This window comes from Hydrogenophaga sp. 2FB (assembly GCF_005503365.1).
In the GTDB taxonomy this organism is placed as follows: domain Bacteria; phylum Pseudomonadota; class Gammaproteobacteria; order Burkholderiales; family Burkholderiaceae_C; genus Hydrogenophaga.
The window spans coordinates 1-56043 of record NZ_SCML01000010.1 but is presented as its reverse complement, the minus strand read 5'-3'; the positions used below and the strand labels follow the sequence as shown (position 1 = coordinate 56043).

55 protein-coding genes and 1 pseudogene (1 of these 56 only partly in view) are annotated in these 56043 nt (G+C 61.1%); 27 read left to right on the top strand and 29 right to left on the bottom strand.

Features of this window, described 5'->3' with window-relative positions; genetic code table 11:
- Positions 1–1380 carry the 5' portion of a lytic transglycosylase domain-containing protein gene (locus FFS09_RS08230; RefSeq protein WP_137918438.1) on the bottom strand. The gene continues 612 nt to the left of window position 1, outside the view, so 1380 of the gene's 1992 nt are visible here — the first part of the coding sequence; it begins with the start codon at positions 1378–1380; the stop codon falls past the left edge of the window.
- A gap of 135 nt (positions 1381–1515) precedes the next feature.
- On the opposite strand from FFS09_RS08230, the gene FFS09_RS08225 reads away from it, so the two are divergent.
- Positions 1516–2094 (top strand): 5-formyltetrahydrofolate cyclo-ligase, encoded by a 579-nt coding sequence (locus FFS09_RS08225; RefSeq protein ID WP_137918437.1) that lies wholly within the window; start codon positions 1516–1518, stop codon positions 2092–2094.
- Positions 2095–2100: 6 nt separating this feature from the next.
- Here FFS09_RS08225 and FFS09_RS08220 read toward each other — a convergent pair whose 3' ends face one another.
- Both FFS09_RS08220 and FFS09_RS08215 read right to left on the bottom strand, forming a co-directional pair.
- Positions 2101–3018, bottom strand: coding sequence for a DMT family transporter (locus tag FFS09_RS08220; protein WP_252374285.1), 918 nt, complete (start codon positions 3016–3018; stop codon positions 2101–2103).
- A 3-nt stretch (positions 3019–3021) separates the two neighbouring features.
- Entirely contained in the window at positions 3022–4047 is a 1026-nt protein-coding gene (locus FFS09_RS08215; protein ID WP_137918385.1) for a LysR substrate-binding domain-containing protein, read from the bottom strand.
- A gap of 127 nt (positions 4048–4174) precedes the next feature.
- Between FFS09_RS08215 and FFS09_RS08210 the strand changes: the two genes are divergently transcribed.
- Positions 4175–4681, top strand: coding sequence for a DUF2917 domain-containing protein (locus FFS09_RS08210; RefSeq protein ID WP_171019922.1), 507 nt, complete (start codon positions 4175–4177; stop codon positions 4679–4681).
- 15 nt (positions 4682–4696) lie between these two features.
- Here the strand turns inward: FFS09_RS08210 and FFS09_RS08205 are convergent, their stop codons facing one another.
- Positions 4697–5056 (bottom strand): TfoX/Sxy family protein, encoded by a 360-nt coding sequence (locus tag FFS09_RS08205; protein WP_137918383.1) that lies wholly within the window; start codon positions 5054–5056, stop codon positions 4697–4699.
- A gap of 30 nt (positions 5057–5086) precedes the next feature.
- Between FFS09_RS08205 and FFS09_RS08200 the strand changes: the two genes are divergently transcribed.
- The 5 genes from FFS09_RS08200 (at position 5087) to FFS09_RS08180 (ending at position 11533) form a co-directional block, all read left to right on the top strand.
- The gene (locus tag FFS09_RS08200; RefSeq protein WP_137918382.1) at positions 5087–5692 is read left to right on the top strand and encodes a TetR/AcrR family transcriptional regulator; all 606 of its coding nucleotides are present in this window, start codon (positions 5087–5089) and stop codon (positions 5690–5692) included.
- Positions 5693–5758: 66 nt separating this feature from the next.
- Positions 5759–6739, top strand: a complete 981-nt coding sequence (locus tag FFS09_RS08195) for an MBL fold metallo-hydrolase (protein WP_137918381.1) — start codon at positions 5759–5761, stop codon at positions 6737–6739.
- A 75-nt stretch (positions 6740–6814) separates the two neighbouring features.
- Entirely contained in the window at positions 6815–8107 is a 1293-nt protein-coding gene (locus FFS09_RS08190; protein WP_137918380.1) for an anion transporter, read from the top strand.
- Between the two features lie 21 nt (positions 8108–8128).
- Entirely contained in the window at positions 8129–9046 is a 918-nt protein-coding gene (gene lhpI / locus FFS09_RS08185) for a bifunctional Delta(1)-pyrroline-2-carboxylate/Delta(1)-piperideine-2-carboxylate reductase (protein WP_137918379.1), read from the top strand.
- 81 nt (positions 9047–9127) lie between these two features.
- Positions 9128–11533: a hybrid sensor histidine kinase/response regulator gene (locus tag FFS09_RS08180; protein ID WP_137918378.1), complete on the top strand. Its 2406-nt coding sequence runs from the start codon at positions 9128–9130 to the stop codon at positions 11531–11533.
- A gap of 10 nt (positions 11534–11543) precedes the next feature.
- Here FFS09_RS08180 and FFS09_RS08175 read toward each other — a convergent pair whose 3' ends face one another.
- Positions 11544–12467: a DUF6279 family lipoprotein gene (locus FFS09_RS08175; protein WP_137918377.1), complete on the bottom strand. Its 924-nt coding sequence runs from the start codon at positions 12465–12467 to the stop codon at positions 11544–11546.
- Here FFS09_RS08175 and glmU point away from each other — a divergent pair.
- Positions 12466–13887, top strand: coding sequence for a bifunctional UDP-N-acetylglucosamine diphosphorylase/glucosamine-1-phosphate N-acetyltransferase GlmU (glmU, locus tag FFS09_RS08170; RefSeq protein ID WP_137918376.1), 1422 nt, complete (start codon positions 12466–12468; stop codon positions 13885–13887). The two genes, FFS09_RS08175 and glmU, sit on opposite strands and share 2 nt — an antisense overlap.
- A 32-nt stretch (positions 13888–13919) precedes the next feature.
- Here glmU and FFS09_RS08165 read toward each other — a convergent pair whose 3' ends face one another.
- Together FFS09_RS08165 and FFS09_RS08160 are read right to left on the bottom strand one after the other, a co-directional pair.
- Positions 13920–14660: a DUF2726 domain-containing protein gene (locus FFS09_RS08165; protein ID WP_212745073.1), complete on the bottom strand. Its 741-nt coding sequence runs from the start codon at positions 14658–14660 to the stop codon at positions 13920–13922.
- A gap of 197 nt (positions 14661–14857) precedes the next feature.
- Entirely contained in the window at positions 14858–15355 is a 498-nt protein-coding gene (locus tag FFS09_RS08160; protein ID WP_137918374.1) for an Lrp/AsnC family transcriptional regulator, read from the bottom strand.
- A 134-nt stretch (positions 15356–15489) separates the two neighbouring features.
- On the opposite strand from FFS09_RS08160, the gene glmS reads away from it, so the two are divergent.
- Positions 15490–17346 (top strand): glutamine--fructose-6-phosphate transaminase (isomerizing), encoded by a 1857-nt coding sequence (glmS, locus tag FFS09_RS08155; protein ID WP_137918373.1) that lies wholly within the window; start codon positions 15490–15492, stop codon positions 17344–17346.
- A 215-nt stretch (positions 17347–17561) separates the two neighbouring features.
- Here the strand turns inward: glmS and FFS09_RS08150 are convergent, their stop codons facing one another.
- From FFS09_RS08150 to FFS09_RS30560, 5 genes are read right to left on the bottom strand one after another with little or no spacing between them, the layout of a single operon-like run.
- Entirely contained in the window at positions 17562–19004 is a 1443-nt protein-coding gene (locus tag FFS09_RS08150; RefSeq protein ID WP_137918372.1) for an SMODS domain-containing nucleotidyltransferase, read from the bottom strand.
- Positions 19005–19018: 14 nt separating this feature from the next.
- A complete protein-coding gene (locus tag FFS09_RS08145) occupies positions 19019–19927 on the bottom strand; it encodes an S-4TM family putative pore-forming effector (protein WP_137918371.1) in 909 nt (302 codons plus the stop codon).
- Positions 19928–19984: 57 nt separating this feature from the next.
- Positions 19985–20392, bottom strand: a complete 408-nt coding sequence (locus FFS09_RS08140; protein WP_252374284.1) for a type II CBASS E2 protein — start codon at positions 20390–20392, stop codon at positions 19985–19987.
- A gap of 47 nt (positions 20393–20439) precedes the next feature.
- Positions 20440–21699: a nucleotidyltransferase domain-containing protein gene (locus FFS09_RS08135; RefSeq protein ID WP_137918369.1), complete on the bottom strand. Its 1260-nt coding sequence runs from the start codon at positions 21697–21699 to the stop codon at positions 20440–20442.
- A gap of 57 nt (positions 21700–21756) precedes the next feature.
- Positions 21757–21921, bottom strand: a complete 165-nt coding sequence (locus FFS09_RS30560) for a hypothetical protein (protein WP_171019920.1) — start codon at positions 21919–21921, stop codon at positions 21757–21759.
- A gap of 176 nt (positions 21922–22097) precedes the next feature.
- Here FFS09_RS30560 and FFS09_RS08130 point away from each other — a divergent pair, with 176 nt between their 5' ends.
- The 6 genes from FFS09_RS08130 to FFS09_RS08100 all read left to right on the top strand — a co-directional run bounded on the left by FFS09_RS08130 (position 22098) and on the right by FFS09_RS08100 (position 28270).
- Positions 22098–22424 (top strand): helix-turn-helix domain-containing protein, encoded by a 327-nt coding sequence (locus tag FFS09_RS08130; RefSeq protein ID WP_137918368.1) that lies wholly within the window; start codon positions 22098–22100, stop codon positions 22422–22424.
- Positions 22421–23287, top strand: a complete 867-nt coding sequence (locus tag FFS09_RS08125) for an ImmA/IrrE family metallo-endopeptidase (RefSeq protein ID WP_252374283.1) — start codon at positions 22421–22423, stop codon at positions 23285–23287. The genes FFS09_RS08130 and FFS09_RS08125 overlap by 4 nt, the downstream gene beginning before the upstream one ends.
- A gap of 154 nt (positions 23288–23441) precedes the next feature.
- On the top strand, positions 23442–24425 hold the full coding sequence (locus tag FFS09_RS08120) for a hypothetical protein (RefSeq protein ID WP_137918367.1): 984 nt from the start codon (positions 23442–23444) through the stop codon (positions 24423–24425).
- A 48-nt stretch (positions 24426–24473) separates the two neighbouring features.
- On the top strand, positions 24474–25091 hold the full coding sequence (locus FFS09_RS08115) for a DarT ssDNA thymidine ADP-ribosyltransferase family protein (protein WP_137918366.1): 618 nt from the start codon (positions 24474–24476) through the stop codon (positions 25089–25091).
- Positions 25091–26470 (top strand): DarT1-associated NADAR antitoxin family protein, encoded by a 1380-nt coding sequence (locus tag FFS09_RS30870; protein WP_212745072.1) that lies wholly within the window; start codon positions 25091–25093, stop codon positions 26468–26470. The genes FFS09_RS08115 and FFS09_RS30870 overlap by 1 nt, the downstream gene beginning before the upstream one ends.
- Before the next feature lie 108 nt (positions 26471–26578).
- Complete coding sequence (locus FFS09_RS08100) at positions 26579–28270, top strand: hypothetical protein (protein WP_137918365.1); 1692 nt, start codon at positions 26579–26581, stop codon at positions 28268–28270.
- 518 nt (positions 28271–28788) lie between these two features.
- Here the strand turns inward: FFS09_RS08100 and FFS09_RS31525 are convergent.
- From FFS09_RS31525 to FFS09_RS08075, 5 genes are all read right to left on the bottom strand, one after another.
- On the bottom strand, positions 28789–30411 hold the full coding sequence (locus tag FFS09_RS31525) for a TnsD family Tn7-like transposition protein (protein WP_137918364.1): 1623 nt from the start codon (positions 30409–30411) through the stop codon (positions 28789–28791).
- On the bottom strand, positions 30395–31843 hold the full coding sequence (locus FFS09_RS08090; RefSeq protein ID WP_137918363.1) for a hypothetical protein: 1449 nt from the start codon (positions 31841–31843) through the stop codon (positions 30395–30397). The genes FFS09_RS31525 and FFS09_RS08090 overlap by 17 nt, the downstream gene beginning before the upstream one ends.
- On the bottom strand, positions 31840–33975 hold the full coding sequence (locus FFS09_RS08085; protein ID WP_137918362.1) for a TnsB C-terminal domain-containing protein: 2136 nt from the start codon (positions 33973–33975) through the stop codon (positions 31840–31842). The genes FFS09_RS08090 and FFS09_RS08085 overlap by 4 nt, the downstream gene beginning before the upstream one ends.
- A 10-nt stretch (positions 33976–33985) precedes the next feature.
- Positions 33986–34972 carry a PDDEXK family nuclease gene (locus tag FFS09_RS08080; protein ID WP_137918361.1) on the bottom strand — a complete coding sequence of 329 codons (987 nt, stop codon included), beginning with the start codon at positions 34970–34972 and terminating at the stop codon, positions 33986–33988.
- Between the two features lie 192 nt (positions 34973–35164).
- Complete coding sequence (locus tag FFS09_RS08075) at positions 35165–35440, bottom strand: hypothetical protein (RefSeq protein ID WP_212745071.1); 276 nt, start codon at positions 35438–35440, stop codon at positions 35165–35167.
- 571 nt (positions 35441–36011) lie between these two features.
- On the opposite strand from FFS09_RS08075, the gene FFS09_RS08070 reads away from it, so the two are divergent.
- Complete coding sequence (locus tag FFS09_RS08070) at positions 36012–36383, top strand: hypothetical protein (RefSeq protein WP_137918360.1); 372 nt, start codon at positions 36012–36014, stop codon at positions 36381–36383.
- Between the two features lie 9 nt (positions 36384–36392).
- On the opposite strand, the gene FFS09_RS31050 is transcribed toward FFS09_RS08070, so the two are convergent.
- The 9 genes and pseudogenes from FFS09_RS31050 to FFS09_RS08030 all read right to left on the bottom strand — a co-directional run bounded on the left by FFS09_RS31050 (position 36393) and on the right by FFS09_RS08030 (position 43425).
- On the bottom strand, positions 36393–36770 hold the full coding sequence (locus FFS09_RS31050; RefSeq protein ID WP_252374282.1) for a hypothetical protein: 378 nt from the start codon (positions 36768–36770) through the stop codon (positions 36393–36395).
- 309 nt (positions 36771–37079) lie between these two features.
- A pseudogene (locus FFS09_RS31520) lies at positions 37080–37505 on the bottom strand (TniQ family protein); the annotation flags it as partial.
- A complete protein-coding gene (locus FFS09_RS08060) occupies positions 37502–37852 on the bottom strand; it encodes a helix-turn-helix domain-containing protein (protein ID WP_171019919.1) in 351 nt (116 codons plus the stop codon). The gene FFS09_RS08060 and the pseudogene FFS09_RS31520, both read right to left, overlap by 4 nt.
- Positions 37853–38054: 202 nt before the next feature.
- Positions 38055–38942, bottom strand: a complete 888-nt coding sequence (locus FFS09_RS08055; protein WP_171019918.1) for an AAA family ATPase — start codon at positions 38940–38942, stop codon at positions 38055–38057.
- Positions 38943–39015: 73 nt separating this feature from the next.
- Entirely contained in the window at positions 39016–40455 is a 1440-nt protein-coding gene (locus tag FFS09_RS08050; protein WP_137918356.1) for a T6SS phospholipase effector Tle1-like catalytic domain-containing protein, read from the bottom strand.
- Between the two features lie 23 nt (positions 40456–40478).
- Entirely contained in the window at positions 40479–40889 is a 411-nt protein-coding gene (locus tag FFS09_RS08045; RefSeq protein ID WP_137918355.1) for a hypothetical protein, read from the bottom strand.
- The gene (locus FFS09_RS08040) at positions 40886–41872 is read right to left on the bottom strand and encodes a zinc dependent phospholipase C family protein (protein ID WP_137918354.1); all 987 of its coding nucleotides are present in this window, start codon (positions 41870–41872) and stop codon (positions 40886–40888) included. The genes FFS09_RS08045 and FFS09_RS08040 overlap by 4 nt, the downstream gene beginning before the upstream one ends.
- Entirely contained in the window at positions 41857–42351 is a 495-nt protein-coding gene (locus FFS09_RS08035; protein ID WP_137918353.1) for a PIN domain-containing protein, read from the bottom strand. The genes FFS09_RS08040 and FFS09_RS08035 overlap by 16 nt, the downstream gene beginning before the upstream one ends.
- 6 nt (positions 42352–42357) lie before the next feature.
- Positions 42358–43425, bottom strand: a complete 1068-nt coding sequence (locus FFS09_RS08030) for an ImmA/IrrE family metallo-endopeptidase (RefSeq protein ID WP_137918352.1) — start codon at positions 43423–43425, stop codon at positions 42358–42360.
- Between FFS09_RS08030 and FFS09_RS31515 the strand changes: the two genes are divergently transcribed.
- The 7 genes from FFS09_RS31515 to FFS09_RS07995 all read left to right on the top strand — a co-directional run bounded on the left by FFS09_RS31515 (position 43345) and on the right by FFS09_RS07995 (position 47569).
- Positions 43345–43749, top strand: a complete 405-nt coding sequence (locus tag FFS09_RS31515; RefSeq protein WP_354595872.1) for a DUF2188 domain-containing protein — start codon at positions 43345–43347, stop codon at positions 43747–43749. The genes FFS09_RS08030 and FFS09_RS31515 overlap by 81 nt on opposite strands.
- Complete coding sequence (locus FFS09_RS08020) at positions 43746–43967, top strand: hypothetical protein (RefSeq protein WP_137918350.1); 222 nt, start codon at positions 43746–43748, stop codon at positions 43965–43967. Before FFS09_RS31515 ends, FFS09_RS08020 begins: the two co-directional genes overlap by 4 nt.
- 18 nt (positions 43968–43985) lie before the next feature.
- Entirely contained in the window at positions 43986–44267 is a 282-nt protein-coding gene (locus FFS09_RS08015; RefSeq protein WP_137918349.1) for a hypothetical protein, read from the top strand.
- Between the two features lie 27 nt (positions 44268–44294).
- Complete coding sequence (locus tag FFS09_RS31510) at positions 44295–44657, top strand: metal-dependent hydrolase (RefSeq protein ID WP_137918348.1); 363 nt, start codon at positions 44295–44297, stop codon at positions 44655–44657.
- 451 nt (positions 44658–45108) lie between these two features.
- Positions 45109–45297: a hypothetical protein gene (locus tag FFS09_RS30865; RefSeq protein WP_212745070.1), complete on the top strand. Its 189-nt coding sequence runs from the start codon at positions 45109–45111 to the stop codon at positions 45295–45297.
- A gap of 282 nt (positions 45298–45579) precedes the next feature.
- Positions 45580–46674 (top strand): helix-turn-helix domain-containing protein, encoded by a 1095-nt coding sequence (locus tag FFS09_RS08000; RefSeq protein WP_137918346.1) that lies wholly within the window; start codon positions 45580–45582, stop codon positions 46672–46674.
- Entirely contained in the window at positions 46667–47569 is a 903-nt protein-coding gene (locus tag FFS09_RS07995; RefSeq protein ID WP_137918345.1) for a hypothetical protein, read from the top strand. The genes FFS09_RS08000 and FFS09_RS07995 overlap by 8 nt, the downstream gene beginning before the upstream one ends.
- 33 nt (positions 47570–47602) lie before the next feature.
- Here the strand turns inward: FFS09_RS07995 and FFS09_RS07990 are convergent, their stop codons facing one another.
- A complete protein-coding gene (locus tag FFS09_RS07990) occupies positions 47603–48478 on the bottom strand; it encodes a diacylglycerol kinase catalytic domain-containing protein (protein ID WP_252374281.1) in 876 nt (291 codons plus the stop codon).
- A gap of 65 nt (positions 48479–48543) precedes the next feature.
- Complete coding sequence (locus FFS09_RS07985; protein ID WP_137918343.1) at positions 48544–49593, bottom strand: SPFH domain-containing protein; 1050 nt, start codon at positions 49591–49593, stop codon at positions 48544–48546.
- Positions 49594–49669: 76 nt separating this feature from the next.
- Between FFS09_RS07985 and FFS09_RS07980 the strand changes: the two genes are divergently transcribed.
- From FFS09_RS07980 to pncB, 3 genes are read left to right on the top strand one after another with little or no spacing between them, the layout of a single operon-like run.
- Positions 49670–50422: an NUDIX hydrolase gene (locus FFS09_RS07980; RefSeq protein ID WP_137918342.1), complete on the top strand. Its 753-nt coding sequence runs from the start codon at positions 49670–49672 to the stop codon at positions 50420–50422.
- A 1-nt stretch (position 50423) separates the two neighbouring features.
- Positions 50424–51239, top strand: a complete 816-nt coding sequence (locus FFS09_RS07975; RefSeq protein WP_171019917.1) for a cysteine hydrolase family protein — start codon at positions 50424–50426, stop codon at positions 51237–51239.
- A gap of 26 nt (positions 51240–51265) precedes the next feature.
- Complete coding sequence (gene pncB / locus FFS09_RS07970; protein ID WP_252374280.1) at positions 51266–52498, top strand: nicotinate phosphoribosyltransferase; 1233 nt, start codon at positions 51266–51268, stop codon at positions 52496–52498.
- A 136-nt stretch (positions 52499–52634) separates the two neighbouring features.
- On the opposite strand, the gene FFS09_RS07965 is transcribed toward pncB, so the two are convergent.
- Positions 52635–53504: a DUF4365 domain-containing protein gene (locus FFS09_RS07965; RefSeq protein ID WP_137918340.1), complete on the bottom strand. Its 870-nt coding sequence runs from the start codon at positions 53502–53504 to the stop codon at positions 52635–52637.
- Positions 53505–53724: 220 nt separating this feature from the next.
- Between FFS09_RS07965 and FFS09_RS07960 the strand changes: the two genes are divergently transcribed.
- Positions 53725–54867: a hypothetical protein gene (locus FFS09_RS07960; protein ID WP_137918339.1), complete on the top strand. Its 1143-nt coding sequence runs from the start codon at positions 53725–53727 to the stop codon at positions 54865–54867.
- Positions 54868–56043: the final 1176 nt, after the last annotated feature.

Sequence of the window (56043 nt, the reverse complement as noted above, 5' to 3'; positions counted from 1 at the left end):
CTGGCAGGCGAGGTCGGCGGCGGCGAGCAGCTCGCGTTCGCCCATGCCGCCGGGCACATGCAGGCCGACGGTGTAGTTCCATTCGCGCACGCCTTCGCTGCGCAGGCCCAGGCGGATGGCGGCCAGCGCGCGGACCAGGCCGGGGTTGGCGCGCGCAGCGGCGGTTTCTTCCGCGGTGAGTGGTGCGGGCGCGGGCGGCGCCTCGATGCGCCGGCCGAGTTCTTCCAGCGCGAGCTGTTCATAGAAATCGCGGCTGGAGGCGATCGACTCGAACAGGGTGCGGGCTTCGGCGGTGGCGGCCGTGAGGTCGGGCAGCTTGAGCGCTTGCACCGCGCGCGCTTTCCAGTACACCCAGGTGGGTTCGCGCTGCTGGGTCTCGCTCATGGCGGCCACGGCGTCGCGCACGCTGCCCCAGGCGCCCGCGCGCATGGCGGCGCGCGCCTTCCACGCCAGGTGGTCGTCGTCCATGTAGCGGTCTTCGCCTTTGGCGAAGTAGCTCAGCGCCTCGGGCTGGAGTTTTTGTGCCGAGCGTTTGCCGATCACGCCCCAGGCCCAGCTGCGCTCTTCCTGCGTGAGCTGTGCTTTCCAGCGCGTGCGCTCCATTTCGAGCGCGGCCGCGGCCGGGTCGTTGGAGGCCGTGCGGATGATGGCCAGTGTCACCAGCTCCTTGGTGCGGGTGCGAATGGCGGTGATGCGTTCGTCCAGGTAGCGCGCGGGATCGCTGGCGATGCCGTCCACTTGCGGCGCGAGTTCCGGGTCGATCATGGCCAGGGCCTGCGCGGCCACGCGCGGGCGGTTGACGTCCATGGCCTGGCGCGCGCGCTGCCACACCACCTGGGACTTGAGGTGCCGGCCGTCAAGCAGCATCTTCGCGGCGCTGGCGCAGGCGTCGTCGGCATCGCGTTGCGCGAGCCAGTTGGCCTGCACCTGTGGCGCGGCCACGTCGCCGGCCATGCGCCCCGCGGCCACCTCGCGCATCAGCGCATAACAACGCACCTGGCGGTCGTCGTTCATGCGGAACTGCGGCAGTTCGGTCTCGAAGTTCTGCCAGTCGCGCGCTTTGCCCAGCAAGAGCAGCCAGTCGTTGCGCAGACGGTCTTCCCAGTAGGTCCCGGGCATGCGGGCGAGGGCCGCGCGAATCTCGGTGGGGCTGGCCGTCTCGAGCCGGGCCTTGGCTTCCCAGTACACCGCCAAGGGCTCCAGCACATGGCCGCGCGTGCGGGGCAACAGGGTGCTCAGTTGCGTGGTGTTGTTGCGCCGGAACGCGTCGCGCATCTCGAGCAGTGTGCTGTCATTGGCCGTGCTCTGTGCCAACAGCGAACCGGGCAACACCAGCACCGCCATAATGAGTCGCGCGCCCAGCGTGCGCATGCGCTGCATGGGTTGATCGATGCGCTGCGCGCGCCCCAGTTGTGTACCTACCATTTTCATGTGCCGATTATGGACAACAAAGACCGTTTGAGTTCCCCGAAATCCGGCCGTCACGCCGATGGCGAATTGACCAAGGCGCTCAAGATGGAGTGGCGCAAGGCGCTGATCGAAAAGCGCCAGGGGCTGGCCGATCGGGCCTGGCGCAACGACTTGCTGCAACGCGTGATGCGGGTGTGGCTGATCCATCGGCCCGACACGGTGGTCGGCGCGTATTGGCCCATCAAGGGCGAGTTCGATCCCTTGCCTGCGCTGTTCCGCTGGCAGGAAGCCGGGCTCGAGGAGGATGCCCAGGAGCAGCGGCTGCACCGCCGCATCGGGCTGCCGGTGGTGAACAAGGTCGACAAGACCCTGACGTTCTACACTTGGTACCCGGGCTGTCCGATGGAGGAGGATGCCTACAGCATTCCCAAACCCAAGGACACCGAGATCATCGAACCCACGCTGATCTTCGTGCCGTGCGTGGGTTACGGCCCGGGTGGTTTTCGCCTGGGCTACGGCGGCGGTTTTTACGACCGCACGCTGGCCAGCCTGAAACCGAAGCCCTTCACCGTGGGGCTGGGCTACGACTTCGGCTACCTGCCCGATATGACGCCCGAACCGCACGACGTGCCGCTGGACGCGATCTTGAGCGACACCGGCGTGATGTGGCCCGTGGCGGGCTGAGTCTTCTCAGGGATGTTCCCCGCTGGCGTGGGTCTCGGTGATCCGTTTTTCCCTGCGCACCAGGTAGAGCCCGCTGCCGATGATGATGACCGCGCCCAACCAAGTGGCCGGGCCGGGTAGCGTGTGCCAGATCAGCCAGTCCAGGCCCAGGCCCCAGGCCAGCGCGCTGTACTCGAAGGGCGCCACGGCGGAGGCCTGGCCATGGCGGAAGGCTTCGGTGATGGTGAGCTGGCCACAGAAGCCGGTGACGGCCAGCGCCAGCAACAGCGGCGCGTCGCCGGGCTGAATCGCCACCCATTGCGGCCAGGCCAGCAGGCCCGCGCCGATGGCCATGAACAGCATCAAGGACAACACCAGGCTTTCGCTGCTGTCGGTGCGGCTGGCCAGCCGCCCGGTGATCGCCGTGATCGCATAGCCCAGTGCCGCGCCCAACGTGGCCAGGCCACCCACGGTGGCGAAGCCGGCCTGCAAGTCGCTGCCGCTCGGGCGCAGGGCGATCAGCACGCCGACGAAGCCCAGGGCAATGGCCCACCAGTGGGTGGCCGGCACACGCTCCTTGAGCACCGGCACCGACAGCGCGGTGATCAGCAGCGGTGCAATGAAGAACAGCGTGTAGGCGGACGACAGCGGCAGCTCGCGCACGCCCATCGTGAACAGCGCGATCATGCCGATGCCCAGGAAACCGCGCAGCACATGCAGTGGCCAGCGGATCTTCGTCACCGTGCGCCATTTGCGGCGCCAGGTGATGTAGACCATGACCAGGGGCAGCGCGGTCATGCCGCGCAAGGCCGCGATCTGCAGTGCCGGGTAGCGCGCCGACAGGGCCTTGAGCACCGCGTCCATGAGGGCGAAGAAGCCCACGGCCATGAGCATGAAGACGATGCTGCGCAGGTTGCCGGAGGCGAGAGAACGGAACAGGCGCATCGGTCAGTCCATGTCGTCCACGGTGTCGGGGTCGGGCACTTCGCCGATCGCTTCGCGCGTGGCCGCGGCCTGCTCCAGCAACCAGTCGCAGAAGGCTTTCACTTCGGGGCGCTGCACACTGCGCGGCGCGACCAGCAGCCAGTACACCAGCGGTGAATCCAGCCGCGCGTGGGGCAGGGGCTCCACGAGCGCGCCGCTGGCCAGGCTCTCGGCCACCAGTGGCAGGCGCGCCAGGGCCACGCCCTGGCCGGTGAGGGCGGCTTGCACGATCTGGTTGGCGTAGTTGAAGTACATCCAGCGCTGCGGCGAAAGCTTGGCCTGCACGCTGCGCGCGCGCTTGCCCGTCGGCGCGGCCGCGGGTGCGCCGAAGGTGTCGAGCCAGCGCTGCCAGGTCAACCACTCCAGGTGGCGCGTGCGGTGCGCATCACCGGCCTCGATCAGCGCGCAATGCGAGAGGTCTTCGACACTGCGGATCGGATGGGCCTTGAGCAGCCAGGGGCTGGCCACCGGCGTGAGCTGTTCGCCAAACAAGCGGTGCGCGCTGGCGGGCATGCCCTGCGGCACGGCGTAGCGCAGCGCGAGGTCCACATCGGACGTGGCGAGGTCGACCGCGTTGTCGGTCGCGTCGATGCGGATGTCGATGTCCGGGTGGTCGCGCTGAAAGGCTTCGAGCCGGGGGATCAGCCACATCGATGCGAACGACGCCCAGGTGGTGATGGCCACGCTCTTGCGGCCCGCGCTCTGGCGAATCTGCCGCACCGCCGCATCCACGCGCTCCAGCGCCATGCTCGCCGCGCGCAGCAATTGCGAGCCCGCGCTGGTGAGCTCGACCGCGCGCGTGTGGCGCAGGAAAAGGGCCGTGCCCACTTCGTCTTCCAGCGCCTGGATCTGGCGGCTCACCGCGCTTTGGGTGAGCGAGAGTTCTTCCGCGGCGGCGCGGAAGTTGAGGTGCCGCGCCACGGCCTCGAAGGCGCGCAGGTGCCCGGCGGCGATGGGGCGGGTGCGGGGGTGGCTGCTGGTGAGCTGCATGGGGGATCCTGGCATTGATGCGGGAATCGAATCAATAGCTTACTGCGCTTTCATTGGACTTGAGAGGCGTGTGGCCCGAACATTCATTCCCAGGATGAGCCATCGTCCCCTCTCCAAGGAGCCTCTCATGACCACCCGTTCTACCGCCACCGCCGTTCTCTCCTCCGACCGCCTTGCCGTTGCTGCCGCGCAGCGCGGCTGGCGTCTGGATGCGCGCCGGGCGATGACCCTGCGCCCCCACGTGTCCAGCCGCCTGCAGATCACGCAGGGCCGAGCGTGGGTCACGCTGGGTCTGCCGCACGAGGGTGCGGGGAACGAGTCGGGCGACCACATGCTGGCGGCCGGCGAAAGCCTGGTCGTGCCCGCGGGCGTGCGTCTCGTCATGGAGCCCTGGCAGCCCGCGAGCGACGGCCCGGTGCGCTTCGACTGGTCCGCCGAATCTTCGGCCCACGGCGTGGAGCAGCCCGACCGCTTCGGTCGCGAAGTGGCGGCGCCATCGCGCGAACTCGCGGTGGCCTTGGGCCAGGCGGGTGGGGCCTTCGTGCGCCTGGTGCGCGGCGTGTTCGGCTACAGCGAATACCTGTTGGCCGGGCGCGGCCGGGAACTCGCGCCGTCGGACTGCCACCGGCGCTGAAGGGGCTGGCGGGCGTCAACCTGCCTTGGGTTTGCGTTTGGGTTTGCGCGCCGCGACCGCGGCCTCCAGCGCCAGGCGCGCCCAAGGCAGCATGAGCGCCGGTGACTCCAGCGCCTCGTCCGGAGGTGTGTGGTAGTTCAGCTTTCCGGACTTGCCCTTGAACTCGTACACAAAGGGCCGACCGCCCGCGGCCAGCCATTGCGGCTCGGTCTCGGCGTTGGTCTTGAGGAACAGCGTGTCCCACGCGATGATCGCGATGTTCATGCCATCGGTGGAGATGCCCCAGCCACCGAACATGCGCTTGGGCACGCAGGGCCCCACGCCAGAGAGCAGCTCGCAGGCGTGGAGGGCAAAAGGGTCGATGGGCTTGGCCATGGTGCGATGGTAGTCCGGCAGAATGCGCCGATGGCCCGTCCCAAATCCGTTTTTCACGATCTCAAGCGCGACGAAATCCTTAACGTGGCGGCGCAATGCTTCGCCGCGCAGAGCTTTCCCGCCGCGAGCATGAACGACATCGCCAGCGCCTGTGGCGCCAGCAAGGCGCGGCTGTACCACTACTACGAGAGCAAGGAAGCGATTCTGTTTGACCTGCTCGACCGCTACACCCAGCGCCTGCTGGCGCTCATCGGCGAAGCCGAAGCGCGCGCCCAGCGCAAGAACCTGAATGAGCGCGATGCGTTGAACGAGCTGGTGCGCGCGTTCCTGAGCGAGTACGAAACCTCGGCCACGCGCCATGTGGCGCTGGTGTCGGACACCAAGTTTCTCGGCGAGGTGCAGCGCACGCTCATCGTCAACCGCCAGCGCGACGTGGTGGCCGCGTTCACCCGTTTCATGAAGCGTGCCTACCCCGAACGCGTGACGGCGGCCAACCAGACCGCCTTGACCATGATGCTGTTCGGCATGATCAACTGGACCTTCACCTGGCTGCGCCCAGGCGGCGCGATGAGCTACAGCGCCTTCGCCGACGAGGTGGTGAACATGCTGGAACGTGGCTTGTCGGGCGGGGCATAGTGGTTTACTTATGCGTAATTGATTTCGTTTAGGTAAAATTCCGGCTTCCCCACACGGAGACCTCCCATGAGCAAAGCCTTTGCCTCCCAGGCCGACCTGGACGACAAGAAAACCACCTTCGAACAGCTCAGCCCGCACTGCTGGGCCTACACCGCCGAAGGCGACCCGAACTCGGGCGTGATCATTGGCGACAAGTTCATCATGGTGAGCGACGCCACCGCCACGCCCGCCATGGCGCGCGATCTCATCCAGCAGATCCGCACCGTCTCCGACAAGCCCATCAAATACGTGCTGCTGACCCACTACCACGCGGTGCGCGTGCTGGGCGCCAGCGCCTACGTGGCCGAAGGCGCGACCGAAGTCATCGCCAGCCGGGGCACTTACGAACTCATCGTCGAACGGGGTGCGCAGGACATGCAAAGCGAGATGGAGCGCTTCCCGCGCCTGTTCCGTGGCGCCGACAGCGTGCCCGGCCTGACCTGGCCCACGCTGGTGATCGGCGATGGCAAGCCCGGTCGCCAAGGGTCGCTCACGGTCGACCTGGGTGGCGTGAAGGTCGAGATCTGGCACCCGGGCCAGGGCCACACACGTGGCGACACCATTGCCTGGGTCGAAGAAGAAAAGGTGCTGTTCAGCGGCGACCTCGTGGAGTACGAAGCCGGCGTGTACACCGGCGACGCGCAACTGGAAGAGTGGCCCGCCACGCTCGAGGCGCTGCGCGCCTTGAAGGCCGAGGCCATCGTGCCCGGCCGTGGCGAAGCGATGAAGGGGCGCGCCGATGTGGACAAGGCGCTGGACTACACCCAGCGCTGGGTGACCACGCTGTTCCAGGCCGGCAAGGAAGCCGCCGCCGCCGGCATGGACCTCAAGACCGCCATGGCCCACACCCGCAAGAGCATGGACCCGGTGTTCGGCCACGTGTTCATCTACGAACACTGCCTGCCGTTCGATGTGAGCCGCGCCTACGACGAAGCCAAGGGCATCAAGAACCCGCGCATCTGGACCGCCGAGCGGGACCAGGAGATGTGGGCGGCCTTGCAGAGCTGAGCGTCGCACGGCACCCACGGACCAGCCGCCTTCGGGCGGCTTTTTTTTCACGCCCGCGCTACGATCGCGCGCAACATGTCCACCGCCACCTTGCACCACACCGCCACCGACTGGGGCATCGTCGCGGTCTTCGCGATCGTCTACCTCGGCATGTTTCTCGGCGGGTTGCCGCGCCTGAAGCTGGACCGTTCGGGCGTGGCCTTGCTCGGCGCGATTGCCGTCATCGGCCTGAGCAGGCTACCGGTGGAAGATGCGGCGCGCTCGGTCGACCTGCCCACCATCGTGCTGCTGTTTGCCTTCATGGTGGTTTCCGCGCAGATGCGGCTCGGTGGCTTCTATGGCGCGGTGACGCGCCGCGTGGGCGCCATGCCGCTGTCGCGCAACAGTTTGCTGGCCGCGCTGATCGTGGTCGCGGGTGCGCTCTCGGCCGTGTTCTCCAACGACATCGTCTGTCTGGCCATGACGCCGGTGGTGGCGCGGCTGTGCCTGCAGCGCGGCATCAACCCCGTGCCGTTTCTCATCGGCCTGGCTTGCGCGGCCAACATCGGCTCGGCCGCCACGCTGATTGGCAACCCGCAGAACATGCTGATCGGCTCGGTGCTGCAGTTGCCCTTTGGGGGTTATGTGCGGCAGGCGTTGCCGCCGGTGGTGATCGGTCTGGTGGTGTTGTGGTTGTGGCTGGCATTTGGGCCAGGGGCGAAGGCGGGTGCGGGGAGCCCTCAATCCAGTTCTCTCCCGCGAGCAGGAGAGGATGCCATGCAGGGAGAGATCGCCGCGGAAGATCCGCCGTTCGATGGGTGGCAAACCACCAAGGGCCTGGTGGTGGCCGGGGCGTTGTTGCTGATCTTCCTCTTCACCGACTGGCCGCGCGACGTGGCGGCGCTGGTGGGCGCGGGCCTGTTGCTGTTGAGCCGGCGCCTGCATTCCTCGCACGTGCTGGGCCTGGTCGACTGGCCGCTGTTGTTGCTCTTCATGGGGCTGTTCGTGGTGAACCACGCGTTCGAAACCACGGGCCTCGCCGCGCAGGCCGTGGCCTGGCTCGGCACCCAGGGTGTGCACCTGGCCGACCCCGGGCCGCTGCTGGTCGCGGGTGCGGTGCTCTCCAACCTGGTGTCCAACGTGCCCGCCGTGATGCTGCTGTTGCCACACCTGGGCGGCAGTGGCGAACAAGCCGGTGCGATGCTCGCGCTGGTGACCACGTTTGCCGGCAACCTGTTGCTGGTGGGTTCGATCGCCAACCTGATCGTGGCCGACCTCGCGCGCCAGCAGGGCATCGCCATCGACTGGAAGCGCCACGCGGTGACCGGCATTCCGGTGACACTGCTGTCACTGGCCGTGGTGTGGGCGTGGATGCGCTTCTTCACATGACCGGACCCTCGCACCACCGCCATGCCGAACCTGCCCGCCCTTCGCCATTTCGACGCAGCGCAGACCGCCGCGCTGCTCGGCTTCCCCGCCCTGGTCGACGCCATCGCGGACGCGGCGCTCGCGCACGAGGACGGTCGCATCCATTGCCCCGACCGCCAGGTGCTGCCCCTGGGCGACGGGGGGGTGCTGCTGAGCATGCCCGCCACCGCAGAAGACATCGGCATTCACAAGCTTGTGACCGTGCTGCCCGGCAATGCCGCGCAGGGCCTGCCCACCATCCACGGCGTGGTCACGGTCTGCGACGCCGCCACCGGCCAGCCGCTGTGCCTGCTCGACGGCCCGGTGGTCACGGGCCGGCGCACCGCGGCCGTGAGCCTGCTCGCGATCCAGCGCCTGCTGCCGCAGCCGCCCACCGACGTGTTGCTGATCGGCACCGGCACGCAGGCGGTGTTCCATGTCGCTGCCTTGCACGCGCTGTACCCGGCGTGCCGCATGTGGGTGCAGGGGCGCGATCCGTCGCGGGTACAGCGCTTCTGTGCCGCGCAGGCTGAGGTGCACGCACACATCCAGCCCTGTGCGCGACCCGAAGACGCCCAGGCCTGCCAGGTGGTGATCACACTGACCACCGCGGTCGCGCCCGTGTTCGACGATGTGCCGCGCCAAGGGCGCCTGGTGATTGGCGTGGGCGCGTTCAAACCCGAGATGGCCGAGATCGGGGCGCGCACGCTCGCGGGCAGCGCGATCGTGGCCGACGATGTCAATGGCGCGCGACACGAGGCCGGTGACCTCATCCGCGCGGGTGTGGACTGGCGCCGCGCGGTCTCGCTGGGCCACGTGCTGCGCCACGCGCCGGACCTCGCGCAACCCCAGGTGTTCAAGAGCGTGGGCAGCGCGGCATGGGATCTGGCTGCCGCGCGCGTGGCGGTCTCGGCGCTGTAGTCCCTTCCTCCGGGCCGACGGCGAGCGCTTGGATATACCGGCGGTCGCGTGGAAGAATGCCGTTGTCCTCAAGGAGCGGTGATGCGGGCAGCAAGCGTTTCTGAAGCATGGTGGCGTGGTCTGGCGCGGCCTTTGGCGCTGTTGCTGTTCCTGCTGTTGGTGTGTCCGGGTGCCGGCGCCCAGCCGGGCCTGGTCACCATCGGCGCACAGACGCGGTACGACATCTCCCGGGATCTGCTGCATTTCGAGGATCCCTCGACGGCGATGACCTTCGACGACGTCAGCGCCCCTGCGCAGGCGTCCCGCTTCAAGCCTTTCCATCAAACCGGCAGCGCCTACAACTTCGGGTTTACGACGTCGGCGATGTGGTTTCGCATCACATTGCGAGCCGATGCGCAGGTTGCGCCGCTGTGGTACTGGGCGGTCGCCATGCCGCTGCTGGACTACGTAGACCTCTACGTGTCAGAGCCCGGCGGTGGCTTCAGCCACCAACGCATCGGCGACGAACTGCCGATGTCCGCGCGCGCGATCCGCCACAAAGACATGGTGATGCCCGTGCAACTTCAGTCTGGTGGCGAAACCACGGTGTACATGCGCGTTCTGACGGGCGGGGGCATGGCCTTGCCGGTGACGCTCTGGGAGCCACAGGCTTTTCATGCAAACGATCACGTCGAATACGGTCTTCTGAGCGCCTTCTTCGGCTTGGCGGTGGGGATCTTTGTCTACAACCTGCTGCTCTACTTTTCCATCCGAGATCCTGCCTACCTGTACTACGTGGCCTTCGTGGCTTGCATGGCGGCGTCCCAGGCGTTTTTCACGGGCTTTGCCGCAGAGTTCGTCTGGCGCGACAACTCCCAATGGAACACCGACGGCATGCGCTATACCTGGGCGGTGACCGTGCTGGTGTTCATCCCCTTCGTGCGCAGTTTCCTCTCGACGCGGCAGTACATGCCCAGGTTGGACGTTGTGCTGCTCGTGCTGGCGGGCCTCTGGCTGCTTCACTTTCCGTTTCTTTCGGTGCTGCCGTTTGGCGTCATGGCCCGGGTCCAGCATTCCATGGTCCTCATCTCCATGGGTGTGTTCGTGACGGCTGGCGTCATTGCCTTCCGGCAGAAGCGTCCCGGATCTCGCTATTTCCTTCTGGCGTGGGGCGTCCTGATCGTGGCGGCTTTCGTGTTCTCGCTGCGCAACATAGGCGTGCTGCCGATTCATTTCCTGACCGAACACGCCATGATGTTCGGCTCGGCATTGGAAATGGTGCTGCTGTCAATCGCGCTGGCCGACCGCATCAAGGTGACCCGACAGGAGCAGCGCCGGGCCGAAACCCTGAACCGCGTGCGGCAAGCGCAGAAGGCCGCGGCCGACCAGGCACACGCCGAGAAGTCGCGCTTCCTGGCGGCCATCAGCCACGACCTGCGCCAGCCGATGTACGCGCTGGGCTTGCTGGTCGATGGCCTGCGCGGCGTGAACCTGCCCGAGATCTTCTCCAACGCGCTCAACGACATGAAGGGCTCGCTGACCTCGATCAACGCGCTGCTGGACTCGCTTCTGCTGATGGGCCGGCTCGAAATTGGTCGGCTGGAGCCGCGCCTGGAGACTTTTTATGTGGACCAGGTGCTCGATCGCGTGAGCAACACCTTCGAAGCGCGGGCGCAGGAAAAGGGGCTGAAGTTCAGCGTGACGCCGACCCTGTGCCAGTTGCACAGCGACCCGGTGCTGCTGGAGCGCATGCTGAGCAACCTGGTGAGCAACGCGCTGCGCTACACGCGCGAGGGCGGGGTGCTGGTATCGGCCAGAAAGCGCAGCGACCACCTGCTGCTGCAGGTGTGGGACACCGGCCGCGGCATCCCGCTGGACCAGCAGGAGGCCATCTTCGGCGAGTTCGTGCGCTTGCGTGGCGAGGACAGCGACGGGGGTGTGGGCATCGGGCTGACCATCGTGCGCAGCTGCGCCCAGTTGCTGGGCTGCACGGTGAGCGTGCGTTCCACGCCGGGCAAGGGCTCGTGCTTCTCGGTGCGGGTGCCGCTGCGCGCACCGGATGCGTCGCCGCCATCCGCCCCAGGGCCGCTGATGCCGATCCCGTCGAGTGCGCCGCAGGAGGGCCATGCGCAAGGTCTTCGCGTGGCGGTGGTGGACGACGACGCGGTGGTGCTGCGTGCCCTGACCGCGTCACTGACCTCGCGCGATTGCGACGTGACCGCCGCGGCTTCGTGGACGCAGCTCAAGGACAAGCTGGCCACGGGCGAGCCGCCCGACATCGTGATCTGCGATTACCACGTGGGCCGGGACGCCGGCACGGAGATCGTCGCGCGCTTGCGGACGCTCGTGGGACGGCCCATCCCGGCCATCATCGTGACGGGCAACACGTCGCAGGAGACCGCCAACCAGGTCCATGTGGCCGGACTGACGCTGCTGCACAAGCCGGTGACGCCGCAAATGCTGTTTGCTCTGGCGGTGCAGCTGGCCGCGCAAGGCAGCGAAGCATAGCGGGCGTGGTTCAGCGTTGCGCGCTCAGCGTGCGCACATCGTTCTCATACGTCTTGAGAACGCGCACGGCATTGGCGCGCTGTTCGGCCGACGTGCTGTTGTGCAGCGTGGCGAACTGCGCGCAGCCCGTGCGCACCAGCTCCTCGTTGTACGCGTCGTAGCCCTGCGCAGGCGATTGGCGGATGCGCGCGAGGTGCTCGCGCACGAGTTGCTCGGCCCTCGCGGGTGTGGCTTGCGCATCGCGCACCGTTTGCAGCAGGTCGGCCTGGCGACGCAGCCGTTCGGTGTGCGTGCGCTGCGGGTCGAACGGCGACTGTTGCAGCAGGCCGCGCAGCAGGTCGCGCTGCTCCTGGCTGAGCGCGCCGTAGAACGATTCGCTGCGGTCGATTGCCTTGTCCACCCGTTTGTTGAGGCGTTGCTCGGGGCTGCCGCGCAGAAAGTCTTTCTCGAAATCCGCGTTGCTCCTGGCCTGTCGCTGTTTCAGGTGGTCCAGTTGCTCCGGGCTCAGCTGCAAGGCCAGGCGCGCAAAGGGCTCCACGGTTTCGGCGGCCGCTCGGTCGAGCCGCTGGCGGATGTCCTCGAACTGCGTGCAGGCCTGCGCGGCCGAGACGTTGTCCACCGCCATGGCCTGCCACTGGCGCAGCAGGTTGGCGTACACCGGCAGCTCCTGCCGGCGGTGCCACTGAAAGAACGCGTCGACATCCGCGCGTGCTTTCATCCCCTGCGTTTCGCTCAGGTTCACGTGCCGGTCGATCCACCAGTAGCTCAGGGTGGGTGCCTGGTTGTAGGCGAAGCGCGTGGCGGTGCAGGCCGTGAGGAGGGCGGTGGCGAGCGTCACCAAGGCGCCCAGCCCGAGCACACGGCCGGCGATAATCCGCCGCTGGTGATGGCCGGCAAGAACGCCGCGCAACCCGTCGATGCAAGAGGTGTTCATGTCGTTCCCTGTGGATGTAGTGGTGATGGCGGCCGGCAAAGGCACGCGCATGAAGAGTCTTCGGCCCAAAGTGTTGCACCGTTTGGGCGGTCGTGCACTCGCCCAGCATGTGATCGACACGGCCGCGCGCCTGTCGGCGCGCTCGGTGGTGGTGATCACCGGCCATGGCGCCGAGCAGGTCGAATCCGGTCTGGTGGTGCCCGTGGCGCCCGATGACGTGGCCGCGCCGAAGCTGCGCTTCGTGCGCCAGGAGCCGCAACTGGGTACCGGCCACGCGGTGCAGCAGGCGGTGCCGGTGTTGGCCGACGATGGCATCGTGCTGATCCTGAACGGCGATGTGCCCTTGATCGGACAGGCGACGCTGGAAACGCTGCTGCATGCCTGCGACGGGCAGCATCTCGCGCTGCTGAGCGTGGACACAGGCGACGATGCCACCGGGTACGGCCGGATCGTGCGCTCCGTGGACGCGGACCGGTCGGTCCACGCCATCGTGGAGCACAAGGATGCCAACGAAGCCCAGCGGCGCATCACCGAGTGGTACAGCGGCGTCATGGCAGCGCCGGCCTCCCTGCTCAAGCCCCTGCTCAAAGGCTTGACCAACGACAACAGCCAGCGTGAGTACTACCTCACCGACGTGGTCAAGCATGCCGTGGCGCAAGGCCTGGTGGTGCGGGCCGTGACGACGCGCGATGCGGTCGAGGTCGCCGGCGTGAACAGCCCGGTGCAACTGGCCGAACTCGAGCGCGCCTATCAGGGCCGTCTGGCGCAGAGCCTCATGGAACAAGGCGTGCGCCTGACCGACCCGGCGCGGCTGGACGTGCGTGGCGAACTGCTCTGCGGTCAAGACGTGGAGATCGACGTGAACTGCGTGTTCGAAGGCCGCGTGAAGCTGGGTGACGGCGTGCGCATCGGCGCGAACTGCGTCATCGCCAACGCCGCCATCGATGCCGGCGCGGTGATCCATCCTTTCACCCACATCGACGGCGAGAAGCTGGGTGTGTCGGTCGGGCGTGGCGCGCTGATCGGGCCGTTCGCGCGCTTGCGCCCTGGCGCGCAGCTGGGCGAAGAGGTGCACATCGGCAACTTCGTCGAAGTGAAGAACAGCACCCTGGCCGCGGGCGCCAAGGCCAACCATTTGGCCTACCTGGGCGACGCCACGGTGGGCGAGCGCGTGAACTACGGCGCGGGCAGCATCACCGCGAACTACGACGGCGCGAACAAACACCGCACGGTGATCGAGGCCGATGTGCATGTGGGGAGCAACTGCGTGCTGGTGGCGCCGATCACCATTGGCGCCGGCGGCACGGTGGGCGCGGGCTCCACCATCACGAAGAACACGGCGCCGGGCTCACTCTCGGTCGCGCGGGGCAAGCAAGTGGGGCTGGAGAATTGGCAGCGCCCGGTCAAGAAGAAAAGTTGATACGAGCGCGGAGCGCGGCAGGCGGGGCTCCCTTACCCCCCGCGCACGTCCATTGAACTGCCGTCGAAGCGGCTGTCTCTGTGAGCGCGGCTGTTGTCGAAATGGCTGTGGCCGTTGGTGCGACCGCGGCCGCTGCTGACGCCACGGCGGCGCTGGCCAAAATCATCGAGGTCCATCAGTCCGCTCATGCCCAAGACTTCGGAGTCGCGGTAGCCGTTGTTGTGGCTGCTGTGTTGAGAGTCAAAACCTGAGAACTGGCTCTCCAGCTGCTGCAATGCGCTTTCGCGCAATTCTTCCTTGCTCTTGGGTTTGGGCAGTTCGGCCAGGTTGAGTTGGGCCCGGAAGTCGGCCGGGGACGGCATGCGATGGATGCCATTTTTCAGGAAGACGAAACGAACGCCCGCCGTTTTCAGGATCCGGTTCTTCATGACCACCTTGTTCGCTTTGGCCTCGGCGTCGCTCAGGTGGTATTGCTCGATGTCGAACGCGAAGCTGGGTCGGCCATCCGCGCCGCAAACCACGAAATCCACGCGGTACTCCTTGAGCCGCTCCGCGGCGCGCTGGCGGTTCGCGGCACGTCTGACCGTCAGAATGTGCTTGAGCTGCATGTTGGGCAGCACCACCTGACCGGGAAAGGTGTCCTGCAGGTAGTCCAGCATGTGGGCCTGCTCGGACGTGAGAATGCGTTCCGGCGCGTACCGGTCGTCCCGGCCAGACGAAGCGCGGGAGCGCTGACGCCTGACCGCCCACCATGCCAGCAGCGCCAGCGCCACAAGGGCGACAGCGGCGGCGAGCGTGATCGTCAAAAAATCCATCAAAACCTCCTTGCGCCCAACCGATGAGGTTGTCAGGCGCGGCATTTTAGGAGCGTGTTACACACGGTCCAGGGCGTCAACCGTTCGTAGCCGACGCAAGGGCAGGTTTTGTGCTTTTTGCATCAAAAAGTCCTTTGCGTCGAAATCCAAGGTATTCAACTGGTTGTATGTCGGTGCAAGGGCAGACGGGGGTCGAACTTCGCCCGCTTGAGGCTGAAGAAGGCCTTGATGTTGCGCACATTGGCATCGCTCGTGAACAGCCTTCGGGCCAGCTCCAGGTAGGCCGGCATGTCACTGCAGTGCACCACCAGCATGAAGTCCGGCCCTGGGCTCACGCGGTAACACTGCTGCACCTCGGGCGCTGGCACCACGCGGGCTTCGAAGGCGTCGAGATGTTCCGCGCCCTGGCGCTCCAGCGTGACTTCGACCAGCGCCGTGAGGCCATGACCCAGCACAGGCGCGAGCTTGTCCGTGCTCAACAGGGCCACCTCTCGCTCGATCAGCCCCAGCTGGCGCAGGCGTTTGATGCGGCGCAAGCTGGTAGGAGGCGAGAGGTGGGCCAGCTCGGCCAGGGCCTGGTTGCTGCGCGAGGCGTCGGCTTGCAGCAAGTCGAGCAGCCGCAGATCGGCTTCATCGATGGCGATTGGTTCCATGAGTGTGGCTTTTGTGGAATATTTGGCGGTGAACTGTCTTTTGGGAAATTATCAGTCAATTTTTTCAAATTATTGATGGTTAATTTCTTTTGAGCCTGTTTAGCATCGTGCCCATTGCATATCAGGAGCGCAACATGTGTGGAATCGTGGCGGGTGTTTCGGGGCGCGACATCGTGCCGGTGCTGGTCCAGGGGCTGCAACGGCTGGAATACCGCGGCTATGACTCCTGTGGTGTGGCCGTGCATTCCGGCGGTTTGCAGCGCGCACGCAGCACGGCGCGCGTGGCCGAACTGGCGCAGCAGGTGCAGCAGGAAGCCATTGCCAGCGGCACCGGTATTGCCCACACCCGCTGGGCCACCCATGGCGCGCCGGTGGTGCACAACGCCCATCCGCATTTCAGCCATGGCCCCGGTGCCGCGACGGGCGCGGCCGGACGGGTGGCGCTGGTGCACAACGGCATCATCGAGAACCACGACGAACTGCGTGCCGAGCTGCAAGGCAAGGGCTATGTGTTCGAGAGCCAGACCGACACCGAGGTCATTGCACACCTGATCGACTCACTCTACGAGGGTGACGTGTTCACGGCATTGCAGGCGGCGGTGGCGCGGTTGCACGGCGCTTATGCGCTGGCCGTGTTCCACAAGGATGAACCCCACCGCGTGGTCGGTGCGCGCGCCGGCTCACCGCTGGTGCTGGGTGTGGGCGAAGGTGGCGCGGAGCAGTTCCTCGCCAGCGATGCCATGGCCTTGGCCGGCGTCACCGACCAGATCGTTTACCTGGAAGAGGGCGACCTGGTGGACCTGCAACTCGGGCGCTACTGGGTGCTCGATGCCAAAGGGCGGGCGCTCGATGCCGTGCAACGCCCGGTCAAGACCGTGCAGGCCCACAGCGGCGCGGCCGAACTGGGTCCCTACCGCCATTACATGCAGAAGGAAATCTTCGAACAGCCGCGAGCCATTGGCGACACGCTCGAAGGGGTCGCCAGCGTCACGCCCGAGCTGTTCGGCGACGGTGCGTACAGCGTGTTCAAGGACATCGACAGCGTGCTCATCCTGGCCTGTGGCACCAGCTACTACAGCGGCTGCACGGCGAAGTACTGGCTCGAATCCATCGCGCGCATCCCGACGCAGGTGGAAGTGGCCAGCGAATACCGCTACCGCACCAGCGTGCCCAACCCGCGCACCCTGGTGGTGACCATCACGCAAAGCGGCGAGACCGCCGACACGCTGGCCGCGCTCCGCCACGCGCAGGGCCTGGGCATGAAGCACACGCTGACCGTGTGCAACGTGGCCACGTCGGCGATGGTGCGCGAGTGCGAGTTCGCGTACATCACGCGAGCGGGTGTCGAGATCGGCGTGGCCTCCACCAAGGCCTTCACCACGCAGCTCGCGGGCCTGTTCCTGCTCACGCTGGCGCTGGCGCAGGTGCGTGGGCACTTGAGCGAAGAGGCGGAAGCCGAACACCTCAAGGCCATGCGCCACTTGCCCGTGGCGCTGCAAGCCGTGCTGGCGCTCGAACCGCAGGTGATCAGCTGGGCCGAGGACTTCGCGCGCATGGACAACGCGCTGTTCCTGGGCCGCGGCCTGCACTACCCGATCGCGCTCGAAGGCGCGTTGAAACTCAAGGAAATCAGCTACATCCACGCCGAGGCCTACCCGGCCGGCGAACTCAAGCATGGGCCGCTGGCACTGGTGACCGCCGCCATGCCGGTGGTGACGGTGGCGCCCAACGACACGCTGCTGGAAAAGCTCAAGAGCAACATGCAGGAAGTGCGCGCGCGCGGCGGTGTGCTGTATGTGCTGGCCGATGCGGACACGCGCATCACCAACAGCGAGGGCATCCACGTGATTCGCATGCCCGAGCACTATGGTGCGCTGAGCCCTTTGCTGCACGTGGTGCCGCTGCAGATGCTGGCGTACCACACGGCGTTGGCGAAGGGGACGGATGTGGACAAGCCTCGCAATCTGGCGAAGAGTGTGACGGTGGAATGATCCGCCGTCAGAGGCTTGACTAGACGGAATAAAGTTCGTCGGGTCGGAATAAAGTCCGTCGGAGCGGCAGCTGACAGGAAGGGCTGATGTGCAGCGGTGGACGTCCAGCGTGTTGTCGTCAACGAGTGCCGCTGGACGTAAAGCGGACCCTCGAGAAGGCCGGTATTGGCGACGATGCGGCGAAGCCTCTCGAAACCCGCTGCGCTCACCCACTCCTACTCGATAACCACGTAGAACGGATCGCTCTGACCTAGTAGAAAGTCATCGGATCTTCGGATCAGGAAGGCTTCCACCATATGAACGCCGCGGTACGACAACTGCTCCCACCGTACCGATGGCTCATCCGAGCAGTAGTAATCGCCACGGAGCGCGTTTGCACGTCGCGCGACTTCATCCGTGTTGGTCACGCGCCATTCGATCTTGTAAGTCGCTGGGAAAGGAAGCCCGAGATTGTTGCTGGCGTTAAAGCGGACCCAGCATCCGGACTGCGTGGGCGCAAGCGAGGCAAGCGAGTGGACCTTCTGCCCATAGCGGGATGTCCACAGTTGCGCACCAACATTCACGGTCAGCCGCGAACCGGCAGCTGATCGCCATCGTGGACGGCGCATGTGCGGCAGGCGATCGAATCCGCTGGGCAGCGCCGAGCGGCCGATCTTCTTCACCAATGCCACCAGATCGGCCACGCCAGCTGACATCGGGCTTCCCCGGACAACGGACAGCGCAGCTTCACTGACCTTGCCAGCCTTCTCGACGGCCTCCTGAACGGCAAAATCCTCACCGAAGACACGCTGCCACTTTCCGATGCTTTCCTCTCTGTCTGGCTCATCGTAGGCGTCATCGATCCAGCCACGGTACAGATTGATCTTCGCTCGGAAGTTCGAATATTTGGTGTCGTCCCAGGCGGTGCTTTGGATCTCCTCGAACAATACAGGATTGCGCACCGTGGGCTTGCTTGGGTTGGCCTGCAACCAGTCATCGAGCCGACCAATCAGCGTCTTGAGAGTCGTGGGAACATCCACGAAACCCGCAGCCCCTTTGTCAGAGGCGTACACATGCTTGCCAAGTAGGGTCGTCAGGAGGAACGAGGGGCTGGTGAAGTTCGTCTTGATATCTCTGAGGTACTTCAGCAGCCGGGTGGCCTTGCGGAAGTTGTTGTTGCCGCAGATGCTGTTGCGCTCGATCAGCCAGTCCGTGTAGTCGAGCGGGTTGGACTTCTCGAAGAGATTGGTATCACGATTGCAAACCTCCCAGACACCGGTGTGAAGACGCTCCTTCACACAAGGCGCCACGTCAATCTTGCGCTCGCCGGCGTACTCAATGGTGATGCAATGCGAGTGGCGTCTGATCTTGTCCTTGTACAGACCGAGCTTGCCCATCTCCGCATAAAGCTCGTTGATGTAGTCCTTCGGTTCCCAGCCCGCGACCGGCTTCACGTAAACCAGCAGATCCGCATCGAATGGATCTCCAGGCAGGGGCCTGATGATGGTCTTGTGAGCCCAGGAGCCTTGTGCGGCGAAGCCGACGATGGAAGGCTTCCAGTCCAGCCCTCGCACCGCCGTTTTGATGGCTTCGATACTGCTTTCGAGCTGATCGAAGCGCGTGCTGTTGAGGTTGACGGTGTCGTTCAGGAAGGCGTTGAAGTCTTGGACCAGTTTCATTCTTCTACCCGTCTTTAGTGCACGTTGCCGGACGCGCGCAGTTCTCGCACCCAGTGGTCCGCGCCAGCGTTCATCCGCTCTTCCATCTGTCTGCGCAACAGGCTGTAGACCCAGTCGAAGATCAATGGACTGGAGGCGCGGTGGTTGAAGATGGCATCTTGCAGCTCGCGCGACCGCATGCTGATCTCCTGTTCCGCCGCGCCACTGCGGGAGCGGTCCCAGAGCTTCTTTACTTCGTCGTTCAGACGGTCCAGCAACTCAATGGTCGCCGCCTGTCGATTGCATTCTCTGAGCGCCCAGATCATCACCGGCGTCATCGGGGCCAGCGTCGATAGCACGAAGGTCGTCATGGTGTGGTCGATTGCAAGCGACGCGAATCCAGCCACGGCGATGAGCACCACGCAGCCGGTCAAGAGAACGCGCCTGTAGCGCTTGCGTAAAGCGCTGTCGTACCAGAGATTGGTGCGCTGGCACACCAGCCTTGCCAAATGGAGCGGCAGTTCCTTGACAGCGAGCGGGTACCAATTGATCAACCGTTGCTCGTCTTTGTCGCTGAGCTTCTTGCATGCGTCGGCAAAGACATCTTCGGGGTCGATCCGGCTGCCAACCAAAAAGGCGTTCCAGTCCATTTCCAATACCGTGCAGTCGAAATCCTCCTGCAGCTTGGCCGCGTTCTTGAGCTGCGCACGGTGCCAGCGATCAAGAAGCAGAACCTCCAGGAAGCTGAACATCAGGGCGGCGAATGCGATGAACGGCTTCGACGGGAGGAGCAGCGCTGACACCATCAGACCGACGATCGGGAAAACGAGCGAGATCACGAGGCCCGCAGCCTGGACATTCTTGGCCCGCCGGTAAATTAGTGTCCTGGCACGCAGCAAGTTGAGCATTCGCGGCTCCACCTGCCTTTTAACGATTTCATTCATGTTGCCCTCTGATCCTCGCATCATTGCTCTTCTCCTGCGGCCTCGGTCATCGATGTCTCAAGCCCAACGCTTCCTGCGTTGCTGCGGATGCTCGCCGCCGCCGACCCACACTCCTGTGGTCAACCAGTCCTCGAAATGCCACAGCCACTCTGCGGTCCAGGCGATGTAAGTGTCGAGCAACTTCATCTGTGGCAGCCACTCGCGCTGCTTGGGCCACCATAGACACAGCTTGGTGCCGGGGCCGTCGTTGGGGTAGATGTGCGGCAGCGCGGCTTCGTCAACCAGGGTGGTCAGGTCAGGACTCAAGACGAACATTTCCGGTGGGCGCGAATCGGGTGTCAGGCGCAGCTCGCACTCGTAGACGCGACCGAACTCGCTCGGCGCCAGACGGAATCTATAGCGCAAGGCGCGGCCCGACAGAAACATCAGCCTGGCGCCATCGAGAGGCAGGGCCCGCAGTTCCATGGCTCGCTGGGCCAAGGTCGGTACGGGCGGGGCCGGGTACGGTGTCATCAGCGGCCGAAATATGTATGGGGCCGTGCTGCGACGCTGACCGGAGCGGCTGCCGCCGACGAGATCAGCGTCACACGGCCCGCGACACGGCTGCTTTGCCGACGCTGGCTCTGGTCCTGCTGGATGGCACCCGCGCAACGTGGTCCGAATGCGTCCTCCAGCGCCGTGATCAGCACATCCATTCCCTCATGATTCTCGATCGCTTGGAGGATGCGCTTCAGATCCTCGATGAGGCGACGATGCCACGAGAAAAACGCCTCCTGCCGCGCAGACGAATTCATGCTGGCCGCCAGGTTGTCTCGCGGGGCGGACGGGTTAGGCAAGACCCATTCTTCGGAACCATCGGACCGGGGAATCCGCCCGAAATGCAGCGGCATCCGCTCCACGATATCGAGCAGCAATTCCAGGGGACTCTCGTGCGGCTGAGGTGCCTCCACCGCATACGCCATTGCGGCCAACGTCGTGAGGAATACAGAGGGGGGCGCCATGTCCGGGCTGCCTTGCGCAATGCCGAAAGCCATATTGCGATGCAGCTTCAGCAGTTGCACCAGTCGGCACAGCAGCCGGTCGAATACCTCTTGCGCGTCGGGTAACGGCGCTACATCCGCGCGCGTCACCGAATCCATCCCCTCCGAAAAGCTCAGTGCCGCTGTGAAATTTGGAGAGATCGCGGCCGCGAGATCGAAATGTTTCGCGTACCCGCGTGGATTCGTGGAATCGAAGAGCCGCAGTTCCCGATCAGGGATCAGGCCGTGCGTGTCGCCGAACGGCGCGGCCAGCAGTGGGGAATCAATAACCGGCGCGATGTCGGCGCACATACCTTCAGCGTACTCCAGTGTCGCGCAACGCTCCCAGCGACGCAGCCGAAGCCCGTGTGCATCTGCGTAGCGGGACAAGGCGCGATGCAAACGGTCGAGCAGCAGGGCCGGCCCTTGCTCGCCCTCGTATTGGCCACGTGCGCCCGACGCCAGGCGCGCGATCAAATCGATGTCGAAGCCCTCCCGAGTCCCATCCCGGGGCCGCACGATCGTGCCCAACTGCCGAGAACCATGGGCGTGGATCTGAATCAGGTCGCCTCGGAATTCCGGGCATGCCGAAAGGAACTCGCCGGTGCTGTTGTATGAGCGCTCCAGCGCCATCAACTGGGTGGAAGTGGGCTCGTGGGCCCGGGCGATGACATCCACCAAGTGGAAAAAGCGCGCCGACGAGCGCATGGAGATGCGAGGGCGCTGAGGGAGAGTCACAGGTTCGCGGATCACAGGGGCTCCTTGAAATTCTTGTCGATGACTGCCGGTTTCACCTGGACTCACCCAAGCTCAGCGTTTGTGCTTGGTGGGGTCCACCAGCTTGTAGCCTTGGCCTGGCCGCGGCGTCGGCGGCAGCGGCTTGCCCTTCACGCCGGTTACTTCATTGCCGGTGCCCGGGTTCTGGTACTGGCCGGATTTCGGTGCCGGCGTACCGGGCTTCAACGTCTTGCTCATGGTCGTCCCCTTTCAGGATCGGTTGGTTGATTGCGATATTCCGGTTCTTGACCTCTTCCCCCTGGCCGCGTTACCAACTCGGGGTTGCGCAAAAAGTTCGGAACTATCACAATAAAAATTGTGGACTTCAGAACTCCTGAAGTCAAGTATTTTTTTTATTGGAAATCCGAACAAGCATGCCAACACTGGGTGAGAAGGTCCGCGCACTGCGGAAGAAAGCAGGATTGACGTTGGAACAGTTCGCCGAACAGATCGGTGCGTCAAAGTCGTCCGTATGGGAATTGGAAAACAAGGAAAAGGCCCGCCCGTCCGCAGATCGGATCAATGAGGTGGCGAAGGTCCTAGGCGTGACGCCCGAATTCCTGATGAATGACGACGTCGCCGAGCCCTCGATCGACGTGGCCGACGAAGCCTTCTTCCGCAAGTACCAGTCTCTGGACAACGGAGTAAAGCAGCAGTTGCAGGAGATCCTCAGCGTCCTCGATAAGAAGGCGGGCCCTTGATCGAGGCGCTTTCTCCAGTACGCGAAGCAATCAAGATGGCGCAGCTATGGCGCGCCGTCCATGGCCTCACGTTTCCACTCAACGCGGGAGCGCTGGCGCAGGAATGGTCCAGAAACGTGGTGCCCGAGGCCCCCATTGGCGAGTTGCATGCCCAAGAGCTGAAAGGTTTCGAAGGGGGGTTGTTCTGGCTGAAGGAGAGAAAGGTCTGGGCGCTGCTGTACCACCCGCACCCCGATCTGCCAGGGCGATCCAACTTCACTGTTGCGCACGAGTTCGGGCACTACGTCCTGCACCGCAAATTGCAGGATGCGTTTCAATGCTCTCAGAGCGCGACACTGGGCATCACTGGTGCCAGGATCGAGCGCGAGGCAGACCAGTTCGCGTCGTACCTGCTTATGCCTATCGACGACTACACCCAGCAGGTGCGTGGGCGTCGGATCACCCTGGATCTGCTGGGCGAGTGCGCAAACCGTTACGGCGTCTCTCTCACGGCAGCGATTCTCAAGTGGTTGGAGTTCACTGATCAGGCCGCCGTTGCAGTCATGGGACGGGAAGGAATGCTGCACTGGTGGAAGGCCAGTAGCAGTGCGAAGAAATACACGTTTGGAACGCTGCAGGAGGGTATGGAACTACCTTCGGGCTCGATCGCTGTGAGCCCGGACCAAGCGCTTTCAACTGCGGACTATCGATCGGGCGTGGAGCACCCTGAAGGCGTCTGGCCCATCAGGTTGCCTGTGCGCGAGATGGTCGTGCTCTCTGACCGGTATGACATGTCTATTTCGCTGTTGATACTCGAAGCACCTGGAGTGGAGCATCCAGATGCACCAGACGAAGACATGACGACCAACTTGCCTTCGTTCTGATTCTCGACGCCAGCAGATCGGGCAAGAACACGGGCTGTATGCGCCAATCTCGTGTTGGCGCATTCTGCAGGTCGATGAAACTGAAGCGCTGCAAACAGTCGATCTGCCAAGCATCGCTTTAGGTCACAGCCGAAATCCAGTGGGAGCACGTGTCATGAAGTTTAAGAATCGCAATCTCCGAGCGCTGGCCGAATGCGTTATCGGCGATGCGAACTACTTCTCGTACAGATCAAGCTCGCGAATCACTCAGTTCTTCGAGGAGTGCGATCTCGACTTTGAACATGACGGTTCGACACGCTGGGCTTGGACATCGGATCGGCTAGCTGAGCTTCTGGAGGATGCGCAACCAGCTCCCAACACGCTGCCCGAGCGGTTCATGAACGTGCTTCGGGTCTTGATGCAAAAGGCTGATGCGGAGGACGATGATCCAGGTCGGGTCAAGTCAATTGGGCTGCTCAACCAGCCGCTGAGTCGAGAAGGATTTGAGGCCTTCTATGGCGACGACAATCAGTTGTACGTTCGGCACATCGGGACGAAGACCATCTCGTCCCTTACGACGAACCCCCATCGGCCGTTTACATCAAACGAGATCAAACGCCGAGAGCAACTCAGTATGTATCTGGATTCCTGCTTGGAGGACGATCTCATCAACCAGGTGCTGCTGCCGCTATTCCGGCAACTCGGCTATCACCGCATCACGTCGGCGGGCCACAAGGACAAAGCACTGGAGTATGGCAAGGACGTGTGGATGCGGTTCGTCCTACCGACTCAGCATGTCCTGTACTTCGGGCTGCAGGCGAAAAAGGGCAAGCTGGACTCGTCGGGGGTGACACACGGATCGAACGCAAACGTAGCCGAGATCTATAACCAAGTGTTGATGATGCTGGGCCATGAAATTTTCGACGCCGAGACCAGCAAGAAGGTGCTCGTCGACCACGCATTGATTGTGGCCGGTGGCGAGATCACCAAGGCGGCAAGGAACTGGCTGGGTGGGAAGCTCGATGCGTCGAAGCGGAGCCAGATCCTGTTCATGGACCGGGAGGACATCCTTAATCTCTACGTGGTGAGCACCTTGCCGCTGCCCGCCGGCGCGGTGCCCAAGGCGCTGAACCCGTTCGACGACGACACCCCGTTCTAGGGTACCCTCGGTGCGGCAATGTTGAAGCTATCCCGTTAGGGAGGGAACATGGCGACGATCGAACAAGAATGCGCGACTCGGAACATCGACAGACTGTTCCACTTCACCCCTGTCGAGCACCTCGACAGCATACTGAAGCATGGGCTTCTCACACCCAGGACGTGCGCAGTGCGCTCCGTTGCCTACAAAGCTAACGACGCAGCCCGCTACGACGGACAGGATGCGATCTGCCTGTCCATCGAATGGCCAAACTGGAGCCTGTTCTGGAGCTTTCGCCAACGCGATACGTCCAAGCACTGGGCGCTCCTGCAGCTCAAGCATTCGTTGCTTTGGGAGAAGCGCGTTTGCTTCAACTCGACAAACGCGGCCGACAACAGCATGAGTAGTCTTACCTTCCTGGCACGACAAGGCGTCGGCAAGTTTGTAGAACTCTTCGACGACTACGGGTTGAAGAAGCGGGTTGACCTGAACATCCCGGCCCACCAGACGACGAACCCCCAGGCCGAAGTTCTCTGCATCGATAATATCGAACCGACGTACGTCACCGATGTTCATCTGCTCGATGTTGATCTCTACAGAAGATACAAAGAGACCTATCCTGGAAAACACGTCACACATGGTTCCCAATACTTCAAGTATCGCGACGACTGGAACCACTGGAAGTAATGGCTGAACGTCCCGTCTTCGCTCCCGGCCTGACAGGTCCGACACTCGTTCGGACCTGGGACATCTCCTTCTCGTGGTCCGCCGGCATGTCGGTCAAACAGGCCCAGAAGAGCATCGACTCGTTACACGAGGCCGCGAAGCAGCGGATGAAGGTCGACAAGGTCCTGGAGATCTCATCCAAGTCGAAGGACCCGAAGGGTGTCAGGTTGAGTGCGTTCAACTTGATGATCAAGACGAGGAAGTACAGCCAGACGTTCAGCGTCGAGTGCGCCTACCAGTCGGCAAAGGTTTTTGAGCGCGGTGGGCCCTACAAGGATCTGCGCGAAAAGACCTCACGCGAGGCGAAGCTTGACCCTCGCCTAAAGACGAGCGGCGATCTGGTGAAGTTTCAGTTGTTCGATGCGGAGTGGGGGCTTGAGCCAAAGACGGCCTTCTACGACTGGCTATACATCAATGCGCTGCACAACGAGCCTGAACTAGCCGAGTACGTCCTTCAGCACCGCGCCTTCTCTGACATCGCGTTCAACCCGGAGAGGTCACTCAACTGTCAGGCGTATTCCGCCGCCCTCTACGTTGCACTGCATGAACGCGATCTCCTGTCGCCAGAGGTTCTGCGTCGGAAGGAGAGCTACCTTGAGGCGCTGAACGGGCTCCGCAGCGCTCAGGTGACCGAAGCCGTCAACAATCTGGACGACCCGTACGTGTCAGCACGCGACGCTCAGCCCGACTTCTTCGCCCGTACGCCGCCTCCGGTCGAGGTGTTCGCGCCGGAGGCTGAGGCGCCCCCGCCGGCCGAGCGAAAACAAGCGACCATCAACCGGGCAGCGCTGCCCGCGACGTTCCCAACTCAAGGCCACCCTCCTGAGTTCTGGGAGCAGCTCGGTCGCACGATCGCCGCGTTCGGTTTTCTGGAAGAGACCCTCGGCAAGGCTATCTTTGCGTTCACGGCGACGACCGAGTACAGCGAAGACGACATCGACGGTGTCCTTGCCAAGTGGAATGATCAACTTCAGCATGCCTTGACGGATACGCTCATTCCGCTGGTCGATGTGTACGCGAATGTCGTTCGGCAGCACCAGGACTCGGACTTTGCGAACTTGGACGAGCTGGTGGAAGACATCAAGAAGGTCGCCACGATTCGCAACGCGCTCTGTCATGGGTCATGGCGGCAGCCAGACTCCGATGGCAGATCGCAACTCTACTTTTTCAACAAGAAGGTCGAGAGGTTCGATTCGCAAGTCGATGTCGACTGGCTACGCAAGTTGCAGGCAAATCTCGTCGACCTCATCAGCGCCGTCATTAACTCTGTCACGGTGATGGGTTGGCAGTTCCCAGGCGGCGCGGGTCCTGGTGAAAAAATATTGATGACCAGGGCGTGAGCAAGTGCGCTCTAGGACGCGGCGAAGATGTCTGTCGCGACGAATTCACAGATGATCTAGTACCCCTGTTCATCCTGCGCACAAAGCGATAGTAAAGGGAAGGTGCAGGTGGACATCGACATAAGCGACCAGATCCTGGCTGGCTATGCGGATCTCCCGGACAGGGATATGAAACGCGTCCCTTCGACAGCTCCGCCCGAATTGCACCCGCAGGCGGCTGAAATGTTCGTATGGATGACGGCGCACGCTGTTGGACACATTGACAAAGGCGGCGCCGCCTACGTCGACTTCACCGTCCCTGTCACCGGATTGGCGCTCACCAGTTGCCTGGTGGCTTGCGAGCTGTCGGGCTACACGCCAGACTTCTCGAGGCCGCGTCGGCCCGATCCGTGGGTTCGTTCCGAATTCAACCGACAACTGATGGCCGAACTGAATCGTGAGCAGCATGCACGTTTGCAGGAGGGGATCTGGCGCTGCTGGTATAACCCGCAGGCCGATGTCACTCATCAGCGATTGACTCGGCGTCGACGTCTATCGGCGCTCACGCTGCTCGACGCCCGGGCGAAGACGGCATTGCTTCAGTTCGTCACGAGCGGGCCCCGTGACGGCCTTTCGCCCGATGAGCTCTACCACGCGATGGCGGCCAGTCCGGAGCTGCTTTACTTCTTGACGCACACCGATCCCGCCGGATGGTCCCAGTTTGAAGCGGCCATGGGGGCGACCGACTTCGAACTTGCTGCCTTGGCGGGTTTTGTGGTGTTCTTGAACTTTGCCGAAGGAGTCGTGAAACATTCGTTTTGGTACGACGATGCACTCCTCACGACGCTCTGGAAAATCCACGTCGAGGCATTCCCGCAGTACGCAGCCATTCCCGAAGCCAAGTTGCTTGTCGCTTTGCACGCATTTAGCATGACTCCGACCGAGGCGTCGACATCGCTAATGCATCCGCCGTTCTACCGCCTCCACGGCAAGCTGCTGAGGAATCCTTGTTTCCTACTGGCGCACGACCCGATTGCAAGCCTTCTGACGATCGCGATACGGCGACACGTGAGCGCTTGGAGCAACACCCTCGGCTCGACACTCGCCCGCGCGTCTGACACGCTTGCATCGATGCTGGTGCCCGTGAAAAGGCTAGAGGTTGCCGTGCGTCGCAATTTCCCCGGCGGGGACGTCGATCTTGCGCTGTACGACACCGTGTCTCACGAGCTGCTGATCTGCGAGGTTAAGACCGTCTACGACAAGCATCGTGCCGACAGTCTGATGTCTCGCTTCGAAGAGGCGAAGGTAAACGTAGATCGTGCGTGTTTGCAACTGACGTTAACCGAAAACGCTATCGCGTCTGGGCAATTGACAATGCGCGACCTGTTCGGCAAGCGGCTGTCTTCGCCCGCTAGAGTTCACAAGGCATTGCTGACGTGGATCGATCCAGTCGATCTCACGATGGGAACATCGCGCGAGGCGATCATCTCGCTGAACTTCGCGATGTTTCTGTGCCTGATTCATGCTTCGCAGGGCGACATCTCTCTCATGACGAAGACCGTCCATGAACTTCGGAATCTGTGGCCAGTTGCTCGCAGGAGAGCTCTCGACTTGGGCCAGCCGGAATTGAAGGCGGATGTCGAGGTACAGATGAATCTTCTGGACGCACGCGACAGCCTCGCGCAGCTACCCTTGTGTGAGCTCACGCGCAAGGTCGTCGCTGAACTGGGTTCCGTTTCAGACGACAGTACGTTGCAGGAATCGGGAGAAGCCATTGTTTCGTACCTAGCCGACACGAGGGCAATTTTGGACCAGCTCTAGATTATGCGGAGCCATACCGACCTGAGAGATCGGGAACGACGGTTTTTTTGGCCCCAAGACAGCGTTGCGCGACAGTGCCGATGTTCTGCTTTAGCGCGACCGGATAATTGCTCGGATGCCTTGGGGGCACGTCCGTTTCGGGTCTATCCCGCAAACTCGAGAGAAGTGGTCGTCAACGTGTCGTGGACCCAGCGAGCAGGAGTCGTGCGGCCGCAGCACGTCGTGAAGCCACCTTCGGGCCTACGCCGGTCGCCTAGCCCAACGACTGTTGGTGACAGTCAGCGTGAGTATGCCAACCTAGCGGCCACTGACAGCAATCGCTGGAGGCTGTGTGAAAACGCGCGAGCACAGGTGTTTTCAGAAGTGCCGAAACCATTCCCGAGGCATCGATCGTCGATCCTGACGCGATCTGAGAGGTGGACTTTCAGCGCTGCTTCTAGCGACAGGCGTTTTCACACAGCCGCGCTGCCAAGCGGGTGCTGAGATCTGTAGAGCAGCACAGCCGTAAGTTTCGCGTCTCAAGTTCCGTGAGCCTGTCTGCCAGACAACCCCTCAAGCCTATCGCGAAGTTGCTCGACTGCCCTTGATCGCCGATGCTGTGCATTTGTCAGCCTCTGCGTTGCGTGGTTCCCACGACTCGCTACGTTGCATGCTTGACCTGAATCCTCCAGCCACTGCCGATCATTTCGATACAGCCAAGCGTAAGTTGCAGGCGCCACTCTTCGTGCTGCTTTAGCAGTTAAGCCATCTTCACCTTGGCGCAGCCCAAGCCAGTCTGACCGCGCCGCAGCACGTCGGAGGTCAAAGCGGGAATGGTGCCACTGTTCTTGCAGACCTGGGGTGGTTCGGAGGACACGGGTGATCGTCTCGATCGACAACCCCAGCCCTGTGGCCAACTGGCATTTTTCGTGACCCAGTTGGAGACGTGTGACGATTGCTTCGCGTCTCTCGGGGGTGAGCTTTTGGGGGCGGTGAGGGGCCTCAGTTCCTTGCGCACTCGCCCACGCTGTGAACGTGCTGTATGTGACGCCGGCTTGTTGTGCTGCGCGGGACATACTGATTACTCCGGCGCATGCCTCAGAAAGAACCGTTGCCTGCCAAGCATTGGGGCCATGTGTGATGGTGGTGGGAGTGGTGACTGGAGCAGATTGCACCTCTTCGGTCGGTGCTGATTCGTCGTACGAAACCTTTAGTGCCTGAAGGTCTTTGAACCATACCGAACACCAGAGTAGCCAGCGCAGTGGGTGCGTCACCGAACGTCCTGAAAGTGCCCGCAGCAACTGCCCCTTGAGAAGCTCCTTGTCTGCCAGGTGCTGCATCTCGGGTAGCGTCAACTGCCGTTTAGAAAGCAGATCAAGCGAGGGTTCGATGTCCCGCCAGCGAATCCGTCCAGACGGGCTGGCCAAGTTCAGATCGATCAGCCTACGCCGTAGAGCGAGGCCGAGCCTCACAGGATCATTGAGCGTGCCGCGTTCGAACTGAACCAGCTCTGCGCCCATCGCGGCCAGCTTGATCAGCCACCGTGTCGACTCCAGGTCGTTGACGTTTAGTGAAATTGCTGTCGAATTTGATTCCGCGGTAGGACTCGGCAGTACCCAAGCGAACCGCGCTCGTTGATCCAACTTGCATGGAGAAATTCTCAAGTGCACTTGGTGACTGGTGCAGATCCAAGTTCCTGGCAGCTGGTGATCCCTGTGCCAATAGGCCCAGCCATGTCGCTCCTGATCAACGGCTATGCAGCGTGGACAAGACTTCAGCGGGTGGGCTGCCCCGAGCCCGCTGGTGAGCAGTCCCAGCTGGTATTTCAGGCTGCCGATGCTTGGCCCTCGCATGGCCTCGTGGGCGAGGGCTGCAAGCCTCGGCGAGCGGAATGGCAGATAAAACGGGAGCAAGGTGCGTTGTTGAATGATCGAGACGGCATCTCCTATTGCGCCACCGCTTCGGGTGACCAAAGCGTCCAGTCTGGCGGGGAGATCGTGTGCGGTGCCGATCCTCCGGTCTCCGAAGAGCTGCATACAGGTTGCTGCGTCGCGTCCATTGGCAGATATCCGGTGGTACCTGCTGCACCAGCTGAAAAGGGTTTCGTCCCGAAACGGACGTAGGCGCAAAGTGAACCCTGGGATTTCAGTCTGGTTGTTCATGGGACGCACCTTCTGCGGGGCCTTGAGGGACTGGCCGGCGTGCTTTCGGTGAGGTGCTCCGGAGGAGCTGATCTCCTCGCAGCAATGCCTCAGCGGTGACAGGAACGATTCGGGCCCTTTTTGCCTTCGGCGTTGGGGCGGGGACAGAGTCTTCAGCAGCTACGGCTGAATCCCGGAGCTGTTTGAGCGTCGCTCGGGCCGCGACGCTCAGCGTGCTTTGAATAAGCGCCTCGGGAGTCGATACGGCTTGGGGTGATGCTTGAGTCGCTGCAGTTCGTGGAGGAGGAGCAGGGCGTCTCCATGCGGGAGGATTCAGATCCTCGAATGGACACACCAAGTCGGGACGGCTTTCCTCCATCGTGCGGGATACCGCCAGCGACGCCAAGGCCTCCACATTTCGCCGGTAGATGCTGAAGCTACGGCCGCGGTAGGCCCGTCGCACGTCCTGCATCGTGACTTCGAAACGACCTTGGTCGCGGACGTCTCGGTACGCTCCGGCAAGCAATTCCCGAAGCAACCGATACAGGCCACCGGTGTAGCGATGGAGCTCCTCTCCATCCAGGGACGAATCGAGTAAGAATATTGAGGGCGAGACCGTCATCAACTCGTCGATGACATCACGCCACACAGGGTCGTCGGCCGTCGGTGGATTCAGAACCATATGGCGTGCGAGCAGTCGATCTGTCTCCTCATGCGCGCGCTTTTTCAGCTTGTTCACCAGCGAGTAGTTGGCGATGTACACCATCGGCACACCCAAATTGGCAAACGTCATGATGAGTTGTGACGTTTGTGTGCTGGCAGTGCTGCTCTGGGTGAAAAACTGCATCTCGTCGACCGCCAGCATGCAGGTCGCAGTAGCCCCAAACCAATCGCGAAGGTGTGTCTTGAGAAACGGCAGGGAGTACACCGAATTGCTGGATGCAATGACTGGGTTGGAAAGTGATTTGAGGATGCTGGCGACACTGGGTTTCCCGCTGATCGTGGCCACTGTCACGGGATGTATGGACAGCACCTGACCTGCCGCCGCGTACCTGGTGCCGTTCGCGGGCTGGAGCACTCGCTGCAGTGCCTTGATCAGCGATGACTTGCTGACTCCGGCGAGTCCGCTCAGGCAGATCAGCGACTCAGACGGACCTTCATCAGCCAGTGTGGCGCCTCGCAACCGGTTATACGCATTGAGAGTGGGGAACTGGTCTCGAGCGAACGCCTTGGCAATCTGCAAGAGGCGCCTTAACAAATCCAGATGGTCCCTGCCTGGCACGAACACCTCCTTCCAGGCGTCCTCAAGTGCTTTGCCAGCTTGTTCAGATGGCATCGATGAAAGACCAGTGATTTCCCGGCAGGGCGCGTACGCCAAGGTGCGAATCGACTCATCAGTCTCAAGCCCCTCGAACCACGACAGCCAGTCACCGGTCGGGTCTGCGTCCATCATTTGCGTCCGTCAGTGAACTGCATGTGGGGCACGGTCGCCTGCCGATCCGCAATCGATACCTTCTTTCCGCGCTTCGAGCGCCCAGGCTTGTTGGTCGACTGGTCGAATTTCTCACCCGTGACGCTCTGGAGTCGCATTTCGAAGTCGGCATGGACGGCCTGTCGGTGTTGCTGGTGTTCCCGTTTGCCATCCCGCCGAATCTGCTGGATTTGCTCCAACTCGACGACCGACATGTAAAGCTGGCCATTGCCATCGCGGATCGAAAGTTGAGCGTCCACTTCGATCAACTGGTGGCCGAGATCTACCCAGATGTGCCTCACGCACACATCCAGTGCGTAGCCCTTAAGTTTGAACCGGCCGGTGTCGTGCGCAGCTTGGAGCACACCCGAATCGGTCAGTGCTGTTGAGGCGAACCGGGCGTCTCGAAAGTACACTGCATCATCCTGTACCGTTACTTCGATCTGCGTGAGGTAGGCCCTGACGGCCTCTTCAAACCTCATGTTCACCGCGTGGCTGCGGCCCAGGCTGTCGAGGTGGTTCCAAATCGCCACAGGAGTGGGCTGCACACCGGCGATCAATGAGCGGTGATTCAACCGATTTGTGACATCGGTTGCGTTGTTGTCGCGGACGGCGCGAAGGATCTCTTGCTGCGCAAGCTGGGGAATCGACTTTTGGGTTTCCTTGTAGGTGGGGCTTCCCTCTTTCTTGACGGCCTTTGGGTGCAGTGTCTCCACCGTGGCCTTGGACTGCCCAGAATAGCTGGGAGCGCCTTCCTTGATGATGAATTGGAAAGCCTCCTCCTTCCCGTCCGCCTTGGAAGTGCTGCCAGGCCCGCGGTCGTTGATCACGTGAGGAGAAATCCCTCGACTGGGCCAGTCTTGCGGCGACAATTCCAAGCCAAAGAGCTGTGCGAACTTGACCTTGTCGATCGCGGCACAGAACATCGCCATGCGGTAGGCCGATGCTCTCTCGGCGCCTACCGAGAAGCCCACGCCTGCGATGATTCCGGAAGCCGTGCATCGGATCCGCACGGTCAGCAGGGGCGGCAGATGACTGCCGGGCAGGTAGCCCTTGCATACCTCTTTACATTGATAGCCATCCTGTTCCGTCCGCTCCATCAGGCTGCTGACCGATTCGGTGAATCGCCCCAACGAATGGGTCAAGTGGTTCCTTACACGGGCCTGGCCATACTTGTGAGTCTGCCTCTCCTTAAGCGGGAATGCTTGGCCGATTCGATAATTGAACTGGTCTTGGCTCGGGAACGGAAGTCCTGCTGGATGGATGAACTTCATATTTCCCGACGGACCCTTTTGGGGCACGCAACCAAAAATTTGTACAACTGTGCGACGGTAGATGGTGTTGAGATGCACACCCGATCGACTGAATTTCCGGTAGCCTTCAATGATTCGATCCTGCATCTCCTGGCTGGTACATCCATGGCCATGCTGGGCACCTTGCTGTACTGATGGACGGCCCAGTTTTCCCCGGTAGTTTTTCCTGTCCCAGCGGCCGATGCTTTGAAATGAATAGTGCAACGCCCAAGTTGTGCAGCCAAAGCAAAGGTAGGCATAAAAAGCTGTTCGAAATCGACCTTCGTGCTGGACGGGTTGGCAGGCCCTGGCATGGGCATTGATCAGCTTGTCGGGGAGCAGAGCCGAAAGCACCTGGTCAAGGTTGTGAACCAGCGGCTCCAAGTGCGTCATCAGCCGGCTGGTTCTCGCCTCATGGCTGACCTTGCGATCCGGGTGCCTCAGGTCGCACGCTCTGAGATCGTCGATTTTCAGCGTGCCAAACCACGGAGGCAACTCGCGCTGCTCTTCGCACAGCAAGATATCGCCGCCACCGAGCCCAAGTTCAAACTGGAAGCTGCTGAGAAACGACAGAACGGCCGAATAGTCCTCGATCGATGTGCCCAAGCTGTCAAGACGGGGTCCATCTTGTGTAGGGTCGTGCGACTTGTCAGACTTGCGTCCTCGTTTGCCTGAGGCCTTTTTCTTGTTTGGCTCCTTGCGACAGAACGACACGAGAATGGCGCGCTGCTTTTTCGGGTCGTTTCGAAGCAGGTGGTAAACGATGCCCTTGCAAAGAACATCAAAGCCATTCGGCGCGTGCAGCTGAGATCCCATTTGCATGGTGTGCTCCTCACGCTGCGGGACGCTGGAACAAGGGAGCCAGCACTTGCCATGGGTCACGCCTGCGGGGGTGCAGCGGTATGTCGATCAGCACTGGACCATCCATCAGGTCTGCTTGCACATCCCCCACCAGCAGCGCAGTGGCAAACGCCGACCGGACTTCTTCCATCGGCAGGTTGTGCCTGTGAACAATCGACAAAACAATCTCGAATGGCGGCTGACCTGTGGTGGTGCTTGCCTGGAGCTGCTCGCACAGCTGCCAGTATGCGGACGGTTGAAGTTCCGCATGGCGGTGCTGCATCAGAAGCAAGCTGAGCAGATTGCTGACGAACGTGCGAGGCATGCTGCTCTGGGTCACTCTCACGGTGGAAATGCCTGCGTCGGCGTAGTACCGCTCTTCGATGGCGTGGCGTGATCGCTCGGCTCGCTCGTCAGCCACTGGATCCTTGGGTGGCCCAGATCGCGACATTCGTCGTATGAAGCCATCGTCGGTTGCTTTGACCGTCCAGTTGACGCAATAAGGTCCCAGCTCATCCCGGAGAAACAGCAGAAAGTCGCCAATAAATGGGATCGGAACCGGTAGCCGTTCCAGGCCATCGTCCGAATCGATCCACGCCCATGAATGACGATCGAGCATGTCCAGCCGTTTGCAAACCTGTACCGTCCCGCAAAATGGTGGCAGTTCCATACCCACAGCACTGGAGTGTCCCGCCAGGGGATGGCTCCTGGGGCTAGGGTGAAGGATTCGCTGCTCCTGCAGCTCGAATAGCTTCGGGTGCAGGAGAGCAAGCAGAAGAGCGCTCTGTTCCGGGGTGGACAGCGCATGGCAATACCGCTCCAGTCGGCGGGACCACACCTGCGAGAACCTGCTTTCGGACGGAGCCTCTTCCCGGACTGCACGAATCGCGGGTTCGTAGTGCGGACCCCAGCGCGGGGGGTCCTGCCGGCGTGCAATCTCCTTCAGCCGACCGAGGCTGAATGGCATGGTCTTGCCCATGGGCATTCCTTTCCGACTGACGGGGGTCAGCCATTAACGTGAACAGGAAAGGAAAACCCTTGACTCAGGCGCAGGCCCGAGCGTAAATTACAGGTGTGCGACACCCGAGGGTTTTCCTTCGGACTAAAACGCCATCGGCTGGTACCCGGTGGCGTTTTGCTTTTTGTGAATCCGCTGCGGTGTATGTGCCTCCTAGGTTGATGGGTTGGCCTGATCGCGGACTTTGCTAAGCCAGCGCGCGACCTCGATCGTCAAAGCGAAGTGGCCTCGACGATTTGGCAGTTTGAAGACCGTGAATGGAACCGTGTTCCTGACCAACGCTTGCTGAAAGGCGGAGGCTGATGGGTATCCCAACTCTCTGGCCAGTGCCCGAGAGCCAAGCACTGCTCCATGCCGCTCGATCAGCTGCGAGGTCAGGTCATCCAGGAATTCCGCTTGTGTGTTCTCGTCCTGCTCCGTGGTGTTCATGTCGTGCCCTGTCGTGAGAGAGCCCATGTTATGAACACATACGCGCGCTGAATATCCGGGACGATTTCGGAGGAAGTTTTCGGAAGGGCCGCTGCAAGTGCTTGATTCGGAAGACCCTTTTTCGGGAAAAGCTACTTTCCCCGCACACCCCCTTGCATACCACTCGTCGGCACAGCAGTTGAGTCCAAATGCCCTGCGGACGATTTACTGGTTCAACGAGTTGAGAGCTCGAACGCGTACCTCAACGATCGCCGAGCTCCAGCGCCGCATAGAGCCTGTGCCGCTAGGCAGGCGGAAGGAGGTCCAGCGACGATGGGGGTACTACAAAAGCGGACGGCATAAACCCTGCTCACGCGTGGTCGATCTGGCAGAGGGGGCAGCACCGGGGTCCAGCCGGGCTTTCAATTCAGACTTTTGGGAGTGCTTACGCCCAGACCGCAATGCCCGTGTGCTGGCCTTCAAATTGATCGGGCAGACCAATGACGACGGCAACAGATTGCTCAGGTGGATGCTCAGCCCTACAGAGCCACGCTACAGGAACACATCCCTCCTAGTCCGGAAGTTTCACAGTGTGACCCTGCTGGGATCACTTGAAGCACTTGCGGTGCTGGTGCTTTGCGCTCGTCTTGCCAGCAGGAGAGGAATCCACCACCTCGTCCAGCGTTTTTACTTGCGGATCTACGACTTCCTCATCGTGCACGTACATCATTTTCAAGAGCGGGGTATCGCTCTGGCGTTGGCGCAGCATTTTGATTCGGTACTCTTTGAATCCTTCACACCGATCCCACACGAGATTTGTCGTGGTGCCACCGGTTACCCTGAGACAGCCGAGAGGCTGGATCGTGCCTTCCACAAACACATCGACGAGAACAGGCTGAGCCTGACGCCGAGTGAACTGGTGCTCTGCAAGCTGAATTACTTTCAGGAGCCGTACTGGACGTGACCACGAGCCTTACGCTTGGACATGCATCGGAGTTGCCTCCGCCGGCGGTGGGATGCACTTAAATTTGGCATGTTTCTTGAGAAGTTTTTCTCGAAGTGCTGCCTCCAGCACAAGCAGACTCACGCCGTGTCGTTGGCCGGCTTCCACTAGACCCGAGCCACGCGCAAAGTCCTTGAGGGCCAGTTGGGTCGCTACTTTGAGGGGACCGTCGCCAGCGAGCTGGCGATCTGCCGAATCCAGTGCTTCGGACGCCTCTTCAGCTGAGCTAAAAAGGACCGCCAAAATCGCCGTGCAGATCAGGCTGGGAAACGGAACGCGTTGGGCGTGGCATGCGCCATCCACTCTCCCGATGAAGTCCTTAGGACTTTTATTCGCAACGTCCGGCATGTGGCGGTGCAACCAGGAAAGAGGCATCTGATCTCTCAAGAGGTCCGAGACCGTCGGCAGTGAGCCCAGATTTCCGACTCGGACGTTGACGTCCCGACATCTCGCGCCAACCGCAGACGCCCAAGCTGCCACCCGCAACGGAGTTCGGCGCGTCAGCCAGAGGCTCATGAGGCTCTGGAACCTGGCAATGGAGTCCACACTGCATTCCCGCTGCAACTCGCTCGAGCATGGATAAGGGGAGCATACGGTGGAAGCATGACCAGGGGGTCGAAATGCATCGTGTGTCGCAGCTGTTACGAGCGCAAGCCCGTGCTCCAAGCAGACGTCGACACCGGCCAGCTGGTGCTTCCGCCTCCAGATGCCAAACCCTCTCGTGTCCAGATCGCGCTGGACACAAGCTTGACACCATCGCAATACCTTATGGGGTATCTGCATGCCTCGGAGCATCGCGACGCTTTGCGTGCAACTCTGTTCGTTGGCGGTGTCTAGATATCGCGACACTGGAAATAGCGCTGGCAACATGGAGTGCCTATTGGCGAAATCGAATCGCTCCTTTCCAACCAGTTCTGCCAATCGCCAAAGTTTCGGGGTCTTCTCGGTGACGTGATGGCGTCTTGCGCGAGAGATGCAATCGATGGCTATCGCGATCGACGGCAGACCATTGAGTCGTGCAAGCCGCCCGGCTATTCCCGCTGCCAGCTCATCCTCGAGTGGCTCTGGCACGCAGTACGTCATGCGCCGTCCCCTCGTGTGGGGTGGGGATGAAGCATTCCGAGGCTTCTGATCACGACGGCCAAGGCTCGTGCATGGGCTGGCGTTCCATCCCAAGTTTCAGCCAGAGCGTTCATGAGATCGTCGTTAGCGGCAATGCTCGATTTATCGAGGAATTGCACTGACTGATTCACATAAAAGCATAAGTCTCTCGCCAGCTTTGAGGAGGCAGATGTTCGACCGGAGAGGACTCGACTCACCTGAGACTGACTGGTTTTCAGCTTTTTCGAAAGCGATTGCTGTGAGATGCCCAGCACTTCCATTTTGCTCTTGGCAAGAGCAACATCTGCTTCGAAGATTCCGTTGTGCATGCCAAGATTATGCATAAATGCATCAAATTGGGAAGTTCATATTTTGATTTGATGACCTTGTGCGGTATCAGCGGTGACTTCGCGGCCGAGCTCGCCGGAGTAGGCACTCAAAGTGCGGCGGCGGAGAAGGAACGCCGGCGTCCTCTCCAGCCAGAGCGACGCTGCCGAAAACGGTGCCGGCGAGAACGCCCAAGTTTTCGATTTACTTGGCTTCAAAGTCCGCGGCGGCTTCCTTGAGCGTGGCGGCGATGACCGGAAAGTAGTGGTCCGCCTCGTGCGGATGATGCTGCTGCAGGATGTGCAGGGCGCGCAGCAGTTCCTCGGGACGGCGTCCGAGGAGGGCAAACGACTGACTGGCCACCAGAAGGCTCGGGATGACTTTGATGTTCTCCTGCGACAGCGTCAGGAGAACAGATTGCACGTAGTCCTCGCCCAGCGTTGGGAGCTCGATGGAGGTTGCCCCCAGGAACGCGGATTGGTCCCCCGCCGTCATCCCCACAATCTGGGCGCGATGTGAGCCGGTGCCAATGAAGATGAAGTGGCCGGGTGTGGTGGGGCTGGCGTTGACGGCATCGCGTGCTGCCTTGAAGGCTCGCATTATTGCGAGGCCAGCGTCAGAGGTGAGCATGTGCTGGACCTCATCGACGATGAAGACCAGATCGGTCTTGGCCTGGTCGACAATTTCCTTCGCGACCTGTGCGATGGTTGCGCCGGTTGGGGTGCCAAGTTCTGCGGTCTCGAAGCTGAACGACAAGCGTGTGGTTGCAAAGTCCGGGTTTCTAAGCCGCGGGAGGCGGTACAACAGGTCTCCTGTAGTGGGCTGCAGGCCCTTCAATGCTGTGCGCAGTGCCGTGTGGATGAGTGTGCTGGGATCTGCGCTGACATCGGTCCATAGGTCCACATACACCACGAGCGCGCCTGCGTTTTCCAGCGCCGGTATGAGGTCATGGAGCACGAAGGTGGTTTTCCCGGTGCGGCGCGGGCCGAACAGGAACAGGCCGGAGCGAAGGCCCTGCTCGAGGACGCCGGGTCTCAGAAGCTGCGTTGCAATGTCACGAGCGAGTTCGGGGCGGTGGTAGACGTGGCTCATGGCCTGACTTACAGACTTTGAGTGACTGGTCATCCTGCAAAAACGGTGCTGAACGCTTCAAGCGTTTGCATTCCTACTGCACCTTTGAGTCGCAGTTGTAGTGGGCGGTAAGTCTCGTGTGAGAAGACAAATTGGTGGGTCGGTAAGGCTTGCACACTCCGTAGTGTTGCGCACGATTGCCAAGCCCGAAGCGATCAAACACCGTTTGATGCAGGGGCGCCTCAACGTTGATCTCGCGCGGCGTCTCGCTCCAAGTCCAGCGCCATGACTTGGGCCACCAACTTGGATAGGTTTCTCGCATGCTTTCGATTTCACTGTGCTGCATTCCCGCGCAGTCCGGAAACAAGTGAAGGCGATTGGCATCAACCACCAGGGGATGCGGCAGGCCGGTCGCTTCTTCCACCATCCACTTCAGGGTTATGTCGGACAGGCGTGCCTCATCCTCTGCATAACTGCCACCAACATCGGAGTGGTTCCCAGCGAACCAGACCTGCTTCAGCCACTCCGGCTCGCCGGCCCTGTCTGGCCACTCTCCCTTGTTTGCCCATTGGACGCGCGCAAAGTCTGAGCGTGTCTCGTCAATGGCCAGCGCGTGGCGTGCGTACCGAACCCGTGGATTGAGCGTCAGGTCGTAGAAGCGAAAACGCCAGGCCGCTACGTGCCAACTGAAATCACCTCGGTTTGGGAAGTCAGAAATGGTCTTGATCTGACTCTTGGCATAGCTCGCCAGCATGCTGAAGATCACCAAGGCCGTCAGGACAATAAAGGCAGTGCGAAACTCGAACCAGGGCATCAAGGACAAAAGTCCAGCTGCAAGCGCAATCATGACGCCGGTGAAGGCAGTGAGGCCGCCCTGCATCAACCAACGGCGAGGTCCAGGTGCGCCGAGTGCTGCGACAGTATCAAACACGCCAATGAAGTAGGGCAAGACATTGGCCCGTCCTTCGGCGTCAGAACAGGCGTACTTTTCTCGAAATCTGTTCGCCTTCTCAAGCCGCTCAGCTTCGCGCTCAGGACTGTTGCTGCCTGACCCATGCTCGTAAACGTCCTGGACGGCCTCGTCAGCGATCTTTCGCAGCTCCCTGCCAAAGCGAGGCAGAGGACCACCGTCAGCGGCGCGAGTGGGCACACCACACAAAGACATTACACCTCCCACGCACCTGGCCGTGTAGGCCCCACGGCTGAAGCCAAAGAGAAAAACGCGGTCGCCGGTCTCGTGGTGCTTGAGGATCGCCTCGTAGCAATCGGCGATGTTGCGGCTGATACCAGTGCCCGTGGCGCCACTCCACAGCTTGCGAAACTTCTGAATGGGCCGAAAGGGAATCTTGCCTTCGTCGTTTTCCGTGCCCAAGCCCGCGTCATAGAAGGAAACTTGGTCCCTTGGATTGATCGGGCTCTCAGGACCGGTGCGACTGGCGCGGAAGAGCTTATAGATGTTGCTCAGGTTTTGATCAGGTCTGAGGCCACCAGCCTGTCCCGTGCCGTCTGAGAAGATGACGATGTTCTTGGGCATTCCCGTTTTCCTCAGAGATTCGCCTACCGAGCGCAGATCTGTTTCACATCGAGTGTGAACTCGCAAGGATTTGGACTGGTGTTCCAGCGTGGCGCATCCAGCCTGGCCGTGCAGGCTGCGTCTTCCAGAAGGGCACGCCCATTATTGGCCTGGCAAACAAGAACTGCTGAATCACGGCCGACTCGAAGCACCCGAACCGTCATTCCTTCGAATGGCTTCATCAGACCGGCGTCGTGAGCAGTCGAAACTTGCAAAAGCTGTTTCTCATCCAGAGTGTCAGTGGATCGTTTGTAGCGCGCACTTGCATCAACCGCTGCCGAGACCTTTGTCAATGCTGACGCCAAGCTGTTCATCTCGCGATCGCTCGGATGCGAAGCACAACCAATCAGCAGGACCAACATCACCAAAGGGATTGGGAGCAGATACTTCTTCATACGACCTCCGGCCAAAAAACCAGCTTGCCAGTCTGCACACTTCGGCCGGTGTCAAGGTTCCAGTCTTCAAGCGTATCCAAGGCTTCGGAGCGACCGTCAACAAGCGCCTCGTCGAGGCCCTTCCACACAGCTAGGACATTGGATCGAGCTTTTTCGTAGATGGCCTCGTACTCCATGTGCCCCTCTGGCGTTTTCAGCCTCTCGATGAATCTCGGGTCAATGTCCTTCTTGCGCGGATAGGCGAGGTTCAACTCCGAGCTAACGTGCCTGGCGAATGGGAATAAGCGATTCGCGTCGGCCATCGTGGACAAGATGTCGCGAAAACCGCAGTGCCATGCACTGGGCAGAGGTGGATTGATCGCTGGCGCGTCACCGTAAGCCGCTGTGAGCATTGCTTGCCAAACGTGCTCCACCGCGGGCTCAATAACATCTTCGTCCTCCAGGGCATGGCAAGTGGCGATGCCTGTGGAAAGGTGTTCTGACAAACCGGTGTCTCCCACATTCATCACCTTAGGGAAGATGAAGGCATCTTGGTGCATCTCGCAGCGCCGGTGTTCGCTTTCGTTCCCTTGGTAAGGCCCTACAAGCAGCTCAACCACAGGATGGATCGTCATGTCGGTGGCCATGTGTGCCGCAAAACCAAGAAGCCAAGCTGTTGCCTTGGCCTTCTGATGCTCAGGCATGTTCGCCACAGTCGCGACACCGGCGCGAAGCAGTGTGGCGTTGCGGTGGTAGTGCATGGCGTCGGCCCACTGCTTCTGACCACGCTTCAATGTGAGGTAGGGGTAGTCTGGACTCACCGCACCAAGCTCAAGAAATTTCAGATGCAGCCCGAGGCTCACGAGTGTCTCTTCGCGCAGCCCAGCACCCTCCGCGCGTTTTTGGGCGTCATTTACAACTGAGAGGTGGGCATAGGCGCCTGGCATCGGCAATTCCAATAATGAAGGGTTGAAAAAAGCGAACTCTGTTATGTCGGCGACCATCGCTGAAGCCGAGCTTTCACTTCCGCTGCAGGCAATCGGCAGCGTGGATGATTGGAGATGCGTGTCATGCCTTCGTGCAGCAGCGTGATGCCGACTGCTCCGCTGGCCTCCATCTGATCGAGGATCCACAGCAGTCCATAGACTGTGCATTGCCGATTGCTGGCTTCCTTGCGCAACAACATGTCTCCGCTTACCAGCGCATGATCCGGCCGCCTTGCGCAACTCAGGGCGAAGCAGTCTGGCAGTGAAAGGCCGGGGCGCAACGTTCGGAGTTGCTGGGCAAATGACACTTCATCAGGCGCCAACTCAACAACGCCCAAGCCGAGCTGCCTGAGTAACGGCCCGTTGTCCGATGCGAGTTCTCGGTCATACAGGAGGTCCGGCACCACCATCGTGAGGCCGCATGAAAACGCGGGCTCCAGGAGCCCTCCGCGCTCCAGGTCGATCAAAACGGAAGTGTCCGAGACCAGGATGATCATGATCGACTAGGCTGCCTGCCCCAACAGTCGGCGGTCCAGTTCGCGCACGCTGATGCTCAGCAGCTCTGCAGCGCGAGCCTCCGAGATGGCGCCCTCGGACACAGCGCGTAAGCACAGTCGCTCCATTCGCTGAGGAACCTCAGCTGGCAGCAGATTTGGCTCGGTGGATGCCTGACCATTCCAGCCCATACTTTTGATCTGAGCCCAGAGTCGTCCATATGCTTGCTTTGGCAGGATACCGAGCTGAGAGCAGCGCACCACCAGAGAGGCGACGCTGACCTTGAAAATCTTCTTCAACTCTGCCAGTTCACCGATGGATATTGACGTCCGGTGCTCTCCGAGCAGGCGTAGAACCATGTCCTTGGCCATGAGGAATGCGCCCGCAAACCTGTCCGCGGCCTTTTCCTGCTCCGCGTCGCTCAGTCCGCTGAAACGCAAAACCAAGTGCGCAAGTTCGTGTGCGAGCGTGAATCGCTGACGCTCACCGTTGTGACTTTGGTTGACAACAATCACCGGCACGTCACCACGCCTGGGGCTCTGCACGAAGGCTTTGGAGCCGGAGACGTTCTCGGGCAAGTCCAAAGCGATGACTTTCACGCCCTTGTCTTCGAGCAGTTCAGCCATGAACGGAATGGGGTCGATGCCCAACCGCCACAGACTTCGCAGCGCATTGGCCGCCTGCTCGGCATCCTCAATACAGCTGATGGCGAACGCCTCGCTTAAGGGAGCGTCCCAAGGTTGATCCACGCCTGGCAGGAGTTCTTCCAACTCCAGGTACCGCTCGACTTGGTCGAGAACAGACGCCTCGACTGCGCGTTCTTCCTTTACACCGGCATGGGGCGCTTTTCGAAAATCCACTCCCGTAAGTTCAATTTCGCGCTCGCTGAGCAGGTACTCCGGAGAAACCTTCAGGGCCTTGGCCAGCGCCAAGAGGACCGCCGAGCTCGGCATCATTTCATCGCGCTCGTACTTTCCGATGGCCTGTGCAGAGACATGCCCCTGAATGGCTGCCTCCAGTTCGCGCAAGGAAAGCCCGAGGGCGTCTCGCGCTCTCTTGAGTCGGTTTCCAATCATGATTTTCTCCGCGGGGTGGTTTACATATTGACAGTTGTTATTCTCGTTTGTAAACTGACATCCGTCAATCTCAACACACTGGAGTTCATGATGGCTAACCCGAAAAACGTTCACATAGTGCAGCGCGACAACGGTTGGGGCACGCTCCGCGAAGGCGGACAGCGCGCGACCCAGGTCTTTGATACGCAGGCCCAAGCCATTCGATCTGGGCGGCAGATGGCGCGACAAGGCCAGGGTGAGTTGGTCATCCATGGGCAGGATGGCCGTATCCGAGCTCGTGACTCACATGGCAACGATCCCCATCCGCCCAAGGACCGCAAATGATCCAGATCAACTTCAAAATGCCCAGTACGGCAGAGCTGAAGAAGGCGGCAATGGCAGAGCTCGAAAAGAAGATCGCCGTGAATGCCCGGCATGCCGCCGCTCGACACGGTGGCGTGTCAGTCCGGTTCAGCCGAAAGCCGGGCGGAACCATCCGCACAGTTGAGTTTCAGGGGTCTGACGCTGCGATACAGGCGGCGAAAGACGCTGTTGCAGATTGATCCAGCTGAAAGTCACCCATGAATAACTGGCTCACCGAGGTTTGGATTGTTTTCTGTCTGTCCACGAAAACGCAACTCGCGCTTGCGTTGGGTGTCGCCTTCTTCCTTGGCATCTTGCTCATGGGTGAGATGCTCGTCGGCGGGGTTGAGCTACACGGGCACTTGAAGCCATTGACCGATGTTGTCCGCGCCAGCCTTGCACATCGCTATGAGAGCGCAGCTTGGATGGCTCTTGGAAGTTTCTTGCTTCTGGCGATCAAGTCCTATCGAAAAGACCGTCGTCGCGTATTCGGCTACTGAATCCATCCAACAGATGAGGGAGAAAAAATGGCTTGCGCAGCTGAACACGCCGCGTTCAATTTCATCGCTGTGACTGCTGCATGCGCAGAAGTTCAGCGCAGGGAAGACCGGCCCGTTGATGGAACTTCGCTCGCTATGGGAGCAGCGGCTGCATGCTTGCCTTCGTTGCCCGATTTTCTTGAACCCGCAGTGCATCCGAACCATCGACAGTTCTTCCACAGCGTCACTTTTGCCGTCGCATTGAGCTTCGGTATGCGACGTGTGTACAAGTGGGAGCCTGAGGGAGAACTAGAACGTATCGCGCGTGCTGTGTTGTTGATAGGGGGCGCGGCGTATCTTGCGCATCTTGCACGGGATGCGTTCACAGCGAAGTCGCTTCCACTCGTTTGAGCTGACGAACCCACTTTTTTTAGTGTTACTCAATACACGTCCTTTCATTGATGCACCGAGACCCCTCGCTCAAGTGGACCCTACGACAAACACCGCACGCCCGGTCCGAGGCTCATGGTGCATCATCTCGCACTGAGCCTGCGGTGATTACATCCGCATGCAGGTTGACTTGAGCGGTAGGCTCCACGCAACGACCAGCATCACGCACATGGATCCTCGAGTAGCCAACCTCAAGACTGTCGCCGAGTGCGAAACGTTCGCTGCAAACGTTCGCGAGCGCGGAGCGCCTGAACTCGCTGATCAGGCGCGCAAGCGAGCTGTCCAGATCCGCGCGAGTGCCCACGGCGCCGCAACACAGGTTGAACAAGAATGCCTTTCGGCTGTTTATGCGTACGAGGAGGTCCTTTCCTCGCAGAAGGGCCGAAGGCAGCCGGCTTCTAGGACCTGGCAAATGATCAAACGCCACGGTGTCATCCCGGCCGTTGAGCGAGTAGTGACTAAGCGCGAGGTCTCATCTGGCTTCACCGCGCTGGCGGAGATGGGTCTACAGGACTATGCCTTTGAGTCCGTTGTCCTCCGATTTCCGGAGAGCTTCTCCCAAGAAGCAGTTTCAATCTCTCGCGATCGCATGGCGCAGTGAGGCCTAACGTATCGCTCAAGCGGACCCTCACCGGCTTGGCACTTGGACCGCGAACTGGCCAGTGGGAGATGGGCACCGGTTGAAATTGCGCCGTAGTCCTGATGGGTCGAGTCGTCGCTTGAACCCCGGTGGAGGCAGTACGCCGTCACTCCATGGCGTCACCCGTGATCTGGTTTTAGTGACTACCGTTCATACGCTGTACAGCGTATTAATGCATTTCAGCGTATCATGTGGTGAAATCTTTAAATACGCTGTACAGCACATGATTTGTAGAGTCTTTCCATGAACAAAGACTACCCGAACATCGAAAAGCTGCTTTCAAGGTTTCGCTCGGTGCTGTTTGATCGGCTCCAAGTCGAAGACATCGAAGTCGAGCTTGACCCCAGCTTGGGAGTCGGACGAAGAGGGGATCTGAGCCTGGGCATCACAGTCGACGGCGTGCGCAGCAACATCCTGGTCGAAGTCAAACGGCATGCCTATCCCCGGGACATTGAGCGCGTGCAGATGCAATTCGCGAAATACGCCGATGCCGGTGCGCGCTTCGATCAGGTGATGGTCTGGGCCGAATCGCTTAGCGAAGGTGCGCGCAAGTCGCTGGAATCCGCAGGCGTTGGGTACTTCGATGCCAGCGGCAGTCTGTCCATTCGACTGGGGATGCGACAGGTGCTCATTGACCGCCCACCCCTCAAGCCCAACTGGAAAGAGGTGGGCTCGCTGTTCACCCCCGAGCGCGAAAAGGTGCTTCACGCCCTGCTGTTGCGATGGGACGCCTGGCGCACGGGCACCGACCTCGTGGATGCGTCAGGTGCCAGCCCCAACACGGTTTCGGTCCTCATGCGTGAGCTGGAGAAGCTCGGGATGGTCCAGAGCGAGGGGAACGGGCGCAGTGTGCGCCGCCAGCTATTGGATCCGGGACAACTGCTCGACACATGGGCGAGCGATTGGGAGGGGAGGAAGAAGAGCAAGCCCCGCTGGTTCGCCTTCAGTCAGAACCCGGCAGCCCTTGGCGAGATGCTGGCCAAACGCATGAGCGAAGGACAGACGCCTGTGTGGGCCTTCACTGGGCAGTACGCTGCAAACAGCTTTGCACGACTGCTCACCGCTGTCAGTGGTTTCGACCTGATCGTGCCCCCAGGGGAGACAGCGGCCGTTGCGGAGCACTTGGGCCTCAAGCGCGTCGACAAAGGCTTCAATGTCACTCTCCACGAGTGCGACGACTTCGCCCTGCAGCACCGGCTCGAACTTGCAGATCGGAAGGGATGGTTCGCCAGCCCCGTTGTCCAGTATCTGGAATTGGCGAACGCCGGCGGGCGCAGTCAGGAACTGGCCCGCGCGCTGAAAAGGCAACATATTGACGGGGGTGCACGCGATGTCTGAAGTCAAACCAGAAAGTGCGTCTGGTTACTCCCCAGAAGTTACCGAGGCCTGCGAACAGGCACTGGTCACTGTGCTTGGGTGCATGGGCAGCCTGAAGGACACGGTGCGGTTGGTGGGCGGACTGGTGCCGAGATACCTCACGCCCGAGCGGGCGCCCGATGTTCCGGCTCACGCCGGCACCTCCGATCTCGATCTGGTAATCGACCTTGCCGTGATCGCCGCTGGCCAAGACTACGCTCCCATCGCCGATCGGCTCAAGCAACGCGGGTTCTCCAAGATGAAACTGGAGAAAGGCGGCGTTTCTTCCTGGCAGTGGGAAGCGAAGACATTGGAAGGCGTACCGGTGCGGGTGGAGTTCCTATGCGATGCGTCCGAGGATGAGCTCGCGAAGCTCAAGAGCCTCGGAGCCGAATCGATATGCGTGATGTCCATGCCCCATATGTCCATTGCTCAAACGCTCTACGAGACAAGAGAGGTCAAGGCCCAGCTTCTTGATGGGAAGGGGGTGGCGGTAGAGCGCGTGCACTACGCGAACCAACTGGCGTTCGTCGTCTTGAAAGCCATCGCATTCGACCAGCGCAGCGCCAACAAAGATGCGGGCGACCTTGTCCATGTCCTGCAGTACGGCTGTGAACTGGATGAGGGTGCCCGCGCCTTCGCTGAACAGTTCCACCGAGGACCGCATCGGGCTTCGCTTGAAGCGGCACTCGATTGCATGCAGCGAGGCTTTTGCACTAACGGTGACACGGATGGCCACCTCATGAAGGGGTCGGTTGCGTTCGGGCGGTTCCACCAGCCTGACAATCCTGAAGAACGCCTGCTACTGCAACGCCAGGCAAGCTCGCTGGTCGAGCAATATGTGCTGCTGGTGCAGGCTGAAATTGCGCAGGGGTAAATTAGTGCACTGTCTCTACCGGTGATGGCGATTTCAGATCACCAGCTGGCCCGTCGTCGCCGAAGGCGCAATGGTTGCCTCCATCCCCGCGGTGAACTGCAAATAGTCGGTCTCCATGCCGTCCGAAAAGATGATGCCGTTGTCCGGCATGCGGGATCGCACCCTGAGCGGCGCCCCATCCTGTACCCGCCCATACACCAGCGTGGCCTGTGAAGTCCGGGTCGGAAACGGTTCCCGCACCGCAAACACCAGCGCCCGCTCTTCCCACTGCATGGGCTGGTAGGCCTCCTCCGAAGAGGGTGTACCCAGCGTGCGTGCAATCGCCAGCGAGCCTGTCACGATGCTCTTGAGCCAGGCCGTGGAGCCAAGGCCAGTTGAAACGATCAAGCCCGAGGACGATTGGAACTCGGTCTTCGAACCATGCGACAGGTCGTAGAGCGCTGAAGTGTGGCTGCGCGGCCCGATGAACAGATCGTTGACGGCGCGCAGCACCTGACCGTCGCTCAGGCGGGCTTCGGCCATGGTGACCGAGCGGGTGACGCGCTGGTCCGCGGCAACGCCCGGCAGGATCGCGCCGAGGTCGGCCGGCTGGAACGGCAGCAGCACACCGTCCCAGCGCGAGGGCTCGGGGTTGAGCCCCACTAGCGGCTGACCCTCCAGGTACTTCATGGTGTTGGCAACCAAGCCGTCCTGCCCCAGCGCCACCACGATGTCCGAGGGGGCGAAGACGAAGTTGGCCAGCAACGACCGGTCCACGATCTGATACCGCCCCCAGGCCTGCAGGGCCTGCACGGTGACGCTCAGGCTGGCCGCATAGGCCTCGTTCTCCTTGAGGTAGTCCGAGAAGTCGGCCCCCAGGTGCTCGACGTAGAACTTCGCCTGGCCGAGCGTGTTGTAGCGCGCGATCAAGTTATCCAGCCGTGTGCGCCGGGTCACCAGCACCACCCGCCTTTCGCCTTGAGAAGCCGTCCCGCTCACACCGGCCTCCGTGCGGCCACCGTGCCGGCACCCACACCGGCGCCCAGCAGCGAGTTGAGCAATTCGGGCGACATGTTGAGCTGGCCGATGCGCTCAGCCCGCTCGGCGATGCCACCGAAGGCCTGGGCGATGAGTTGGCCGGGCTGCATACCCACGGCCGCCAGGGCCTGCACCACCCGAGGATCGGCCTTCTCCAGCGCATCCATCACCGCGCGCACCTTGTGCGCCTGCGCCTCGGCCTCCTGACGCGTGTTCTGGGCCTCGCTGGTGACGAACTCCTTGCGCTGGTTTTCCAGCACGATGTCGGCGCTCATCTGCTCGGCCCGCAACTCGTTCTGGCGCCGCATGGCCGCTGCCTTGGCCTCCATCTGGGTTTCCTGGATCTCACGCTTCTTCACTTCCACCGCGATCTCCGTGTCGAGCTCGTTCTGGCGGATGGCGCGCTCGTTCTGCACGCCAGCCATGCGGCGCTGCGAGATGGCGTCATCGGCCGCCTTGAGGTTGGCCTCGCGGGCTTCGGCCTCCAGCGCGCGGGCGATGTCGGACGTGGGCTTGATGGCCACCACGGACACACCCAGAATCTCCAGGCCGAGCGCCTGGATCTCGGACTGGTTGCCCAACTGCTCCCGCGCGGTCCTTGCGATCTCGGCCGTGGCCTTCAGGGCATTGCGCAGGGGCAGCGCCTGGATCACCTGCTGCACGATGGCGCGCACCTGCATCACGACGCGACCCTTGAGGCGGTCCGGATCTTCCGAGGCGTAGGAAGCGCCATCGGGCTTCAAGGAGAAATCCATCATCTTGTAGATGCGGCTGGGGTCACCTACCCGGTAGGTGACCTCTCCCTGCACGGTCACACCCTGGAAGTCGCTGGTGACCAGCTCCAGCATGAAGCCGGCGTCGCGGCTGGCAATCGGCACCGCGACCAGCGAGGTGGTGGGCGCATAGTAGAAGAACGAGAGGCCCGCCCCCTGGCGCACGAGCTTGCCGCCACGGAACTGCATGAGGTGGGTGGTGGGCTGCGATTTGATGAACTGGATGCCAAGCATTTGGAGCTCCTTGTTAAGTTGCACAGTACAACCTTTGATGGGTTGTATAGTACAACTCAAACAGGAGATGTCAAGCATGGCCACCAAAAAACCCACACCGCGCGCATCGGGCCCCGACTTCGAACGGCCGCTGGTCACGGTCGACGTGGTGATCTTCACGGTGATCGAGGAGCAGTTGAAGGTGCTGCTGGTGCGCCGCCCCGAGACGGCCACGGATCCTTACCCCGGGCGAATGGCGCTGCCGGGCGGATTCATCAATGTGGACGTCGATGCAAGCCTGTACGACTGCGCGCTGCGCAAGTTGGGGGAGAAGACCGGGTTCAAAACCCCCTACCTGGAGCAGTTGGGCAGTTGGGGCAGTACCAAGCGAGATCCCCGGGGATGGTGCGCCACCCACGTCTACTTCGCCCTGGTGCCACCGCCCGAGGACAGTGAAGCAGCAGTATCAGCAGCTTCAGCTGCATCGGAATGGGTCGAGGTCGACACCGCCTTACGCAAGCGCCTGGCATTCGACCACGCCGAGATACTGACCGCGGCCGTGGAGCGTCTGCGCGGCAAGGTGGAGTACACCTCGTTGCCCGCATTCCTGTTGCAGGAACCCTTCACGCTGCCGCAGCTCCAGCGCACCTATGAGATCGTGCTGGGTCGCCCCATGGACAAGAGCGCGTTTCGCAAGAGGATGCTGGATGCGCAGTTCCTGGTCGAAGAGGGTTCGATCGCTGGTGATGCGGGCCGCTCAGCCATGGGCTACCGAATATTGGACCGTGAGCGTGCCGCCGTCTTTCCGCGCACGTTCCGCTCTGTTGAAGTTCAATCAACCAAGGAATGACATGCGCACGAAGCTCCTGATCATTGATCCCCAGAACGATTTCTGCGACATCGAAGGCGCGGCACTGCCGGTGGCAGGCGCCAATGAAGACCTCAAGCGCCTGGCCAACTTCATCGAGTCCCACCAGGACCGAATTGGCGGCATCACCGTGACGCTGGATTCGCACGCGAGCGTGGCGGTCGAGCGCACCACCTTCTGGCTCACCCGCGATGGCCAGCCGGTAGCGCCATTCACCTTCATCACAGCGGCGGACGTCGTCGCCGGCGTCTACCGCCCCAGGGATGCGGGCTTGACCGACCAGGTCGTCGGCATGCTCGAACAACTGACCAGCGCCGGCAAGGGCGGCATGGTGGTCTGGCCGGTGCACTGCGTCACGGGTACCTGGGGCCACAACATCCAGGGCGATCTCGCCCGCAGCCTGGCCGCCTGGGAAATGACCCACCAGCGTGCCGTTAGCAAGGTGCTCAAGGGCGAGTACCCGTTGACCGAGCACTTCGGCGTGTTCGAGGCCGACGCGCCCGTGCCGTCGGTGCCGGGGACCCAGTTCAACACGGTGCTGGCGACATCGCTGGCCGACGGCGCGGATGTCATCGCGATGGCGGGTCAAGCGTCGAGCCACTGCGTCGCGGCCAGCTACGTCCAGTTCATGCGCTTCCTGGCCAAAACGCCTGCTCTTGCACCCCGGGTGGTCCTACTGCGGGACTGCATGAGCCCGGTGCCGGGCTTCGAAAAGCTCGCCGACGATCTGTTCGACAGGGCGCGCGCGAGCGGCACCGGGGTGCTGACTGCGGATGAATTTGCGCAATCGATCTCGTGACGCCAGAACAGGACCAGGAGACCACCATGAGTACGCACCTCACGCGAGCGGGACAGACAGAAATGGGGTTCGTTCCCATCGTCACCTCGCTGCTCGGCACCGACCTCTACAAGTTCACCATGCTGCAGCCCATGCTGCACTCGATGCCGGCCAACCAGGCCGAGTACCGCTTCGTGTGCCGCAACGAGCCCGGGTATCCCCTGAGCGAGATCCGGACCGAGGTCGAGCGGCAGATCGAGTACCTTTGCACGCTGCGATTCTCTGAGGACGAGCTGCAGTACCTTGGCGGTCTTCGGTACATGAAGTCCGACTTCATCGACTTCCTGCGCATCTTCCAGTTGCAGAGCCGCTACATCACCGTTGGAACCGATGGCAATCGCCTGAGCATTGTGGCCAAAGGGCCGCAGATCCATGTGATGCTGTTCGAGATCTTCGCGCTGGCCATCGTCAACGAGAGCTACTTTCGGCGCATGGCCACGCCGGACGTCCTGGCTGAGGGCCGGCGACGCTTGCAGGAGAAGATTGCGCTGCTGCGCGACTTCGGCAAACAAGGCACAAAGCGAAAGCACCCCCTCGAGTTCTTCGACTTCGGCGTGCGCCGGCGCTTCTCGGCCGCCTGGCAAGAGGAGGTGGTGGCCACCTTCGCGCAAGCGGTGCCCGAATTCTTCAAAGGCACGTCCAACGTGTACCTCGCGAAGAAGTACGGTTTGGTCCCGATCGGCACCATGGCCCATGAATATCTACAGACCTTCCAGGCAACGGGCGTGCAGCTCAAGGGCTTTCAGAAGGCCGCCCTGGAGAACTGGGTGCAGGAGTACCGCGGCGACCTGGGCGTGGCCCTGACCGATGTCGTGGGCATGGACGCCTTCCTGGCCGACTTCGACCTCTACTTCGCCAAGCTCTTCGACGGCTTGCGCCACGACTCGGGAGACCCCGTCGCGTGGGGTGAGAAGGCGCTGGCGCACTACGCGCGCTTGAAGGTCAATGCGCACAGCAAACGCCTGGTGTTCTCCGACGGTCTGGATCTGCCGGCCGCCCTCGATCTCTACGAACATTTTGCCGACCGGATTCAGACCGGATTCGGCATCGGGACGAACCTCACCAATGACGTGGGATTGAACCCGCTGAACATCGTCATGAAGCTCGTGAGCTGCAATGGCCAACCTGTGGCCAAGCTCTCCGACTCGCCGGGGAAGACTATCTGCGACGACGAGACTTTTCTGGCGTACCTGCGTCAGGTGTTTCGTATTTCGAGCTGAATGGTCAAGGAGCTTCTACCGGCCCTTCCGTCCGCTGCAGATTGAACTCAGACATTCGGATTTGAAGATCGAACGTTAGCTCCTGAGCGTGAGTTTGGTAGGAACTTTCATTAGCCCATCTTCTCAGGATCGATGGTCAATACGGAAATCCGGAATCGAGTGCGTCGAGCGTGGATACATCGCTCTCGTCTTTGTCGAGGAACATCATCTGAATAGCAAAGAGTTCGCCAAGCTGCACGTCTACCAGATCCTCGTCGCCGAAATCGAATGCGCCATATACCTTCGCCTTTTTCAACGCATTCCTTAGTTGGTCGATGTCGAGCTCCGGACAGAAGTCTTCGTAGGCGGCCAAGAAAGGCTCAAGTCTTCTGATTTCCTTGAGTCGGATCAAAGCCTGCTCGATCTCGGGCTGGCTCTTACTCCGTTGAAACTCGTCGACATGCCGCCTAAGCCAGAACAGGTGGCGCATGAACGTGATAGCAACATCCCTATGAGCAGCGTGGAGTGCAAGCGCACGGATCTTTTGCAATCCGTCGGTCGCAAGGATGTTCTCGTTCGGGAAATGGATGGTGACATGCGCCTGCCGATCCCACCGCGGACTGTCTGCTGAGAGGCGCGTGTCGATGTATTTTTGGAGCCAGACGAAGTGCGCTTTGCGATCCGTGTTCGAAACGTGTACGAGAAAGAACGGGGCCTGGAACATCCGTGCGTAGAGCAACGTCTTCACGGGCACAGAGAAGGTGACGGGCTCAGTTCCGAAGCTCGCCTCATGCCCCTTGATCTGGAATAGGACAAGCGTGCCCGTCGGATCCTTCCCGTCGAACGCTTCCAGCATCATGTCGATGCCGTAGTCGCGGTCCTCCACAGATCGCTCGATCCAGTCGGACGTGAGCAAGGTGCGTACGACGCGCACCGCATCGGTGTCAATGCGATGCGTGTCAGAGCGCTGCGGGGGTTGCGTGAGCGTGTTCTCGGAATTGTTCCCAATTTTGTTGACCATGTTCATCTATACCGATCTCCTCCCCTGAGGATAGCAGTCGTTCAGACGACCAAAATGTCCTGCTTTACATCGAACATCAACAGCACCCCCTCAGCACCGGACGCTTGATCCGATGCAGCTTGACGGGATAGTTAACCTCGGCTCATCATTCTGCTGCGTCTACATCGGCACCTAACGCGTTAGTACCGTCGACAGGTCACCCACCACAGCGATAGGAGGGATATTTATGATGAACTACCTAATGGCTTCTTGCATTCAGCATGCCTTTGCCAAAGCGTTAATTACCGCTGGCACGTTCGGACTATCAATGACGTGGACCACATCGATAGCCGCCGAGTCGGATGACAAGTTGAAAGCTGTCCCTCCAAAGCCTTCCAAATATTTGACCGAAAGCGCCTATGTAGCTGGCACCATCAAAGATCAACAGGTTGAGATTCGAGCTACGGCGCTGGAACGCTTACAAGAAACGTATCCTGAATTTACGACTTATCGCCGCGAATATGGTAAGAATAAAAAGTCACGAAACAGGGAGGCCACGGACAACGCCGCAGTTGCAAACCAAATTGTAGCCGCATCTACAGGCGTCACGTATAAAGGCGAGGATTGGGCCGCGAGTCTTCTCCGCTTCACACCAGACTGGACCAAGACAGGTGTTTTTCTTCCAACTAACCCGGCAGATTTCTCAAAGACATTTATTAGAGCGCCGGCAGTGGAGGTTGGTGGTGGGCCACAAAAGGGACAGACAAAGGTTCTTTCTCAAATACACTGGAATTGCGGTGCCACTGATCTAACCGTGAAGCTGTCAGAAAAAGAAATCGAAGTTCAGCAGAACCGCGTGAAAGAGATTGCCGCAAAAAAGAAAACAGAGGACGTGCAAGTTGTCATTGAGAACTCGGGGGGATTCTTGGACTTCTACAAGGGAAAGACGACCAATGACTTTAAGACAACCTTGGAGGCATCTTATTCGCGTGAGCAGGAGATGACGAATACTAGGACGATTGACAAGCTCAGAGAGGTCTCTCCAGTAATTCCACCCTTGTCATCTATGGATTTCGGCTACGTCGCCAAGACAATCACGAGGGTTTACCGAATCGATGGAGAAGCGGTGTATGACACCCCGATAAGTGTGAGTGTCTTCAATACTCCGATTTACAATCCACGCGAGGGTAATTACTTCTTTGGGTATCCGGTTGGCCAGTGGAGCGACTTTGTCCCGAAGGAAAAAAGGTCAATCCGTATGGTGTCTACTGTATCGTTTGATGTCGAGCAAGTCGACGTCTTGTATGTACCAACTCCATTCAACAGCTTGGCCGAATGCAAGAAAGCATTAGAAACCAGTATTGCAACGGAAGGGACACCTGTTCAGTAATAATTCAAAGCATAGCTTTTATTTTGAACGATGCAAAACTTTGGGTCATTCAAGAGTCGTATCGTATCAAGACCTCTTTAAGAGTCATTGAACCGCCGGACTTATTGCGAAACCCTATGCTGTAATTGTGATGTAGCCCAAGTGACGAAAAATGGATGCTCGTCCAGCCACCTCCACTTGCAGAGACTGATTTCACTTCGCTTCCTGACTCATTTGCTATTACCCACTCGAAAGAAGCGCCGGATGTCATCTCGACGTCTGCTCCAGTGGGACGCTCGAACACACTCTTGCGCTTCACCCAATAGGTATCCGAAAAAGTGGCTGGTCCCTCTCTGTGCTCTGCCATTGTCTTCTCCATTGGTTGTCGATACTTCGGGAAGGCTGCTCAACGTCACTGTTGAGTTCCACTGATGTGTGACCCGAGATTTCCATCGAATACTGAACCCGCTATTATGAGCAAAGCAGATCACGTTCGTGGGCAGTGCTTCGTTTTCTCCCTTTCAGTTTGGGTGTGAGGAGCTGGAGCAAAGTGCACCGCTGTTTCGGCGAGTTTGTCGCCTTGATCAATAGCTAGGTTGAGGCTTATCTGTGTATGGATCGAGCTTGTTGGTACTCGTGCGCTTGGCTTAGCGGGGCTCCACGAGAGTTTTTCAATGCCCGCTCCTGGCCGATCTTGGTCATGCTACCGGGGCGCGGTTGCTTGAGGAAGAACATCTAGGGGAGGCGCGGCAAAACGCCGTGTCCGCGCCACACGTAAGCTTGCAATGTCTGCAGCATCTCTGGCAGTTGACTTTCGATCCCAGCGATTTGGAGGAACTGAGAGATCGCGATGGGGCAAGCGCTGCAGGCTCAGCTCTTCATCGCGTCTGTCGGCTGCCGCTGCACATCAGCCCTTCCAGTCAGCTGCCGCTCCGACGGACTTTGAAGCACGGGGGTGGAGTCATCACGAGTAAAGGGCACATTGCGACGAACTTTGGCACGCGCAGCATGCCTAGGAAAATCAACACGTTAGCGCACATACCCCCGACGAACTTTATTCCCTCCAGTCAGGCTGCTGCCGCCGTGAACCCTAGAAATGAGATCTGTTGGGGAACAGGTCAAGCGTCTTACTTTGCCTCTGAAAGCTGCGCCGCAAAGGGCGGGTCAGCCCTTGGGGAGTGGAAGGGTGAGCACGCC

Coding starts and splice junctions, on each gene's coding strand:
- FFS09_RS08150 (WP_137918372.1), bottom strand. CDS start 19,004: ATGAAACTGGTCCAAGACTTCAACGCCTTCCTGAACGACACCGTCAAC.
- FFS09_RS07995 (WP_137918345.1), top strand. CDS start 46,667: ATGTCTGAAGTCAAACCAGAAAGTGCGTCTGGTTACTCCCCAGAAGTT.
- glmU (WP_137918376.1), top strand. CDS start 12,466: ATGTCGTTCCCTGTGGATGTAGTGGTGATGGCGGCCGGCAAAGGCACG.
- FFS09_RS08035 (WP_137918353.1), bottom strand. CDS start 42,351: ATGATCATCCTGGTCTCGGACACTTCCGTTTTGATCGACCTGGAGCGC.
- FFS09_RS08055 (WP_171019918.1), bottom strand. CDS start 38,942: ATGAGCCACGTCTACCACCGCCCCGAACTCGCTCGTGACATTGCAACG.
- glmS (WP_137918373.1), top strand. CDS start 15,490: ATGTGTGGAATCGTGGCGGGTGTTTCGGGGCGCGACATCGTGCCGGTG.
- FFS09_RS08190 (WP_137918380.1), top strand. CDS start 6,815: ATGTCCACCGCCACCTTGCACCACACCGCCACCGACTGGGGCATCGTC.
- FFS09_RS08160 (WP_137918374.1), bottom strand. CDS start 15,355: ATGGAACCAATCGCCATCGATGAAGCCGATCTGCGGCTGCTCGACTTG.
- FFS09_RS08075 (WP_212745071.1), bottom strand. CDS start 35,440: ATGAACACCACGGAGCAGGACGAGAACACACAAGCGGAATTCCTGGAT.
- FFS09_RS08175 (WP_137918377.1), bottom strand. CDS start 12,467: ATGAACACCTCTTGCATCGACGGGTTGCGCGGCGTTCTTGCCGGCCAT.
- FFS09_RS07960 (WP_137918339.1), top strand. CDS start 53,725: ATGATGAACTACCTAATGGCTTCTTGCATTCAGCATGCCTTTGCCAAA.
- FFS09_RS31510 (WP_137918348.1), top strand. CDS start 44,295: ATGGCTTGCGCAGCTGAACACGCCGCGTTCAATTTCATCGCTGTGACT.
- FFS09_RS08060 (WP_171019919.1), bottom strand. CDS start 37,852: ATGCACAACGGAATCTTCGAAGCAGATGTTGCTCTTGCCAAGAGCAAA.
- FFS09_RS08120 (WP_137918367.1), top strand. CDS start 23,442: ATGAAGTTTAAGAATCGCAATCTCCGAGCGCTGGCCGAATGCGTTATC.
- FFS09_RS08020 (WP_137918350.1), top strand. CDS start 43,746: ATGATCCAGATCAACTTCAAAATGCCCAGTACGGCAGAGCTGAAGAAG.
- FFS09_RS08050 (WP_137918356.1), bottom strand. CDS start 40,455: ATGCCCAAGAACATCGTCATCTTCTCAGACGGCACGGGACAGGCTGGT.
- FFS09_RS08200 (WP_137918382.1), top strand. CDS start 5,087: ATGGCCCGTCCCAAATCCGTTTTTCACGATCTCAAGCGCGACGAAATC.
- FFS09_RS08180 (WP_137918378.1), top strand. CDS start 9,128: ATGCGGGCAGCAAGCGTTTCTGAAGCATGGTGGCGTGGTCTGGCGCGG.
- FFS09_RS08090 (WP_137918363.1), bottom strand. CDS start 31,843: ATGATGGACGCAGACCCGACCGGTGACTGGCTGTCGTGGTTCGAGGGG.
- FFS09_RS08115 (WP_137918366.1), top strand. CDS start 24,474: ATGGCGACGATCGAACAAGAATGCGCGACTCGGAACATCGACAGACTG.
- FFS09_RS08045 (WP_137918355.1), bottom strand. CDS start 40,889: ATGAAGAAGTATCTGCTCCCAATCCCTTTGGTGATGTTGGTCCTGCTG.
- FFS09_RS08225 (WP_137918437.1), top strand. CDS start 1,516: ATGGAGTGGCGCAAGGCGCTGATCGAAAAGCGCCAGGGGCTGGCCGAT.
- FFS09_RS30865 (WP_212745070.1), top strand. CDS start 45,109: ATGATCAAACGCCACGGTGTCATCCCGGCCGTTGAGCGAGTAGTGACT.
- FFS09_RS08195 (WP_137918381.1), top strand. CDS start 5,759: ATGAGCAAAGCCTTTGCCTCCCAGGCCGACCTGGACGACAAGAAAACC.
- FFS09_RS08210 (WP_171019922.1), top strand. CDS start 4,175: ATGACCACCCGTTCTACCGCCACCGCCGTTCTCTCCTCCGACCGCCTT.
- FFS09_RS08215 (WP_137918385.1), bottom strand. CDS start 4,047: ATGCAGCTCACCAGCAGCCACCCCCGCACCCGCCCCATCGCCGCCGGG.
- FFS09_RS31515 (WP_354595872.1), top strand. CDS start 43,345: ATGCCCCTGAATGGCTGCCTCCAGTTCGCGCAAGGAAAGCCCGAGGGC.
- pncB (WP_252374280.1), top strand. CDS start 51,266: ATGAGTACGCACCTCACGCGAGCGGGACAGACAGAAATGGGGTTCGTT.
- FFS09_RS08015 (WP_137918349.1), top strand. CDS start 43,986: ATGAATAACTGGCTCACCGAGGTTTGGATTGTTTTCTGTCTGTCCACG.
- FFS09_RS31525 (WP_137918364.1), bottom strand. CDS start 30,411: ATGAACAACCAGACTGAAATCCCAGGGTTCACTTTGCGCCTACGTCCG.
- FFS09_RS08085 (WP_137918362.1), bottom strand. CDS start 33,975: ATGCAAATGGGATCTCAGCTGCACGCGCCGAATGGCTTTGATGTTCTT.
- FFS09_RS30560 (WP_171019920.1), bottom strand. CDS start 21,921: ATGAGCAAGACGTTGAAGCCCGGTACGCCGGCACCGAAATCCGGCCAG.
- FFS09_RS31050 (WP_252374282.1), bottom strand. CDS start 36,770: ATGCCGGACGTTGCGAATAAAAGTCCTAAGGACTTCATCGGGAGAGTG.
- FFS09_RS08040 (WP_137918354.1), bottom strand. CDS start 41,872: ATGGTCGCCGACATAACAGAGTTCGCTTTTTTCAACCCTTCATTATTG.
- lhpI (WP_137918379.1), top strand. CDS start 8,129: ATGCCGAACCTGCCCGCCCTTCGCCATTTCGACGCAGCGCAGACCGCC.
- FFS09_RS07985 (WP_137918343.1), bottom strand. CDS start 49,593: ATGCTTGGCATCCAGTTCATCAAATCGCAGCCCACCACCCACCTCATG.
- FFS09_RS08000 (WP_137918346.1), top strand. CDS start 45,580: ATGAACAAAGACTACCCGAACATCGAAAAGCTGCTTTCAAGGTTTCGC.
- FFS09_RS08130 (WP_137918368.1), top strand. CDS start 22,098: ATGCCAACACTGGGTGAGAAGGTCCGCGCACTGCGGAAGAAAGCAGGA.
- FFS09_RS08080 (WP_137918361.1), bottom strand. CDS start 34,972: ATGGGCAAGACCATGCCATTCAGCCTCGGTCGGCTGAAGGAGATTGCA.
- FFS09_RS30870 (WP_212745072.1), top strand. CDS start 25,091: ATGGCTGAACGTCCCGTCTTCGCTCCCGGCCTGACAGGTCCGACACTC.
- FFS09_RS08140 (WP_252374284.1), bottom strand. CDS start 20,392: ATGGAACTGCGGGCCCTGCCTCTCGATGGCGCCAGGCTGATGTTTCTG.
- FFS09_RS07965 (WP_137918340.1), bottom strand. CDS start 53,504: ATGAACATGGTCAACAAAATTGGGAACAATTCCGAGAACACGCTCACG.
- FFS09_RS07975 (WP_171019917.1), top strand. CDS start 50,424: ATGCGCACGAAGCTCCTGATCATTGATCCCCAGAACGATTTCTGCGAC.
- FFS09_RS08220 (WP_252374285.1), bottom strand. CDS start 3,018: ATGCGCCTGTTCCGTTCTCTCGCCTCCGGCAACCTGCGCAGCATCGTC.
- FFS09_RS08030 (WP_137918352.1), bottom strand. CDS start 43,425: ATGATTGGAAACCGACTCAAGAGAGCGCGAGACGCCCTCGGGCTTTCC.
- FFS09_RS08145 (WP_137918371.1), bottom strand. CDS start 19,927: ATGAATGAAATCGTTAAAAGGCAGGTGGAGCCGCGAATGCTCAACTTG.
- FFS09_RS08205 (WP_137918383.1), bottom strand. CDS start 5,056: ATGGCCAAGCCCATCGACCCTTTTGCCCTCCACGCCTGCGAGCTGCTC.
- FFS09_RS07980 (WP_137918342.1), top strand. CDS start 49,670: ATGGCCACCAAAAAACCCACACCGCGCGCATCGGGCCCCGACTTCGAA.